Origin of the sequence: Enterobacter sp. BWH64 (genome assembly GCF_001037645.1) — a bacterium.
Classification (GTDB): domain Bacteria; phylum Pseudomonadota; class Gammaproteobacteria; order Enterobacterales; family Enterobacteriaceae; genus Enterobacter; species Enterobacter hormaechei_C.
Map to the genome: position 1 here is coordinate 4,562,379 of NZ_KQ089922.1, position 56,306 is coordinate 4,618,684.

59 protein-coding genes and 2 tRNA genes (2 of these 61 cut by a window edge) are annotated in these 56,306 nt (G+C 55.1%); 25 read left to right on the plus strand and 36 right to left on the minus strand.

Annotated elements, in window-relative coordinates:
* The 9 genes from agaW to SK50_RS21725 form a co-directional block, all read left to right on the plus strand.
* On the plus strand, positions 1 to 51 hold the end of the coding sequence (gene agaW, locus SK50_RS21685) for a PTS N-acetylgalactosamine transporter subunit IIC (protein WP_003861730.1). It extends 729 nt beyond the left edge of the window; 51 of the gene's 780 nt are visible here — the last part of the coding sequence; its start codon lies beyond the left edge, outside the window; the stop codon is at positions 49 to 51.
* A complete protein-coding gene (gene agaE, locus SK50_RS21690; protein WP_017382440.1) occupies positions 41 to 919 on the plus strand; it encodes a PTS N-acetylgalactosamine transporter subunit IID in 879 nt (292 codons plus the stop codon). Before agaW ends, agaE begins: the two co-directional genes overlap by 11 nt.
* A gap of 17 nt (positions 920 to 936) precedes the next feature.
* Positions 937 to 1,371, plus strand: a complete 435-nt coding sequence (agaF, locus tag SK50_RS21695; RefSeq protein WP_032104425.1) for a PTS galactosamine/N-acetylgalactosamine transporter subunit IIA — start codon at positions 937 to 939, stop codon at positions 1,369 to 1,371.
* On the plus strand, positions 1,368 to 2,501 hold the full coding sequence (nagA, locus tag SK50_RS21700) for an N-acetylglucosamine-6-phosphate deacetylase (protein ID WP_045344037.1): 1,134 nt from the start codon (positions 1,368 to 1,370) through the stop codon (positions 2,499 to 2,501). Before agaF ends, nagA begins: the two co-directional genes overlap by 4 nt.
* 246 nt (positions 2,502 to 2,747) lie before the next feature.
* Positions 2,748 to 3,893 carry an SIS domain-containing protein gene (locus SK50_RS21705; RefSeq protein WP_015571960.1) on the plus strand — a complete coding sequence of 382 codons (1,146 nt, stop codon included), beginning with the start codon at positions 2,748 to 2,750 and terminating at the stop codon, positions 3,891 to 3,893.
* Positions 3,894 to 3,905: 12 nt separating this feature from the next.
* Positions 3,906 to 4,778: a tagatose-bisphosphate aldolase subunit KbaY gene (gene kbaY / locus SK50_RS21710; RefSeq protein ID WP_032104419.1), complete on the plus strand. Its 873-nt coding sequence runs from the start codon at positions 3,906 to 3,908 to the stop codon at positions 4,776 to 4,778.
* Between the two features lie 117 nt (positions 4,779 to 4,895).
* Complete coding sequence (gene malX / locus SK50_RS21715) at positions 4,896 to 6,467, plus strand: maltose/glucose-specific PTS transporter subunit IIBC (protein ID WP_017693930.1); 1,572 nt, start codon at positions 4,896 to 4,898, stop codon at positions 6,465 to 6,467.
* Between the two features lie 12 nt (positions 6,468 to 6,479).
* Positions 6,480 to 7,652 carry a MalY/PatB family protein gene (locus SK50_RS21720; RefSeq protein ID WP_048229923.1) on the plus strand — a complete coding sequence of 391 codons (1,173 nt, stop codon included), beginning with the start codon at positions 6,480 to 6,482 and terminating at the stop codon, positions 7,650 to 7,652.
* Between the two features lie 16 nt (positions 7,653 to 7,668).
* Positions 7,669 to 9,558: an alpha-galactosidase gene (locus tag SK50_RS21725; RefSeq protein ID WP_045344039.1), complete on the plus strand. Its 1,890-nt coding sequence runs from the start codon at positions 7,669 to 7,671 to the stop codon at positions 9,556 to 9,558.
* A 19-nt stretch (positions 9,559 to 9,577) separates the two neighbouring features.
* Here the strand turns inward: SK50_RS21725 and SK50_RS21730 are convergent, their stop codons facing one another.
* Both SK50_RS21730 and rsmI read right to left on the minus strand, forming a co-directional pair.
* Entirely contained in the window at positions 9,578 to 10,558 is a 981-nt protein-coding gene (locus SK50_RS21730; protein ID WP_017693927.1) for a Fic family protein, read from the minus strand.
* A 5-nt stretch (positions 10,559 to 10,563) separates the two neighbouring features.
* On the minus strand, positions 10,564 to 11,427 hold the full coding sequence (gene rsmI, locus SK50_RS21735) for a 16S rRNA (cytidine(1402)-2'-O)-methyltransferase (RefSeq protein WP_017693926.1): 864 nt from the start codon (positions 11,425 to 11,427) through the stop codon (positions 10,564 to 10,566).
* 61 nt (positions 11,428 to 11,488) lie between these two features.
* Between rsmI and SK50_RS21740 the strand changes: the two genes are divergently transcribed.
* The 4 genes from SK50_RS21740 to dolP are packed head-to-tail and all read left to right on the plus strand — an operon-like array spanning position 11,489 to position 15,177.
* Positions 11,489 to 13,627: a penicillin-binding protein activator gene (locus SK50_RS21740; RefSeq protein ID WP_045344041.1), complete on the plus strand. Its 2,139-nt coding sequence runs from the start codon at positions 11,489 to 11,491 to the stop codon at positions 13,625 to 13,627.
* Positions 13,585 to 13,980 (plus strand): YraN family protein, encoded by a 396-nt coding sequence (locus SK50_RS21745; RefSeq protein WP_017382447.1) that lies wholly within the window; start codon positions 13,585 to 13,587, stop codon positions 13,978 to 13,980. The genes SK50_RS21740 and SK50_RS21745 overlap by 43 nt, the downstream gene beginning before the upstream one ends.
* A gap of 21 nt (positions 13,981 to 14,001) precedes the next feature.
* Entirely contained in the window at positions 14,002 to 14,592 is a 591-nt protein-coding gene (gene diaA, locus SK50_RS21750; protein WP_003861754.1) for a DnaA initiator-associating protein DiaA, read from the plus strand.
* 9 nt (positions 14,593 to 14,601) lie between these two features.
* Positions 14,602 to 15,177 carry a division/outer membrane stress-associated lipid-binding lipoprotein gene (gene dolP / locus SK50_RS21755; protein ID WP_006812102.1) on the plus strand — a complete coding sequence of 192 codons (576 nt, stop codon included), beginning with the start codon at positions 14,602 to 14,604 and terminating at the stop codon, positions 15,175 to 15,177.
* 50 nt (positions 15,178 to 15,227) lie between these two features.
* Here the strand turns inward: dolP and SK50_RS21760 are convergent, their stop codons facing one another.
* Entirely contained in the window at positions 15,228 to 16,265 is a 1,038-nt protein-coding gene (locus tag SK50_RS21760) for a permease (RefSeq protein ID WP_017693924.1), read from the minus strand.
* Between the two features lie 40 nt (positions 16,266 to 16,305).
* Positions 16,306 to 16,950, minus strand: coding sequence for an NAD(P)H-binding protein (locus SK50_RS21765; protein ID WP_048229926.1), 645 nt, complete (start codon positions 16,948 to 16,950; stop codon positions 16,306 to 16,308).
* A gap of 128 nt (positions 16,951 to 17,078) precedes the next feature.
* Here SK50_RS21765 and SK50_RS21770 point away from each other — a divergent pair, with 128 nt between their 5' ends.
* The gene (locus tag SK50_RS21770; RefSeq protein ID WP_015571965.1) at positions 17,079 to 17,597 is read left to right on the plus strand and encodes a type 1 glutamine amidotransferase domain-containing protein; all 519 of its coding nucleotides are present in this window, start codon (positions 17,079 to 17,081) and stop codon (positions 17,595 to 17,597) included.
* Here SK50_RS21770 and SK50_RS21775 read toward each other — a convergent pair.
* Positions 17,577 to 18,011: a YhbP family protein gene (locus SK50_RS21775; protein WP_015571966.1), complete on the minus strand. Its 435-nt coding sequence runs from the start codon at positions 18,009 to 18,011 to the stop codon at positions 17,577 to 17,579. The genes SK50_RS21770 and SK50_RS21775 overlap by 21 nt on opposite strands.
* A 14-nt stretch (positions 18,012 to 18,025) precedes the next feature.
* On the opposite strand from SK50_RS21775, the gene SK50_RS21780 reads away from it, so the two are divergent.
* Positions 18,026 to 18,355: a GIY-YIG nuclease family protein gene (locus SK50_RS21780; RefSeq protein ID WP_003861768.1), complete on the plus strand. Its 330-nt coding sequence runs from the start codon at positions 18,026 to 18,028 to the stop codon at positions 18,353 to 18,355.
* On the opposite strand, the gene SK50_RS21785 is transcribed toward SK50_RS21780, so the two are convergent.
* Positions 18,342 to 18,845, minus strand: coding sequence for a GNAT family N-acetyltransferase (locus SK50_RS21785; RefSeq protein WP_015571968.1), 504 nt, complete (start codon positions 18,843 to 18,845; stop codon positions 18,342 to 18,344). The two genes, SK50_RS21780 and SK50_RS21785, sit on opposite strands and share 14 nt — an antisense overlap.
* A complete protein-coding gene (locus SK50_RS21790) occupies positions 18,839 to 19,363 on the minus strand; it encodes a ubiquinone anaerobic biosynthesis accessory factor UbiT (protein WP_017693922.1) in 525 nt (174 codons plus the stop codon). The genes SK50_RS21785 and SK50_RS21790 overlap by 7 nt, the downstream gene beginning before the upstream one ends.
* 221 nt (positions 19,364 to 19,584) lie before the next feature.
* On the opposite strand from SK50_RS21790, the gene SK50_RS21795 reads away from it, so the two are divergent.
* The 3 genes from SK50_RS21795 (at position 19,585) to SK50_RS21805 (ending at position 22,552) form a co-directional block, all read left to right on the plus strand.
* Positions 19,585 to 20,580, plus strand: a complete 996-nt coding sequence (locus SK50_RS21795; protein ID WP_003861773.1) for a ubiquinone anaerobic biosynthesis protein UbiU — start codon at positions 19,585 to 19,587, stop codon at positions 20,578 to 20,580.
* A 7-nt stretch (positions 20,581 to 20,587) separates the two neighbouring features.
* The gene (locus tag SK50_RS21800; protein WP_023295495.1) at positions 20,588 to 21,466 is read left to right on the plus strand and encodes a U32 family peptidase; all 879 of its coding nucleotides are present in this window, start codon (positions 20,588 to 20,590) and stop codon (positions 21,464 to 21,466) included.
* Between the two features lie 78 nt (positions 21,467 to 21,544).
* Positions 21,545 to 22,552, plus strand: a complete 1,008-nt coding sequence (locus tag SK50_RS21805; protein WP_006812112.1) for a luciferase-like monooxygenase — start codon at positions 21,545 to 21,547, stop codon at positions 22,550 to 22,552.
* A gap of 89 nt (positions 22,553 to 22,641) precedes the next feature.
* Here the strand turns inward: SK50_RS21805 and mtr are convergent, their stop codons facing one another.
* The 12 genes from mtr to SK50_RS21860 all read right to left on the minus strand — a co-directional run bounded on the left by mtr (position 22,642) and on the right by SK50_RS21860 (position 36,344).
* Positions 22,642 to 23,886, minus strand: a complete 1,245-nt coding sequence (mtr, locus tag SK50_RS21810) for a tryptophan permease (RefSeq protein WP_006812114.1) — start codon at positions 23,884 to 23,886, stop codon at positions 22,642 to 22,644.
* Positions 23,887 to 24,028: 142 nt separating this feature from the next.
* Positions 24,029 to 25,924: a DEAD/DEAH family ATP-dependent RNA helicase gene (locus tag SK50_RS21815; RefSeq protein WP_003861780.1), complete on the minus strand. Its 1,896-nt coding sequence runs from the start codon at positions 25,922 to 25,924 to the stop codon at positions 24,029 to 24,031.
* Positions 25,917 to 25,997 (minus strand): protein YrbN, encoded by an 81-nt coding sequence (gene yrbN / locus SK50_RS23960; protein ID WP_097397692.1) that lies wholly within the window; start codon positions 25,995 to 25,997, stop codon positions 25,917 to 25,919. Before yrbN ends, SK50_RS21815 begins: the two co-directional genes overlap by 8 nt.
* Before the next feature lie 107 nt (positions 25,998 to 26,104).
* Positions 26,105 to 26,989: a lipoprotein NlpI gene (gene nlpI / locus SK50_RS21820; RefSeq protein ID WP_017693920.1), complete on the minus strand. Its 885-nt coding sequence runs from the start codon at positions 26,987 to 26,989 to the stop codon at positions 26,105 to 26,107.
* 109 nt (positions 26,990 to 27,098) lie between these two features.
* Complete coding sequence (gene pnp, locus SK50_RS21825) at positions 27,099 to 29,237, minus strand: polyribonucleotide nucleotidyltransferase (protein ID WP_048229929.1); 2,139 nt, start codon at positions 29,235 to 29,237, stop codon at positions 27,099 to 27,101.
* Positions 29,238 to 29,479: 242 nt separating this feature from the next.
* The gene (gene rpsO, locus SK50_RS21830; RefSeq protein WP_003861789.1) at positions 29,480 to 29,749 is read right to left on the minus strand and encodes a 30S ribosomal protein S15; all 270 of its coding nucleotides are present in this window, start codon (positions 29,747 to 29,749) and stop codon (positions 29,480 to 29,482) included.
* A 154-nt stretch (positions 29,750 to 29,903) separates the two neighbouring features.
* Positions 29,904 to 30,854, minus strand: coding sequence for a tRNA pseudouridine(55) synthase TruB (truB, locus tag SK50_RS21835; protein ID WP_017693918.1), 951 nt, complete (start codon positions 30,852 to 30,854; stop codon positions 29,904 to 29,906).
* Positions 30,854 to 31,258, minus strand: coding sequence for a 30S ribosome-binding factor RbfA (gene rbfA / locus SK50_RS21840; RefSeq protein WP_003861793.1), 405 nt, complete (start codon positions 31,256 to 31,258; stop codon positions 30,854 to 30,856). Before rbfA ends, truB begins: the two co-directional genes overlap by 1 nt.
* A gap of 106 nt (positions 31,259 to 31,364) precedes the next feature.
* Complete coding sequence (gene infB, locus SK50_RS21845) at positions 31,365 to 34,052, minus strand: translation initiation factor IF-2 (protein WP_006812117.1); 2,688 nt, start codon at positions 34,050 to 34,052, stop codon at positions 31,365 to 31,367.
* 24 nt (positions 34,053 to 34,076) lie between these two features.
* Positions 34,077 to 35,579, minus strand: a complete 1,503-nt coding sequence (nusA, locus tag SK50_RS21850; RefSeq protein WP_003861798.1) for a transcription termination factor NusA — start codon at positions 35,577 to 35,579, stop codon at positions 34,077 to 34,079.
* 28 nt (positions 35,580 to 35,607) lie between these two features.
* Positions 35,608 to 36,060, minus strand: a complete 453-nt coding sequence (gene rimP / locus SK50_RS21855) for a ribosome maturation factor RimP (RefSeq protein ID WP_014833432.1) — start codon at positions 36,058 to 36,060, stop codon at positions 35,608 to 35,610.
* 207 nt (positions 36,061 to 36,267) lie between these two features.
* Positions 36,268 to 36,344: transfer RNA gene (locus SK50_RS21860), tRNA-Met, on the minus strand.
* Positions 36,345 to 36,630: 286 nt separating this feature from the next.
* On the opposite strand from SK50_RS21860, the gene argG reads away from it, so the two are divergent.
* On the plus strand, positions 36,631 to 37,977 hold the full coding sequence (argG, locus tag SK50_RS21865) for an argininosuccinate synthase (protein WP_015571974.1): 1,347 nt from the start codon (positions 36,631 to 36,633) through the stop codon (positions 37,975 to 37,977).
* A gap of 187 nt (positions 37,978 to 38,164) precedes the next feature.
* On the opposite strand, the gene SK50_RS21870 is transcribed toward argG, so the two are convergent.
* The 6 genes from SK50_RS21870 to rlmE all read right to left on the minus strand — a co-directional run bounded on the left by SK50_RS21870 (position 38,165) and on the right by rlmE (position 43,756).
* Positions 38,165 to 38,251 (minus strand) — tRNA-Leu (locus SK50_RS21870).
* A 9-nt stretch (positions 38,252 to 38,260) separates the two neighbouring features.
* Entirely contained in the window at positions 38,261 to 38,593 is a 333-nt protein-coding gene (gene secG / locus SK50_RS21875; RefSeq protein WP_003861803.1) for a preprotein translocase subunit SecG, read from the minus strand.
* A 222-nt stretch (positions 38,594 to 38,815) separates the two neighbouring features.
* Complete coding sequence (gene glmM / locus SK50_RS21880) at positions 38,816 to 40,153, minus strand: phosphoglucosamine mutase (protein ID WP_003861804.1); 1,338 nt, start codon at positions 40,151 to 40,153, stop codon at positions 38,816 to 38,818.
* Complete coding sequence (gene folP, locus SK50_RS21885; RefSeq protein WP_003861807.1) at positions 40,146 to 40,994, minus strand: dihydropteroate synthase; 849 nt, start codon at positions 40,992 to 40,994, stop codon at positions 40,146 to 40,148. The genes glmM and folP overlap by 8 nt, the downstream gene beginning before the upstream one ends.
* 98 nt (positions 40,995 to 41,092) lie before the next feature.
* On the minus strand, positions 41,093 to 43,027 hold the full coding sequence (gene ftsH, locus SK50_RS21890) for an ATP-dependent zinc metalloprotease FtsH (RefSeq protein WP_003861810.1): 1,935 nt from the start codon (positions 43,025 to 43,027) through the stop codon (positions 41,093 to 41,095).
* Between the two features lie 102 nt (positions 43,028 to 43,129).
* Positions 43,130 to 43,756, minus strand: a complete 627-nt coding sequence (rlmE, locus tag SK50_RS21895; RefSeq protein ID WP_003861812.1) for a 23S rRNA (uridine(2552)-2'-O)-methyltransferase RlmE — start codon at positions 43,754 to 43,756, stop codon at positions 43,130 to 43,132.
* A 127-nt stretch (positions 43,757 to 43,883) separates the two neighbouring features.
* On the opposite strand from rlmE, the gene yhbY reads away from it, so the two are divergent.
* Positions 43,884 to 44,177, plus strand: a complete 294-nt coding sequence (yhbY, locus tag SK50_RS21900) for a ribosome assembly RNA-binding protein YhbY (protein WP_003861814.1) — start codon at positions 43,884 to 43,886, stop codon at positions 44,175 to 44,177.
* 151 nt (positions 44,178 to 44,328) lie between these two features.
* On the opposite strand, the gene greA is transcribed toward yhbY, so the two are convergent.
* The gene (greA, locus tag SK50_RS21905) at positions 44,329 to 44,805 is read right to left on the minus strand and encodes a transcription elongation factor GreA (protein ID WP_006812122.1); all 477 of its coding nucleotides are present in this window, start codon (positions 44,803 to 44,805) and stop codon (positions 44,329 to 44,331) included.
* A 228-nt stretch (positions 44,806 to 45,033) separates the two neighbouring features.
* Between greA and dacB the strand changes: the two genes are divergently transcribed.
* From dacB to pmrB, 3 genes are read left to right on the plus strand one after another with little or no spacing between them, the layout of a single operon-like run.
* Positions 45,034 to 46,467, plus strand: a complete 1,434-nt coding sequence (gene dacB / locus SK50_RS21910; protein ID WP_015571976.1) for a serine-type D-Ala-D-Ala carboxypeptidase — start codon at positions 45,034 to 45,036, stop codon at positions 46,465 to 46,467.
* Positions 46,468 to 46,469: 2 nt separating this feature from the next.
* Entirely contained in the window at positions 46,470 to 47,132 is a 663-nt protein-coding gene (pmrA, locus tag SK50_RS21915) for a two-component system response regulator PmrA (RefSeq protein WP_015571977.1), read from the plus strand.
* Positions 47,129 to 48,172, plus strand: a complete 1,044-nt coding sequence (gene pmrB / locus SK50_RS21920; RefSeq protein ID WP_017693913.1) for a two-component system sensor histidine kinase PmrB — start codon at positions 47,129 to 47,131, stop codon at positions 48,170 to 48,172. The genes pmrA and pmrB overlap by 4 nt, the downstream gene beginning before the upstream one ends.
* 33 nt (positions 48,173 to 48,205) lie before the next feature.
* Here pmrB and cgtA read toward each other — a convergent pair whose 3' ends face one another.
* From cgtA to rplU, 4 genes are all read right to left on the minus strand, one after another.
* Complete coding sequence (gene cgtA, locus SK50_RS21925) at positions 48,206 to 49,381, minus strand: Obg family GTPase CgtA (protein ID WP_017693912.1); 1,176 nt, start codon at positions 49,379 to 49,381, stop codon at positions 48,206 to 48,208.
* Positions 49,382 to 49,396: 15 nt separating this feature from the next.
* Positions 49,397 to 50,362 carry a DMT family transporter gene (locus tag SK50_RS21930; RefSeq protein ID WP_003861826.1) on the minus strand — a complete coding sequence of 322 codons (966 nt, stop codon included), beginning with the start codon at positions 50,360 to 50,362 and terminating at the stop codon, positions 49,397 to 49,399.
* 95 nt (positions 50,363 to 50,457) lie between these two features.
* Positions 50,458 to 50,715: a 50S ribosomal protein L27 gene (gene rpmA / locus SK50_RS21935; protein WP_003861831.1), complete on the minus strand. Its 258-nt coding sequence runs from the start codon at positions 50,713 to 50,715 to the stop codon at positions 50,458 to 50,460.
* Between the two features lie 19 nt (positions 50,716 to 50,734).
* The gene (gene rplU, locus SK50_RS21940) at positions 50,735 to 51,046 is read right to left on the minus strand and encodes a 50S ribosomal protein L21 (protein ID WP_003025032.1); all 312 of its coding nucleotides are present in this window, start codon (positions 51,044 to 51,046) and stop codon (positions 50,735 to 50,737) included.
* A 257-nt stretch (positions 51,047 to 51,303) separates the two neighbouring features.
* Between rplU and ispB the strand changes: the two genes are divergently transcribed.
* Positions 51,304 to 52,275, plus strand: coding sequence for an octaprenyl diphosphate synthase (gene ispB, locus SK50_RS21945; RefSeq protein ID WP_006812126.1), 972 nt, complete (start codon positions 51,304 to 51,306; stop codon positions 52,273 to 52,275).
* Positions 52,276 to 52,504: 229 nt separating this feature from the next.
* On the plus strand, positions 52,505 to 52,792 hold the full coding sequence (gene sfsB / locus SK50_RS21950) for a DNA-binding transcriptional regulator SfsB (RefSeq protein WP_020480545.1): 288 nt from the start codon (positions 52,505 to 52,507) through the stop codon (positions 52,790 to 52,792).
* A gap of 63 nt (positions 52,793 to 52,855) precedes the next feature.
* Here sfsB and murA read toward each other — a convergent pair whose 3' ends face one another.
* The 6 genes from murA to mlaE form a co-directional block, all read right to left on the minus strand.
* Positions 52,856 to 54,115 carry a UDP-N-acetylglucosamine 1-carboxyvinyltransferase gene (gene murA, locus SK50_RS21955; protein WP_006812128.1) on the minus strand — a complete coding sequence of 420 codons (1,260 nt, stop codon included), beginning with the start codon at positions 54,113 to 54,115 and terminating at the stop codon, positions 52,856 to 52,858.
* A 50-nt stretch (positions 54,116 to 54,165) separates the two neighbouring features.
* Complete coding sequence (gene ibaG / locus SK50_RS21960) at positions 54,166 to 54,420, minus strand: BolA family iron metabolism protein IbaG (RefSeq protein WP_003861840.1); 255 nt, start codon at positions 54,418 to 54,420, stop codon at positions 54,166 to 54,168.
* A gap of 126 nt (positions 54,421 to 54,546) precedes the next feature.
* On the minus strand, positions 54,547 to 54,840 hold the full coding sequence (gene mlaB / locus SK50_RS21965) for a lipid asymmetry maintenance protein MlaB (RefSeq protein ID WP_003861843.1): 294 nt from the start codon (positions 54,838 to 54,840) through the stop codon (positions 54,547 to 54,549).
* Complete coding sequence (gene mlaC, locus SK50_RS21970) at positions 54,840 to 55,475, minus strand: phospholipid-binding protein MlaC (RefSeq protein WP_006812130.1); 636 nt, start codon at positions 55,473 to 55,475, stop codon at positions 54,840 to 54,842. Before mlaC ends, mlaB begins: the two co-directional genes overlap by 1 nt.
* 18 nt (positions 55,476 to 55,493) lie before the next feature.
* Positions 55,494 to 56,042, minus strand: coding sequence for an outer membrane lipid asymmetry maintenance protein MlaD (gene mlaD / locus SK50_RS21975; RefSeq protein ID WP_006812131.1), 549 nt, complete (start codon positions 56,040 to 56,042; stop codon positions 55,494 to 55,496).
* 4 nt (positions 56,043 to 56,046) lie between these two features.
* Positions 56,047 to 56,306: the final stretch of a lipid asymmetry maintenance ABC transporter permease subunit MlaE gene (gene mlaE / locus SK50_RS21980; RefSeq protein WP_003861848.1), read on the minus strand. Its footprint extends 523 nt past the window's final position; only the last 260 of its 783 coding nucleotides appear in the window; its start codon lies off the right edge, out of view; it ends in the stop codon at positions 56,047 to 56,049.

Here is a 56,306-nt window from a genome sequence, read left to right on the forward strand (position 1 = left end):
GAACCCACGGCGCCTGCGGCCCAGAAAGAGGAATTTGAAGATGGCATCTAATCACACCACCCTGCCGGGCGTGTCTGAAAGTGAAGAGACACTGCTGACCGGCGTGAATGAAAACGTCTACGAAGACCAGCGTATTGGCGCTGAGCTAACGAAAAAGGATATTAACCGTGTCGCCTGGCGTTCCATGCTGCTACAGGCCTCGTTTAACTACGAGCGTATGCAGGCCTCCGGCTGGCTGTATGGGCTACTGCCCGCGCTGAAAAAGATCCACACCAATAAGCGGGACCTGGCGCGCGCCATGAAAGGTCATATGGGTTTCTTTAACACCCACCCGTTCCTGGTGACCTTCGTCATCGGCATTATTCTGGCAATGGAGCGTTCCAAGCAGGATGTGAACAGCATCCAGAGCACTAAAATTGCCGTCGGCGCACCGCTCGGTGGCATTGGTGACGCCATGTTCTGGCTGACCCTGCTGCCCATCTGCGGGGGGATTGGCGCCAGCCTTGCGCTACAGGGCTCCATTCTTGGCGCGGTGGTCTTTATCGTGCTGTTTAACGTGGTGCATCTCGGCCTGCGTTTTGGTCTGGCGCACTATGCCTACCGAATGGGTGTCGCCGCGATCCCGCTGATCAAAGCCAACACCAAAAAGGTTGGTCATGCTGCGTCCATTGTCGGGATGACAGTGATTGGTGCGCTGGTGGCAACCTATGTGCGCCTGAATACCACACTCGAGATTAAAGCCGGGGATGCGGTCGTCAAACTGCAAACCGATGTGATCGACAAACTGATGCCCGCCTTTCTGCCGCTGGTCTACACCCTGACCATGTTCTGGCTGGTACGCCGTGGCTGGAGCCCGCTGCGCCTGATTGGTATCACCGTGGTGCTGGGCGTTGTCGGTAAATTCTGTCACTTCCTGTAAAAAGCAAAGAGGTTGCGATGTTAGGCATTATTTTGACGGGTCACGGCGGTTTTGCCAGCGGGCTGGAACAGGCGATGAAGCAAATCCTCGGCGAACAGCCGCAGTTTATCGCCATCGATTTTCCGGAAAGCTCCACCACTGCGCGGCTGACCGGGCAGCTTGAGCAGGCAGTGAATGAACTGGATGCAGAGCACGATATCGTGTTTCTCACCGATCTTCTCGGCGGTACGCCGTTTCGTGTGGCCTCTACCCTCGCGATGCAGCGCCCCGGCAGCGAAGTGATCACCGGCACCAATCTCCAGCTTTTGCTGGAGATGGTTCTGGAGCGCGACGGATTGAGCAGTGAAGCCTTTCGTTTGCAGGCGCTGGAGTGCGGCCATCGCGGTCTGACCAGCCTGGTGGATGAACTTGCACGCTGTCGCGAGGAAGCGCCCGCCGAGGAAGGGATATGAGCCAGCTGCTGCGCGCGCGTCGTCTGCTTACCGGGCAGGGCTGGCTGGATGACCATCAGCTGCGTATGGATAGAGGCGTCATCACCGCCATCGAGCCGATTCCGGCAGGGGTTAATACCCGCGAGGCAGACCTGCTTTGCCCGGCATACATTGATATCCACGTCCACGGCGGCGCGGGTGTGGATGTGATGGATGATGCGCCCGACGTGCTGGACCGGTTAGCCGTGCACAAAGCGCGTGAAGGCGTGGGGGCGTTTCTGCCTACCACCGTCACCGCTCCGCTGGAGGCGATCCATGGCGCGTTACGGCGCATTGCCCGGCGCTGTCATGCCGGTGGCCCCGGCGCGCAGATCCTGGGCAGCTATCTGGAAGGCCCGTACTTTACACCGCAGAACAAAGGGGCGCACCCGCCAGAACTGTTTCGCGAACTGGATCTCGCGGAACTTGATGAGCTGATTGCGGTTTCGCAGAACACGCTGCGGGTGGTGGCGCTTGCTCCGGAAAAAGTGGATGCCCTGAAGGCGATCCATCACCTCAAGCAAAAAGGGATACGCGTCATGCTGGGCCACAGCGCCGCTACATACGCGCAAACCCTGGCCGCATTTGATGCAGGCGCAGCCGGGCTGGTGCACTGCTACAACGGCATGACGGGGTTACACCACCGGGAGCCCGGCATGGTTGGCGCCGGGCTTACGGACCCACGCGCGTGGCTGGAGCTTATTGCCGACGGGCATCACGTTCATCCTGGAGCCATGCGGCTGTGTTGTTGCTGCGCGAAGGATCGTACGGTGCTGATTACCGATGCCATGCAGGCGGCGGGTATGCCTGATGGACGCTATACGTTGTGTGGTGAAAATGTCGGGATGCAGGGCGGCGTTGTCCGCACGGCCTCAGGCGGGCTGGCGGGCAGCACGCTCGCGCTGGATGCCGCCGTGCGAAATATGGTGGAGCATACGGGGATCGCCCCAGAAAACGCAATCCATATGGCCTCGCTGCATCCTGCCCGTCTGCTCGGGATGGATCACCTGCTGGGAACGTTAGCGCCAGGCAAACGCGCCAATGTTCTTGCGCTGGATGCGGGTTTACACCTCCGGCAGATCTGGATCCAGGGTCAGGCTCTTTCCCTGTAGCCCCTTCACAGTGTGCCCTGTTGGCCTTACGGAAGACGATCGTAAGGCCTTTCTTTTCCTTTCCTTGATTTTCGCCTTTCCTTTCGCGATCACACTTTTCGTTTTATTTCTTTTTCGCCATTGAACTTTCGATTTCTTTTCTATAGATTTTCTTTAACTGCTAAAGTGAACAAGTGAAACGAAACGAAAGATAGCGACACATTTGCCAGCGTCTGATGTGGAATTCACACGACTAAGGACTGAGTTATGCCACAAACCACTATCGCCACCACCGGCACCTGGACAGAAAAAGAGATCCGCCAGCAGCCAGCCAGCTGGCTTCGCTCGCTCAACAATATTGATAATCTGCGCGCGTCGATCGACAGTTTTCTGACGCCACTGTTGCGCAAGCCCGATCTGCGGATCGTTCTGACCGGCGCGGGCACGTCCGCTTTTATTGGCGACATCATTGCGCCATGGCTTGCCAGCCACACGGGGAAAAACATCACCGCGATACCTACGACCGATCTGGTCACCAACCCGATGGATTATTTCAGCCCTTCGCACCCGCTGCTGCTGGTCTCTTTCGCCCGTTCTGGCAATAGCCCGGAGAGCGTCGCCGCCGTTGAGCTGGCGAATCAGTTTGTACCGGAGTGCTACCACCTGTCGATCACCTGTAATGAAGCAGGCAGCCTGTACCAGAATGCCGTCGACAGCGATAACGCCTGCGCTCTGCTCATGCCAGCCGAAACGCACGATCGCGGGTTCGCGATGACAAGCAGCATCACCACCATGATGGCGAGCTGCCTGGCGGTATTCGCACCGGAAACGATCAACAGCAAAACGTTCCGCGACGTGTCCGATCGCTGTCAGGCGATCCTCACATCGCTTGGCGATTTCAGTCCCGGCGTCTTTGGTAACGAACCGTGGAAACGCATTGTTTATCTGGGCAGCGGTGGATTACAGGGCGCCGCACGGGAGTCTGCGCTGAAGGTGCTGGAGCTGACCGCCGGCAAGCTGGCGGCATTCTACGATTCGCCAACGGGTTTCCGTCACGGGCCTAAGTCGCTGGTAGACAACGAAACGCTGGTCGTCGTGTTTGTCTCCAGCCATCCGTATACGCGTCAGTACGATCGGGATCTGCTCGCCGAGCTGCGACGCGATCGTCAGGCTATGCGCGTGGTAGCCATTGCAGCCGAAACGGATCCGGTCATTGAAGCTGGCCCGCATATCCTGCTGCCGCCTTCCCGTTCATTTAACGATATGGAGCAGGCGTTCTGCTTCCTGATGTACGCCCAGGTCTTCGCACTGACCCAGTCTCTGCACGTTGGCAATACGCCGGATACGCCATCCGCCAGCGGTACGGTTAACCGTGTGGTCCAGGGCGTCGTTATTCATCCGTGGCAGGCTTAAGAGGACAGGCTCATGAGTATTATTTCTACCAAATATCTTTTGCAGGACGCACAGGCGAAGGGCTATGCCGTTCCGGCCTTTAACATCCATAACGCCGAGACGATCCAGGCGATCCTCGAAGTCTGTAGCGAAATGCGATCGCCGGTGATCCTCGCGGGTACGCCGGGGACGTTTAAACATATTGCGCTGGAAGAGATCTACGCCTTGTGCAGCGCATATTCCCTTACTTATGACATGCCGCTGGCGCTACACCTCGATCACCACGAATCGCTGGACGACATTCGCCGCAAAGTCCATGCCGGCGTACGTAGCGCAATGATCGACGGTAGCCATTACCCCTTCGAACAAAACGTCAAGCTGGTGAAATCGGTCGTCGATTTCTGCCACCTCAACGACTGTAGCGTCGAGGCCGAACTGGGCCGACTGGGCGGAGTGGAAGATGACATGAGCGTCGACGCCGAAAGCGCGTTCCTGACCGACCCGCAGGAAGCAAAACGCTTTGTCGAAATGACAGGCGTGGACAGCCTCGCCGTTGCCATCGGTACCGCGCACGGTCTTTATACCAAACGCCCAAAAATCGACTTCCAGCGGCTGGCCGAGATCCGCGAGGTAGTGACAGTGCCGCTGGTGCTGCACGGTGCGAGTGATGTGCCGGATGAGGATGTGCGCCGCACCATTGAGCTGGGCGTCTGCAAAGTTAACGTCGCAACAGAGCTGAAAATCGCCTTCTCTGACGCAGTCAAAGCCTGGTTTGCCGAGAACCCACAGGGCAACGATCCGCGCTTCTACATGCGCGTCGGCATGGATGCCATGAAAGAGGTGGTCAGAAGCAAAATCACCGTTTGCGGCTCGGCGAACCGGCTGCTGCTTGCGGCTGAAGCCTGAACCCATCGCGCATAACGTTAGTACCTAAAAAAATAACTATAAGCCTCGCAAATATGAAGGCGCGTCCTTAAGCCGGACAGCGCCTTCCATTATCCTAAAAAACCGAGGAGTCCCTACATGACACAGGAAAAGTCGTTTAAATCGAAAGCGTGGGAGTTTTTCCAGAGCCTGGGAAAGACGTTTATGTTCCCGGTCTCACTGTTGGCCTTTATGGGGTTGTTGTTAGGTATCGGTAGTTCTGTCACCAGCCCTTCCACCATCAAAAGTTTTCCCTTTCTGGGCGGCGAGTTAACGCAGCTCACCTTTGGTTTTATCGCCATGGTCGGCGGCTTTGCTTTTACCTATCTGCCGCTGATGTTTGCCATGGCGATCCCGATGGGCCTTGCCAGACGTAATAAAGCGGTGGGCGCTTTTGCCGGATTCGTTGGCTACATGCTGATGAACATGAGCATCAACTACTACCTGACCGCCACCCACCAGCTTGCGGATGCCGCCACCATGAGACAGGTGGGACAATCCATTGTGCTTGGCATTCAAACGCTGGAGATGGGCGTGCTCGGCGGCATTGTGGTAGGGGTGATCACCTACTTCCTGCACGAGCGTTTCCAGGACACGGTGCTGCACGACGCGTTTGCCTTCTTTAGCGGCATTCGTTTTGTACCGATTGTTACTGCCCTCACCCTGTCGCTGGTCGGCTTGTTCATCCCCCTGCTGTGGGAATATGTGGCAATGGGCATTGCCGGGATTGGTCATATCATCCAGAGCACCAGCGTCTTTGGGCCATTCCTGTATGGCGTGGGCGTACTGCTGCTCAAACCTTTTGGCCTGCACCACATCCTGCTGGCGATGGTGCGCTTCACCCCGGCGGGTGGCATTGAGATGGTTAACGGCCAGGAAGTGGCCGGTGCGCTGAACATTTTCTACGCCGAGCTGAAAGCTGGCCTGCCGTTTAGTCCGCACGTTACGGCATTTTTATCGCAAGGGTTTATGCCGACCTTTATCTTCGGCCTGCCTGCCGTGGCTTACGCTATCTACCGCACCGCGCGCCCGGAAAACCGTCCGGTGATTAAAGGGCTGCTGCTTTCAGGCGTGCTGGTTTCAGTTGTCACGGGTATTTCAGAGCCGATTGAGTTCCTGTTCCTGTTTATTGCCCCTGTGCTTTACGCGTTTCATATCGTTATGTCTGGCCTGGCGCTGATGGTGATGGCGCTGCTCGGCGTCACCATCGGCAACACCGACGGCGGCATTCTGGATCTGCTGATCTTCGGCGTCATGCAGGGGATGTCGACCAAATGGTATCTGCTGTTCCCGGTGGGTATCGCCTGGTTTGCTATCTACTTCTTCGTCTTCCGCTGGTACATCCTCAGGCACGATATTAAAACGCCGGGCCGTGAGGTTGACGCGCAGGGTGCGCTCCAGGCGGTGGAAGCCAATACCCGGGCACGTGGAAAATCGAAATACGATCATGGGCTTATTCTTCGCGCGCTTGGCGGTAAAGAGAATATTGAGTCGCTCGACAACTGCATTACCCGCTTACGTCTGGTGGTGAAAGATATGGGGCTTATCGACCAGCAGGCGCTGAAGGCCGCGGGCGCCTTGTCAGTAGTGGTGCTTGATGCCCACAGCGTTCAGGTGATCATCGGTCCGCAGGTGCAGAGCGTCAAATCCGGCATTGAAGCCTTAATTTAACAGGGGGACGTTGTGTTTGATTTCGACAGAATCATTGAGCGTAAAAGCGATAAATGCCGTAAATGGGATCATACGTTTGTGTGCTCGCGTTTCGGTGATGTCCCGGAGGGATTTATCCCGCTGTGGATAGCAGATATGGATTTCACCTCGCCACCCGCTGTGATTGAAGGCTTCCAGCGCATCGTGGAGCATGGCACCTTCGGTTACACCTGGTGCTTCGACGAATTCTACGATGCGGTCATCGCCTTCCAGCGTAGCCGTCATCAGGTTGAGGTGCATAAGTCATGGATCACCCTGACCTACGGCACCGTTTCCACGCTGCACTATACGGTTCAGGCGTTCTGCAAACCCGGCGACTGCGTGATGATGAATACCCCGGTGTATGACCCGTTTGCGATGGCGACACAGCGACAGGGCGTGCGGGTGCTTGCAAATCCGCTGAGCGTGAAGGAAAACCGCTATCAGCTGGATTTTAATCTGATTGAAGTTCAGCTCAAAACTCACCGTCCAAAACTGTGGTTCTTCTGCTCGCCGCATAACCCCTCGGGCCGAATCTGGCGCGCGGATGAGATACGTCAGGTGTCCGATCTCTGTAAGCGCTACGGCACGATTCTGGTGGTTGATGAGGTTCACGCCGAGCACGTTCTGGACGGTACATTCGTCAGTTGTCTGACTTCGGGCTGTGCCGCCCAGGACAACTTGATTGTGCTGACCTCCCCCAATAAAGCCTTCAACCTTGGGGGGCTAAAAACATCCTACTCAATGATTCCAGACGATTCGCTGCGCCAGCGTTTCCGCCAGCAGTTGGAGAAGAACTCCATTACCTCGCCCAATATCTTCGGCGTGTGGGGAATTATTCTGGCTTATCAGCAAGGTCTGCCATGGCTCGACGCGCTGAATGGTTATCTGCGCGGCAATGCCCGCTACCTTGCGGATGCCATCCAGACCCATTTCCCTGCATGGAAGATGATGAACCCGGAGTCGTCGTATCTCGCCTGGATAGACGTCAGTGCGGACGATCGCAGTGCGACGGCGCTAACTCAACATTTCGCAAAACAGGCTGGCGTGGTCATTGAAGATGGCAGCCACTACGTACAAAACGGCGAAAACTACCTGCGTATTAACTTCGGCACCCAGCGCTACTGGCTGGAACAGTCCATCAACCGAATGCTGAAGCATTACTGATAAGGATCTTACCCCGATGAAAAAAATGCTCACTCTCTCGCTGCTGACTCTCTGTGTTTCTCATGGTGCGGCAGCAGCAAACTACGCGCTCAGTAACGACAATATTGCCCTTTCGTTTGATGATGCAAACGCAACGGTAGTGGTAACGGACAGCAAAGCTAACCATCCGCTCACGCCCCAGGAGTTGTTCTTTCTGACGCTACCGGATGAAACAAAAATCCACACCGCTGATTTCAAAATCAAGCACGTCGAAAAGCAGGACAATGCGATAGTCATCGACTTTACGCATCCGGATTTTAACGTAACGGTGAAACTGAACCTGGTGAAGGGAAAATACGCCAGCATCGGCTACACCATCGCCGCCGTCGGGCAGCCGCGGGACGTAGCGAAAATTACCTTCTTCCCGACGAAGAAGCAGTCTCAGGCACCTTACGTTGACGGGGCGATTAACAGCTCGCCAATCGTGGCCGACTCGTTCTTCATCCTGCCAGACAAACCGATTGTGAATACTTACGCTTATGAAGCCACCACGAACCTCAACGTGGAGCTAAAAACGCCAATTCTGCCTGAGACACCGGTTAGTTTTACCACCTGGTTCGGCACTTTCCCGGAAACTAATCAGCTGCGCCGCAGCGTAAACCAGTTTATCGATGCCGTGCGTCCGCGGCCTTATAAGCCTTACCTGCACTACAACAGCTGGATGGACATCGGCTTCTTTACCCCTTACTCCGAGCAGGATGTCATTGGGCGGATGGACGAATGGAATAAAGAATTTATTGCCGGACGCGGGGTGGCGCTGGACGCGTTCCTGCTGGACGATGGCTGGGACGATCGCACCGGACGCTGGCTGTTTGGCCCGGCATTCAGCAACGGTTTTGGCAAAGTCAGGGAAAAAGCCGACAGCCTGCATAGCTCGGTTGGGCTGTGGCTTTCACCGTGGGGCGGTTACAACAAGCCGCGCGATATTCGCGTCTCGCATGCAAAAGAGTATGGTTTCGAAACCGTAGACGGCAAGCTGGCGCTGTCGGGGCCGAACTATTTTAAAAACTTTAACGATCAGATCATCAAGCTGATCAAAAACGAGCATATTACCTCGTTCAAGCTCGACGGAATGGGTAACGCCAATTCGCATATCAAGGGCAGCCCATTTGCATCGGATTTTGACGCGTCCATTGCCCTGCTGCACAACATGCGCAGCGCAAATCCGAACCTGTTTATCAACCTGACCACCGGCACCGACGCCAGCCCGTCCTGGCTGTTCTATGCTGATTCAATCTGGCGTCAGGGCGATGATATCAACCTGTACGGCCCCGGCACGCCAGTGCAGCAGTGGATGACCTACCGCGATGCCGAAACCTGGCGATCCATCGTGCGTAAAGGTCCGCTGTTCCCGCTTAACTCACTGATGTACCACGGGATCGTCAGCGCAGAGAACGCTTACTATGGACTCGAGAAAGTGCAAACAGACAGCGATTTTGCCGATCAGGTCTGGAGCTACTTCGCAACCGGAACTCAGCTTCAGGAGCTGTACATCACGCCGTCCATGCTGAATAAGGCGAAGTGGGATACCCTGGCGCAGGCGGCGAAATGGTCGCGTGAGAATGCCAGCGTGCTGGTGGATACTCACTGGATTGGCGGTGACCCCACTTCGCTTGAGGTTTACGGCTGGGCCTCATGGAGTAAAGACAAAGCGATTTTTGGCTTACGCAACCCATCGGATAAGCCGCAACGTTACTTCCTGGATTTAACCAAAGATTTTGAGATCCCGGCAGGAGAGCGTTCCCAGTTTACCCTGAAAGCCGTGTACGGCAGTAATTCGACCGTACCAGAGGAGTATAAAAACGCTGTGGTGATTACGCTGCAACCGCTGGAAACGCTGGTGTTTGAGGCGATGCCGGGGAAATAAAAAGTGTTCAGCTGGCAGGTTAAGCCATGACCTGCCAGCTTCCCCCTTTCCTTGCCCCAAGGCGTTTTAATTTACCTTTTGTTTGCAAAGAACGAAGATAACGTTCCGCGGTGCGGGAAGTCACGCCCAATACAGAGGCCAACATCACCGCAGTCATTTGCGGTTGAACGGTAAGCAATTCAAGGATAGTGTGTTCCTTTTCCGACAATTCTTCCGACATTTTTTCCGACATGGCGGATGTCATATCGATGCCTTCCCGCAAAGCTTCGGCCAAATTTTGCAACATAAACGCCACGAATGCCGTGCAGTCACTGGCCCGATCGCATTGTCCTAAAATCTGATAATAGCGCGCTTGCTGGAAGTGAATGAGTGTTTCAACGGGCAGCCATGCAAGTTCTGCACGCCACTGGCTTAAGATCAACGTTTGCCACAGCCGCCCCATGCGGCCATTTCCATCCGAAAAGGGATGAATAAATTCAAACTCGTAGTGAAATACCGAACTGGCAATCAGCGGGTGAAGATCGGTTTGCTTAAGCCAGGAAAGAAGATCGTCGATAAGGCGGTTCATCTGTGAGGCTGGCGGAGCCATGTGGACTAACTGGTTTCCACGGTACACCCCTACGTCCCCATTTCTGAGCTTTCCGGGATGATCGACCAGACCCATCATTAATAATCGGTGTGCACTGAGTAAGTCGTTGAGCTTCCAGGGCTTCCATTCGGGCAGTTTCTCATATGCCAGGATAGCATTGCGTACTTCCTGAATATCTTTTTCAGGTGCAAGCACGCGTTTGCCATCCATGATTGCCGTCACCTGCCCTGTCGTCAGCGAGTTGTGCTCAATGGCTAGCGATGCCTGAATAGTTCGAATACGGTTCTCTTTACGCAGGAGTGGCGAAGTTCTGCCTGAATGTGCCGCCCAATGCCCCAATAGTTCACCAATCTCAACCACCTGATTGAGGATAAAGGGTGTGATGGTGAAGGGAGGCTGATAGCGGCTCATTTGGCTTACTCCCCCTGCTGCTCCAGCGCATATTTATACAGCGCATTTTTCTTCACGCCGTGGATCTCCGCCGCCAGCGCCGCTGCTTTTTTCAGGGGGAGTTCAGCCTGTAGCAAAGCCAGCGTACGCAGCGCATCGGCAGGCAGAGCGTCTTCCTGCGCTTTGTGGCCTTCAACAATCAGCACCATTTCGCCCTTGCGGCGGTTTTCATCCTCTTTCACCCACGCCAGCAGTTCGCCAATCGGCGCACCGTGAATAGTTTCCCACGTTTTGGTCAGCTCGCGCGCCAGCACCACATAGCGGGCTTCGCCCCAGACGGTCACCATATCTTCCAGGCTTTCCAGCAGACGGTGGGTTGATTCGTAGAAGATCAACGTACGCGGTTCAGCTTCCAGATCCTTTAACACATCGCGACGGCCTTTGGATTTAGCAGGCAGGAAGCCTTCGTAGCAGAAACGATCGGACGGCAGACCCGCAGCGCTTAACGCCGCAATCGCCGCGCACGGCCCCGGCAGCGGCACAACGCGGATGCCTGCTTCCCGGCAGGTGCGTACCAGATGGTAGCCCGGATCGTTGATCAGCGGCGTTCCCGCATCGGAGACCAGCGCGATGTTCTGCCCTTCTTTAAGCTTCGCCACCAGCGTTTCGGCTTTTTGTTGCTCATTGTGATCGTGCAGGGCAAACAAACGGGCGTTGATGGCAAAGTGTTGTAGCAGTAAACCGGTATGACGGGTGTCTTCAGCCGCAATTAAATCAACAGCTTGCAATACGGTGAGCGCACGTTGGGTAATATCAGACAAATTCCCGATAGGAGTAGGTACAATATAAAGCTGGCCTTGAGAATTATCTGCCGTTTCGTGTTGTTTCATTGTTTCGTCCGTATTGCCGATTTAATATTGAGCATTGCGTAAAAAAATCACTGGATACAGTATGGTACCGTTAACGTTTCTTCGAAAAAAAGCCGCGCACAGCGTGCCCCTCCTGCTGGCAGCCCTGATCTTTACCGGCTGCGGCACCCAGGCACCTGACCAGAGCACTGCTCATATGCAGGGATCCGCTCAGGCTGATTCTGGCTTTTATCTGCAACAAATGTCGCAGAGTACAAATGATACCAGGATCAACTGGCAATTACTCGCCATTCGTGCACTGCTGAAAGAAGGGAAAAACCAGCAGGCCGCCGAGCTGTTCAGCCAGCTGCCGCAGGATCTTAACGACACTCAGCGCCATGAGCAGACGCTGCTGTCGGCAGAACTGAAGGTCGCGCAAAAAGATTACGACGGCGCGAAGAAGATCCTCGGCACCATCGATCTCAGCACGCTGGATAAAAACCAGCAGGCCCGTTTCTGGCAGGCCGGTATCACCGCTGAGCAGGGTCGCCCTTCCCTGACGCTACTCCGCGCGCTGATTGCCCAGGAGCCTCTGCTCGCGGGTGCGGACAAGCAAAAAAATATTGACGCAACCTGGCAGGCGCTCGCCTCCATGACCCAGGATCAGGCCAAGGCGCTGGTAATCAACGCCGATGAAAATGTCCTGCAAGGCTGGCTGGATCTGCAACAGATGTGGTTCAACAACCGCAGCGATCCGAACATGCTGAAAGCCGGCATTACCGACTGGCAAAAGCGTTACCCGCAAAACCCGGGAGCGAAAATGCTGCCAACGCAGCTGGTGAACGTGCAAAACTTTAAGCCCGCCTCCACCAGCAAAATTGCCCTGCTGCTGCCGTTAAACGGTCAGGCTGCGGTGTTTGGTCGCGCCATTCAGCAAGGTTTTGAAGCCGCGAAAAACGGCACCACCGCCGTCAGCGGCAGCGCGGTTCCGGCGCAGGCTGCACAGGCGGCGAATGTGAATGACGTTGTCAGCCCGTCCGCCGCCGAAACCAGCGACCTGACCACCGCGCAAACCCCTGCGCAGGGCACCATGCAGAATCCGGTTACTGCCCCAACGACGCAGCCTGCTACCCCAGCGCCTGCGGCAACACAGGCCCCGGCTGAAACACCGGCGCCCGCGACGGCAGAACAACCTCAGCCGCAAACCGCGCAGCCGGAACAGCAGCCAGCAGCCCAGCCGCAGGCTGTGGTCACCACCAGCGCTAACCCTGGTGCAGAGTTGAAAATCTACGACACCAGCGCCCAGCCGCTTGACCAGGTGCTGGCGCAGGTTCAGCAGGACGGGGCCAGCATCGTTGTCGGCCCGCTGTTGAAAAACAACGTGGAAGCGCTGATGAAGAGCAACACCACGCTGAACGTGCTGGCGCTTAACCAGCCTGAGCAGGTTCAGAACCGCGCCAATATCTGTTACTTCGCCCTCTCTCCGGAGGATGAAGCCCGCGATGCGGCCCGCCATATTCACGAGCAGGGCAAGCAGGCGCCGCTGCTGCTGATCCCACGCAGCACGCTGGGCGATCGCGTTGCCAACGCGTTTGCGCAAGAGTGGCAGACCCTTGGCGGTGGCGTGGTGTTGCAGCAGAAATTTGGCTCAGCTTCCGAACTGAGAGCGGGCGTGAACGGCGGGGCAGGTATTGCCCTCAACGGTAGCCCGGTATCCGCCAGCCTGCCGCAGCAGCAGAGCGTCACCATCGGCGGTCTGACGATCCCGGCGCCACCTACCGACGCGCAAATCAGCGGCGGCGGTAAAGTGGATTCGGCATACATCGTCGCTACCCCGGAAGAGATCGCCTTTATCAAACCGATGATCGCCATGCGTAACGGCAGCCAGAGCGGCGCAACGCTCTACGCCAGCTCACGCAGCGCACAGGGTACCGCAGGCCCGGATTTCCGTCTGGAAATGGAAGGACTGCAATACAGCGAGATCCCCATGCTGGCAGGCAGCAACCCGCAGTTGATGCAGCAGGCGCTGGACGCGGTGCGCAATGACTATTCCCTGGCGCGTCTGTACGCGATGGGCGTCGATGCCTGGGCGCTGGCAAACCACTTCACCCAGATGCGTCAGGTACCGGGCTTCGAGCTTAACGGGAATACCGGCGATCTGACCGCCGATCAGGATTGTGTGATTAACAGGAAGTTATCATGGCTCAAATACCAGCAGGGGCAGATTGTCCCGGCCAGTTAAGCCGTAAACAGACCGGCGACGCGTGGGAGTTAAAGGCGCGTCGCTGGCTTGAAGGCAAAGGACTGCGCTTTGTCGCCGCCAACGTTCGCGGGCGCGGCGGCGAGATTGACCTGATCATGAAAGACGGTCAGACCATCGTGTTTGTTGAAGTTCGCTTCCGACAGTCGTCCCGTTTTGGCGGTGCTGCCGCCAGCGTGACGCTCGCCAAACAACAAAAATTATTACAGACTGCCCACTTGTGGCTTGCCCGCCATAATGGGAGTTTTGATACTGTGGATTGCCGTTTCGATGTGGTAGCCTTCACCGGAAATGCGATCGACTGGCTTAAAAACGCGTTTGGCGAAGACGCATAAATAAGATTTTAAAGGGATACCGTGCTCGAACGAATTAAAGTGTGCTTCACAGAAAGCATTCAAACGCAGATTGCCGCGGCGGAAGCCCTTCCGGACGCGATCTCGCGTGCAGCGATGACGCTGGTTCAGTCGCTGCTCAACGGCAACAAAATCCTCTGTTGTGGCAATGGCACGTCCGCCGCCAACGCACAGCATTTTGCTGCCAGCATGATCAATCGCTTCGAAACCGAGCGCCCGAGTTTACCTGCCATTGCACTAAACACCGATAACGTGGTCTTAACTGCGATTGCCAACGATCGTCTGCATGACGAAATCTACGCCAAGCAGGTGCGCGCCTTAGGCCATGCCGGAGACGTGCTGCTGGCGATCTCCACGCGCGGTAACAGCCGGGATATCGTTAAAGCGGTTGAAGCGGCAGTGACCCGGGATATGACGATTGTCGCCCTGACCGGTTACGACGGCGGTGAGCTGGCTGGCCTGCTGGGGCCGCAGGATGTGGAGATCCGCATTCCTTCGCACCGTAGCGCCCGCATCCAGGAGATGCATATGCTCACGGTGAACTGCTTATGCGATCTGATCGATAACACGCTTTTCCCTCACCAGGATGATTAAGGAGTTCTCATGAAGGTTTTATCGGCCCTTGCAGTCGTGATGTCTGCATTACTGCTTCAGGGATGCATCGCTGCCGCTGTAGTCGGCACCGCAGCGGTCGGCACCAAAGCAGCGACCGATCCGCGCACCGTTGGGACGCAGGTGGATGACGGTACGCTTGAGCTGCGCGTAAACAGTGCGCTGTCGAAAGACGAGCAGATCAAGAAGGAAGCACGCATCAACGTGACGGCTTATCAGGGCAAAGTGCTGCTGGCAGGCCAGGCGCCAAATCCTGAACTCGCCTCGCGCGCCAAACAGATCGCGATGGGTGTGGAAGGCACGGCGGAAGTGTTTAACGAGATCCGCCAGGGCCAGCCGATTGGTCTCGGCACCGCGTCATCTGATACCTGGATCACCACCAAAGTGCGTTCCCAGCTGCTGGGTACCGACCAGGTGAAATCCTCAAACGTGAAAGTGACCACGGAGAACGGCGAAGTGTTCCTGCTGGGTCTGGTGACGGAACGTGAAGGGAAAGCGGCGGCGGATATCGCCAGCCGGGTGAGCGGCGTGAAACACGTCACCACCGCCTTTACTTACATTAAGTAATTACCACCTGACTACAGGCCCGGTAAGCGCTAGCGCCACCGGGCTTTTTTTCACACAAGCGCCATACTCCCCACAATCACTCCGCTCAACGCCACCAGCCCCGCAGTCAGCCACAGCGCTTTCGCCGGGAATGACTTACGCAGCATGATAAGCGACGGCAGGCTCACCGCCGGCAGCGTGATGAGCAGCGCCAGCGCCGGTGCGGTCCCCATACCAGCCATCATCATGGTCTGAATAATCGGGATCTCCGCCGCGGTTGGGATCACGAACAGGCACCCGGCCACCGCCATCGCAATCACCCACATCAGCGTGTTGTCGATAGCGCCATCCGCATGCGGGAACAGCCAGACGCGCGCCGCCCCCAGCACCAGTACGGCCAGGATATAGACCGGAATGGTGCTCCAGAAAAGCTGCCACAGCGCTTTGCCCCAGCGAGCAAAGAAATTGCCCTGCGGCTCGCTGACGTCCAGCTCAACGGAGGCAGGCCCGGCCTCGTTGTCTTTCACCAGGTGCTGCACCAGCGTAGCGACAAGCACCACCGTCAGCAGGCCAGCCGCCAGACGGATAAACGCGAAATGCCAGCCGAGAACGAAGCCCATAAACACCAGCGTTGCCGGGTTCAGCAGGGGGTTACCCATCCAGAAGGCAAGCGCGCCGCCCATCGACACGCGCTGTCGGCGCATACCCGCCGCCACCGGTGCGGCGCAGCAGGAGCACATCATGCCCGGCAGGGAGAAAATCGTCCCCAGCAGCGTGCCCTGCAAGCGCGGCTGTCCCAGGGTTTTCACCAGCCAGTTACGCGGGATAAGTACCTGAATCAGCGAGCCCAGCAATACGCCCAATACCGCCGCTTTCCAGACGGCAAGAAAATAGACCATGGCGTAATCCCACGCCGCGCGTAGCGGGCTGGAATCGGCCTGCGCGAGAATCGATTTACCGATGCTGTGGGTGTCGGCGGCGGTGAAGGCTTTACCGTAGTACGGCTGCCATTTCACATACCAGAGGCCAATGATGACCACGAGAAAGAAGAGTGCGGGCTTCCACCACTGAACAGGTGTTGCCGCCTGAGATGAAGACTGACCAGTCATACCATTCCCCGGAAGGTGTTATTTAATAAGCCGGGGAAGTTTACGCCTCGCCCTGCGCGATTTCACGCAGTTTTGCCGAAGGGATAATATTAACCCCCTCCTGCGACGGAGCCAGCGCCTCTTTTAGCATCGCCAGCGCGACATCCCGCGCCTCGATGGACTTCCAGTTACCCGGCAGAATGCGAAACAGCGGAGCGAAAATAGACTCGTTAAAACGACATTCGTCACGGTGCCCCATCAGCATGGAAGGCCGCGCGATGGTCAGGCGCTCCCATTTCTGCGCGATTAACGCCTCTTCCATTTTGCCCTTCACCTGGTTGTAAAAAAACGGCGAGCCTGCGTTCGCGCCGTGCGCGCTGACCACCAGGAAATGTTTTGCGCCCAGCTTTTTCGCCGTCAGGGCGGTATCCACCACCAGCGTGTAATCCGCATGGACAAAGGCTTCTTTACTGCCCGCTTCCCGTCGGGTGGTGCCAAGGCAGCAAAAGGCGATATCAATAGGATCCTGCACCTGCGCCAGCGCGTCGGTGAGCTGTGGATCGTGCGGGTTATGGACGCCGGTGATATCCAACAGCGGGCGACGCGTCGGGGCGGCGATATAATTGATATGCCGATCCTGGATCAGCAGCCGCAGCAGATGTCCACCCACCAGCCCGGTTGCGCCGGTAATCAGTACCTGACTCATCTTATCCCCTTTACAGAATTGTCCGTTTGCGTTCTGGGCCTGCTCTACCACACTTAAAAGTCTGTTACCGGTAAGTATTTACCACAAACGGGAAAAAAACAGTCTGAAGCGAAAACAACGGAGGAAGCATGGGTAAAAAAATCGCAGTCTTGATTACCGACGAGTTTGAAGATTCAGAATTTACGTCGCCAGCAGAGGCATTCCGCAAGGCGGGCCACGAGGTGGTCACCATCGAGAAAGAAGCGGGTAAAACCGTGAAGGGCCATAAGGGCGAAGCCAGCGTGACCATTGACGAATCCATTGATAACGTCAGCCCGTCGGATTTCGACGCCCTGCTGTTACCGGGCGGTCATTCACCGGATTCCCTGCGCGGAGACGAGCGTTTCGTCACCTTTACCCGTGACTTCGTCGGCACCGGTAAACCGGTATTTGCCATTTGCCACGGTCCGCAGCTGCTGATCAGCGCCGAGGTGGTACGCGGGCGTAAGCTCACCGCGGTGAAGCCGATCGTTATCGATCTGAAAAACGCGGGAGCCGAGTTCTACGATCAGGAAGTGGTGAACGATAACGATCAGCTGATCACCAGCCGTACACCGGACGATCTGCCAGCGTTTAACCGTGAAGCGCTACGCCTGCTCGGCGCGTAACCAGTGCAGCTTCTTGCCAAAGCCCAGGGTGTTGTCGGTAAATTTCAGCTCATCAAGGCGGATTTCCCACACCGGGGCTTTTAGCGCCGCGGCCACCGGGAAGCGGCGCGTATAGCGTTTACGTTGCGCGTCGCTCTCCTCACCTTCCAGGCGACGAATTTCGCCTTTAAACTGGACCCCGCGGATCAGCGCAACGGTTTTAGGCTGACCGTTTACCGTGCCCGCCACTTTTGCCCGCTGACCCGTCATCTGCGCATGCCGCGTTTTATCTTCGCTCATCACGTAAAAGGCTACTCGCTCGGGATCGTAGTAATAAAAGGCATTTGCGCACCACATCTCCTCGTCTTTACAGACGCACCAGGTCACGACATGCTGCTTTGCCAGCCAGCGGTTAATGGCGGCCAGTGTTTCCATTTTCGCTCTCTCTCATGCTATGGTGCGTTCACCTTAACATACTGAATCTGTTTACCGTGTGCTGGTTTCTCTATCTTGTCCGAACCGCTGATAACGCACTCTACACCGGGATCACTACCGATGTGGCACGGCGTTTTTTACAACATCAAACGGGGAAAGGGGCGAAGGCGCTGCGGGGGAAAGGTGAACTTCAGTTAGCGTTTTCAGCCGCCGTGGGCGACAGATCCCTGGCGCTCAGGCTGGAATACCGCATCAAGCAGCTGACGAAGCGCCAGAAAGAGCGTCTCGTCAACGGGGACGGCTCTTTCGAGGCGCTACGCGAAAGCCTGCTTAAAAACGATTGAAATGATCGTGGTACTCCACCAGACCGGTAACGCCGTCGAGCGCATCATCCGCCAGAGGATGCACCAGGAAAGATGTTTCCGTGCCCGGCCAGTGGCAGCGCAGATCGTATCTGGACGCTGGCTTAAAACCTAAACGTTCGTAGAACGCCGGATCGCCCAGAACGACGACAGCGGCATAGCCAAATTCATTCAGTGAATCCAGCCCTTCATAGACCAGCTGGCGCGCCAGGCCCTGGCCACGGTAGTTTTCATCCACAGCCAGCGGCGCCATGCCGACCCACTGTAACTCTTCACCCTGCACAATCACCGGGCTGAAGGCCACGTAGCCGACCACCTGCCCTTCATCGTCGGTGGCAACCAGGCCCAGCGTAATCAGGCCATCTTCGCGAAGATCGTGAACCAGTTGGGCTTCGGCGTCGCCTGCAAAAGAGCGGCGTAACAACGCATCGATACCCGGCGCATCAATCCCAATTTCGACTCGAATCAGCATGGCTCACCTACTGAAGTGTGTTTACTGTCCGGCGGGGTTTTTAGCCCGGCCTCAACGAAATCTGCCATTTGCATCAACATCATACGCAGCGCTTTCGGCATCTGCTCCAGCTCAATGGCATCCATTAAATTTTTGACGTACAGACCGAGCTCCGTGTCGCCTTCAATCACCAGACGACGCTGGAAGAAGAGGGTGTCCGGATCCTGTTTGCGCGCGGCGATCATCAGCAGATCGCTGGCATCCGCGCTAAAGCTGACATCCGCCTCGGCGGTTTCACGGACGATCAGCCGATCGCTCTCAACGGAAGTAAACCAGCGCAACCCGATATCGCGCACTTCAATCTTTAACCAGCGGCCTTCCAGAAACTCCAGCTCACCGTCCTGTAGCGCCTGGCGGAACTGCCAGCTCAGTACCTGTTCCAGCACCTGGCGTTTAAGCGCGAACGGCGCCAGTTTTACCGGCACGCTCAGCATTGATGGACCAAATTGTACGAGACGTGAACGCAGTTTATCCAGCACGAGCTTTACTCCCTGATAGCTATAGTCCTGCTATTTTGCCATATCCCGACAAGAAGATAGCGGCGTAAATCAACAAACCGTTGTCCGGTATACCTCATTATTGGTGCCATCAATACGCCATTAGCTGCCTTAAATCAAAAATTGTCGCGTATGGGTTAATTAAAATCCCAGCTCGTTAACATTTTTTACGATCCCTGCGATCGACAACATCGGGATAAATTATGGAGCTGCTCTGCCCTGCCGGAAACCTTCCGGCGCTTAAGGCGGCCATCGAAAATGGGGCCGATGCGGTCTATATCGGGCTGAAAGATGATACCAACGCCCGCCATTTTGCGGGTCTTAACTTTACGGAGAAAAAGCTTCAGGAAGCCGTTAACTTCGTTCACCAGCACCGGCGCAAACTGCACATCGCCATCAATACCTTTGCCCATCCTGATGGCTATGCCCGCTGGCAGCGCGCCGTGGATATGGCGGCCCAGCTGGGCGCAGATGCGCTGATCCTGGCTGACCTCGCCATGCTTGAGTATGCGGCAGAACGTTATCCGCATATTGAGCGCCACGTCTCTGTTCAGGCATCGGCCACCAATGAAGAGGCCGTGCGTTTTTATCATCGACACTTTGACGTAGCCCGCGTGGTGCTGCCGCGCGTGCTCTCTATTCATCAGGTTAAGCAACTGGCGCGCGTCACGCCAGTGCCGCTGGAGGTTTTTGCCTTCGGCAGCCTGTGCATCATGGCCGAAGGCCGCTGCTATCTTTCTTCCTATCTCACCGGGGAATCGCCAAATACCGTCGGCGCCTGCTCGCCTGCCCGCTTCGTTCGCTGGCAGCAAACACCGCAGGGACTGGAGTCACGCCTGAATGACGTGTTAATTGACCGCTATCAGGACGGTGAAAACGCGGGGTATCCGACACTGTGTAAGGGCCGCTATCTGGTGGACGGCGAGCGCTACCACGCGCTGGAGGAGCCCACCAGCCTCAACACGCTGGAATTGCTGCCGGAACTGCTGGCCGCCAATATTGCCTCGGTGAAAATCGAAGGCCGCCAGCGCAGCCCGGCCTACGTGAGCCAGGTGGCGAAGGTGTGGCGTCAGGCCATCGACCGCTGCATGGCGGACCCGCAAAACTATGCTCCACAAGCGGCCTGGATGGAGACGCTCGGCGCGATGTCTGAAGGCACCCAAACTACGCTCGGCGCGTACCACCGTAAATGGCAGTGAGATAATGATGAAATATTCATTAGGGCCGGTGCTTTACTACTGGCCAAAAGAGACGCTGGAAGATTTTTACCAGCAGGCGGCTAACAGCAGCGCCGATGTGATTTACCTCGGCGAAGCGGTGTGCAGCAAGCGCCGCGCCACCAAAGTGGGCGACTGGCTGGATATGGCGAAAAACCTGGCCGGCAGCGGCAAGCAGGTGGTGCTCTCGACGCTGGCGCTGGTACAGGCGTCCTCTGAACTGGGCGAGCTGAAGCGCTACGTCGAAAACGGTGAGTTCCTTCTGGAGGCGAGCGACCTGGGCGTGGTAAACCTGTGCGCCGAGCGTAAGCTACCCTTTGTCGCCGGACATGCCCTCAACTGCTATAACGCCGTAACCCTGCGCCTGCTGCTCAAACAGGGGATGACCCGCTGGTGCATGCCGGTTGAGCTCTCCCGCGACTGGCTGGCCAACCTGCTCACACAGTGCGAAGAGCTGGGCATTCGCAACAAGTTTGAAGTGGAGGTTCTGAGCTACGGCCATCTGCCGCTGGCCTACTCTGCCCGCTGCTTCACCGCACGTTCCGAAGATCGCCCGAAAGACGAGTGCGAAACCTGCTGCATTAAGTACCCGAACGGCCGCAGTATGCTGTCGCAGGAGAACCAGCAGGTGTTTGTCCTCAACGGCATTCAGACCATGAGCGGTTACGTCTATAACCTCGGCAACGAACTGGCGTCAATGCACGGGCTGGTGGATATGGTGCGTCTTTCGCCGCTTGATACCGGCGTTTTCGCGATGCTGGACGCCTTCCGCGCCAACGAAAACGGCGCCTCACCGCTGCCGTTGACCGCAAACAGCGACTGCAACGGTTACTGGAGACGTCTCGCCGGGCTGGAATTGCAGGCGTAAAAAAGGCTCACTTTGTTAACAACGGTTATCATTTTTTAATGCAGTATTAAAGATTGACCGTCGACAAAGTGAGCTGTTATGACTGACAAAACCATTCCGTTTTCGGTGCTGGATCTGGCGCCGATCCCACAAGGCTCCTCGGCCAGAGAAGCCTTCACGCACTCTCTCGATCTTGCTCAGCTTGCCGAAAAGCGCGGCTATCACCGCTACTGGCTGGCGGAGCACCACAATATGGTGGGCATCGCCAGCGCCGCCACCTCGGTGCTGATTGGCTATCTGGCGGCGAATACCACCACTCTGCACCTGGGCTCCGGCGGTGTGATGCTGCCGAACCACGCCCCGCTGGTGATTGCCGAGCAGTTCGGGACGCTGAATACCCTTTATCCGGGCCGTATTGATCTAGGGCTTGGCCGCGCGCCGGGCAGCGACCAGCCGACCATGCGCGCCCTGCGTCGCCATATGAGCGGCGATATCGATAACTTCCCACGCGATGTAGCCGAGCTGGTGGACTGGTTTGACGCGCGGGATCCGAACCCACACGTGCGACCTGTGCCGGGGTACGGGGAAAAGATCCCGGTATGGCTGTTAGGCTCAAGCCTGTACAGCGCACAGCTCGCCGCTCAGCTGGGGCTGCCGTTCGCGTTCGCTTCCCACTTCGCACCGGATATGCTGCATCAGGCACTGCATCTTTATCGTACGCACTTCAAACCGTCTGAACGTCTGGAGAAGCCGTATGCGATGGTGTGTATCAATATCATTGCCGCCGACAGCAACCGCGACGCGGAATTCCTGTTTACCTCTATGCAGCAGGCGTTTGTGAAGCTGCGTCGCGGTGAGACGGGCCAGCTTCCACCGCCGGTAGAGAATATGCACCAGCTGTGGTCAGCCTCCGAGCAGTATGGCGTGCAGCAGGCTCTGAGTATGTCGCTGGTGGGTGATAAGGCGAAAGTGCGTCACGGGCTGGAGGCGGTGCTGCGTGAAACGCAGGCGGATGAGATTATGGTTAACGGCCAGATTTTCGATCACCAGGCGCGTCTGCATTCGTTTGATTTAGCGATGCAGGTGAAAGAGGAGTTGGTGGGGTAGTTTTTTGCTTTGCCCGGTGGCGCTTCGCTTACCGGGCCTACGGGATCGCGTAGGCCGGATAAGGCGTAGCCGCCATCCGGCACAAAAACTTACTGATATACCGGCAACAGATTAAAACTCGACAGCACGTGGACCACCGCGTTGCCGATACCAAATACCAGAATCAGCGCAATCATCGGTTTTCCGCCCCAGACGCGGAATTTCGGGCTGCCGAAGCGCTTACGTGATTTGCGCGCCAGCAGCGCCGGTACAATCGCCGCCCAGATGGTGGCCGCCAGTCCCGCATAGCCGATGGCGTACAGGAAACCGTTCGGCCACAGCAGGCCGCCCACAATCGGCGGCAGGAAGGTCAACAGCGCGGTTTTGAAGCGCCCCATAGCAGAGTCATCAAAACCAAACAGATCCGCCAGGTAGTCAAACAGGCCCAGCGTCACGCCGAGGAATGAGCTCGCCACCGCAAAGTTCGAGAAGACCACCAGAAGCAGATCCAGACTGCGGCTGTTCAGCACGCCGCTCAGCGCCTGTACCAGCACATCAATGTTACCGCCCTTCTGCGCAATGCCGATAAATTCCGGACGCGGGATGTTACCCATCGTCCCCAGCAGCCAGATCACATACAGCCCCAGCGCCAGCAGCGTGCCGTAAACCAGGCATTTCACGATGGTGCGCGGATCCTTGCCGTAGTATTTCATCAGGCTCGGTACGTTGCCGTGGTAGCCGAACGACGCCAGACAGAATGGCAGCGTCATCAGCAGGTACGGCGTGTAGGAGGTGTTCACTTCCGCAACGTTAAAAAGCGTGGCCGGCGTGACGTGCCCCAGCAGGCTGCCGAAGGTCAGAAAGAAGGTGATGACCTTTGCGCCCAGCACGATCGCCGTCATGCGGCTGACCGCTTTGGTGCTCATCCAGACGATAAACGCCACGCCCAGCGCGAAGCAGAGACCCGCCAGACGCGCCGGAACGTTCAGCGACATCTCTGAGAAGGTGTGATGCAGAATCGACCCGCTCGCTGAAATGTACGCGTAGGTCAGGATATAGAGTACAAACGCGATGGACAGCCCGTTCACCAGGTTCCAGCCTTTGCCCAACAGATCCCGGGTGATGGTGTCGAAGCTGGAGCCAATGCGGTAGTTCAGGTTTGCTTCAAGGATCATCAGCCCGGAATGGAGCATGCAGAACCAGGTGAAAACCAGCGCCGCCAGCGACCAGAAGAACCACGCACCGGACATGACCACAGGCAGGGAAAACATCCCGGCACCAATGATGGTTCCGCCGATGATCACCACGCCGCCAAGCAGCGAAGGTGACGTTTGGGTGGTGGTTAGTGTTGCCATGCGGCCTTATCTCCAGTGAAAAATGTGGTTCTGCATTTGAGTGCGTTGCACTGTACCAGTACAAGAGTACAAAAGGAATAAAAAAAGCCCCGATAGCAACTATCGGGGCTGTATATTTTACTTTACGTCAGAAGCGAAAGGCTTACGCGTCACCGAAACGACGACGGCTGGCGCCTTCTTCACGGCGTGGACCACGGTTTTCGCGGCGCTCACCGGAGAAACGACGGCCTTCACCACCGCGACCTTCGCTGCGACCGCCTTCACGACGCTCGCCACCGAAACCGCGACCACCGCCACGACGTTCGCCGCCACGGTCAGGACGTGGCTGTGCATCGCCCAGCAGCTGCATGTTCATCGGCTTGTTCAGGATGCGGGTGCGAGTAAAGTGTTGCAGTACTTCGCCCGGCATGCCTTTTGGCAGCTCGATGGTGGAGTGGGAACCGAACAGCTTGATGTTACCGATGTAACGGCTGCTGATGTCGCCTTCGTTAGCGATCGCGCCAACGATGTGACGAACTTCAACACCATCATCACGGCCCACTTCAATGCGATACAGTTCCATTTCGCCAGCGTCACGACGCTCGCGACGTGGACGGTCTTCACCACCACGCTCTGGACGGTCACCGCGTGGACCACGGTCGTTACGGTCGCCACGACGTTCGAAGCGATCGTCACGGTCACGGAACTCACGCTTAGGACGCATCGGCGCATCAGGTGGCACGATCAGGCTACGTTCGCCCTGCGCCATTTTCAGCAGTGCTGCGGCCAGGGTTTCCATGTCCAGCTCTTCGCCTTCAGCGACAGGCTGGATCTGGGACAGCAGCGCACGGTACTGATCCAGATCGCTGCTTTCCAGCTGCTGCTGTACTTTCGCGGCGAATTTTTCCAGACGGCGTTTGCCCAGCAGTTCTGCGTTTGGCAGCTCGGCTTCTGGAATGGTCAGCTTCATGGTGCGTTCAATGTTACGCAGCAGACGACGCTCGCGGTTCTCAACGAACAGCAGCGCACGGCCTGCACGACCCGCACGACCGGTACGACCGATACGGTGAACGTAAGACTCGGAGTCCATCGGGATATCGTAGTTTACAACCAGGCTGATACGCTCAACGTCCAGGCCACGTGCTGCCACGTCGGTTGCAATCAGGATATCCAGACGACCGTCTTTCAGACGCTCCAGAGTCTGCTCACGCAGGGCCTGGTTCATGTCGCCGTTCAGCGCTGCGCTGTTGTAGCCGCTACGCTCCAGGGCTTCAGCCACTTCCAGGGTCGCGTTTTTGGTACGAACGAAGATGATCGCCGCATCAAAATCTTCCGCTTCCAGGAAACGTACCAGCGCTTCGTTTTTGCGCATGCCGTACACAGACCAGTAGCTCTGGCTGATGTCCGGGCGAGTGGTCACGCTGGACTGAATACGCACTTCCTGCGGCTCTTTCATGAAGCGGCGGGTAATGCGACGGATCGCTTCTGGCATGGTTGCAGAGAACAGAGCGGTCTGATGACCTTCCGGGATCTGCGCCATGATGGTTTCTACGTCTTCGATGAAGCCCATACGCAGCATTTCATCGGCTTCGTCCAGTACCAGACCGCTCAGTTTAGAGAGGTCCAGGGTACCGCGCTTCAGGTGATCCAGCAGACGACCCGGCGTACCGACAACAATCTGTGGACCCTGGCGCAGGGCGCGTAACTGCACGTCATAACGCTGGCCGCCGTACAGGGCTACCACGTTTACGCCGCGCATATGTTTAGAGAATTCCGTCATAGCTTCAGCAACCTGAACAGCCAGTTCACGGGTTGGAGCCAGGACGAGGATCTGCGGCGCGCGCAGGTCCGGATCAATGTTGTTCAGCAGCGGCAGCGAGAATGCTGCGGTTTTACCGCTACCAGTCTGGGCCATGCCCAGCACGTCACGACCAGAAAGCAGGTGTGGGATACACTCAGCCTGGATCGGAGATGGTTTTTCGTAACCCAGATCGTTAAGGGCTTCAAGGATAGGAGCCTTCAGGCCCAGATCTGCAAAAGTGGTTTCGAATTCAGCCATGTAGTACAAGTGCCTCGATATTAATGGCGGCCAGTCTACTTAGCTCATCGTGAAAATGATTAGCAATTTTCATTGAAAAGTGTGAACCGGCTCAAATTAGGTGTATTGACGAACAACAACGCCCTCACCAGTGAAGGTGATGGCAATCAAAAGATTACGGGCTGATGTTTATGTCGTCAGCTATTGCTGGTCCGATTCTGCCAGGTCGTCTTGCTCCTGGCCCAAGAGCGATAATTCCAACAATGCATAACGGTGCTCAACGAAGTTATGTACGTTGTTAGCAACCGCTAATTTGAACAGTGCCGTAGCGCTGTCCATATCCCCCAGACTTAGGTAGTACTTACCTAAATAGAAGTTGGTTTCACTGAGATGCTCAGCGAGCGAGGTGTTATCCGTTGCGTCCGCCTTGAGGCGTTCCATCAGCGTTGCTTCGCTAATGTTGCCCAGGTAGAACTCGACAATGTTCCATCCCCACTGTTCCTTGTCCGATTTATCGAAGCGCTGTTTCAGTGCCTCTTTTGCCTGCTTCTCATCGAGCTTCTGCTCAACGATGTAAAGCCACAGGCTGCGGAAAGGATCATTAGGATCGTCTTGATAAAACGCCAGCAGATCATCTTGCGCTAACTTATCACGACCGCCGTAATACAATGCGATACCGCGATTCAAGTGCGCGTAGTTGTAAGTTGGATCAAGCTCAAGTACAGAATCAAACGCTTCATAGGCAGCATCAAAATTGCCTGCCTGCGTTAAATAAATGCCTAAGTAATTGAATACTTCAGGCATATCAGGTCGAATCGCCAGCGCTTGTGAAAAATCATTTCGCGCCAGTGCCCTCAGACCGAGACTATCATACAACACTCCGCGCTCATATAAAAGCTGTGCGCGTTCGTCATCGGTTAAAGCCCGACTGGCAAGTATTTGTTCCATGCGTGCCAGAATGACTTCCTGCTGCAAAGTCGGTTGCAATGGCACTGCGAGGACTTCGCTCTTACGCCAGGCAGAGTTGCTGCATCCTGCCAGCGTTAAAGCTGTCGCAACGAAACACCAGCGCAAAAAAGGCTTCATTTCCCACTCCCGAAGACAACTATTGATGAACGTCCTGTCCCCCGGCGGCTTAACAAGGCGTCCTGCCTGATAATAAGCCCTCCGCCTGCGCGGAGGGCAAATGGCAACCTTACTCGCCTTGCTGTTCAGCAGCCGGGGCTTCCGGTGCCGCAGCAGGCTGAGACTGCTCGGTTGCTTCTTTAATGCTCAGACGGATACGGCCCTGGCGGTCAACTTCCAGAACTTTCACCGGTACTTCCTGACCCATTTGCAGGTAATCGGTCACTTTCTCAACGCGCTTGTCAGCGATCTGAGAGATGTGTACCAGACCTTCTTTACCGCCACCGATGGCAACGAATGCGCCAAAGTCAACGATACGGGTCACTTTACCATTGTAGATACGGCCCACTTCGATTTCTGCCGTGATCTCTTCGATACGACGGATAGCGTATTTCGCTTTCTCGCCGTCGGTTGCTGCGATTTTCACAGTACCGTCATCTTCGATTTCGATGGTGGTGCCCGTTTCTTCGGTCAGTGCACGGATAACAGAACCGCCCTTACCGATAACATCTTTGATCTTGTCTGGATTGATCTTGATGGTGTGGATACGTGGAGCGAACTGAGAAATATCACCACGCGGCGCATTAATCGCCTGTTCCATCACGCCCAGGATGTGCAGACGCGCACCTTTAGCCTGGTTCAGAGCAACCTGCATGATCTCTTTGGTGATACCTTCAATTTTGATATCCATCTGCAAGGCAGAGATACCGTCACGGGAACCCGCTACTTTGAAGTCCATATCGCCCAGGTGGTCTTCGTCGCCCAGAATGTCAGACAGAACAACGTAGTTGTCGCCCTCTTTCACCAGACCCATTGCGATACCTGCAACGGCGGCTTTAATTGGCACGCCTGCATCCATCAGCGCCAGAGAGGCACCACACACGGAAGCCATAGAAGAGGAACCGTTGGATTCGGTGATTTCAGACACCACACGTACGGTGTACGGGAATTTGTCTGCTTCTGGCATCACTGCCAGCACGCCGCGCTTCGCCAGACGACCGTGACCAATTTCACGACGCTTCGGTGAGCCAACCATACCGGTTTCGCCCACAGAGTACGGAGGGAAGTTGTAGTGGAACAGGAAGCTGTCAGTACGCTCGCCCATCAGTTCGTCGATGATCTGTGCGTCACGTGCGGTACCCAGGGTCGCGGTTACCAGCGCCTGCGTTTCACCACGGGTGAACAGCGCAGAACCGTGAGTACGTGGCAGTACGCCAGTACGCACGTCCAGACCACGGATCATGTCTTTTTCACGGCCATCGATACGCGGCTCGCCTGCCAGGACGCGGCTACGAACAACGTTTTTCTCGATGGCGTGCAGGATTTCGCCAATCTCGTTAGCGTCCAGCGTTTCGTCTTCGGCAACCAGGGTCGCGGTCACTTTAGATTTGATCACATCAACCTGAGCATAGCGCTCCTGTTTGTCGGTGATGCGGTATGCGTCGCTCAGACGAGATTCTGCCAGTGCAGCAACGCGTGCGTTCAGCGCCTCGTTCACCGCTTCTGGCTGCCAGTCCCAACGTGGTTTACCGGCTTCTTTCACCAGGTCGTTGATGTTCTGAATAACGATCTGCTGCTGCTCGTGGCCAAATACCACAGCGCCCAGCATCTGATCTTCGCTCAGCAGTTCAGCTTCGGATTCAACCATCAGAACCGCTGCTTCAGTACCGGCAACAACCAGGTCCAGCTTACTCTCTTTCAGCTCTTCCTGAGTTGGGTTCAGTACGTACTGGTCGTTGATGTAGCCAACGCGCGCGGAACCGATTGGGCCATTGAATGGAATACCAGACAGTGACAGGGCCGCAGATGCGCCGATCATAGCAACGATGTCCGGGTTAACCTGTGGGTTAACGGAAACAACGGTCGCAATAACCTGAACTTCGTTTACGAAGCCTTCCGGGAACAGCGGACGAACCGGGCGGTCAATCAGACGCGCGATCAGGGTTTCGCCTTCGCTTGGACGGCCTTCACGACGGAAGAAGCCACCCGGGATTTTACCGGCAGCGTAGGTACGCTCCTGGTAGTTAACGGTCAGTGGGAAGAAGTCCTGACCTGGTTTAGCTTTTTTCTGGCCAACTACGGTAACGAATACAGCGGTGTCATCCATGCTTACCATAACGGCAGCAGTAGCCTGACGCGCCATCATGCCGGTTTCCAGCGTGACGGTATGCTGACCATACTGGAATTTACGAACGATCGGATTCAGCAAAATTCTGTCCTTTCTTAAATGTTTGAAAGCACACCTCAGGTGTGCTGACGATTTAACCCGACCTTCTTCGCATCCTCGCGACTAATGACAACCGACACCCCCATGGGTGAAGCCTCTCATTAGCCGCGCGAACCTCTGCAATGAAGATCATTTATAGCAACAATACAATAGTTTCCATTGAATTGCTGCCGTCTGGTTGAAAAAAGGGGCCATCAGGCCCCCTTTTCTGAAACTCGCAAGAATTAGCGACGCAGGCCCAGACGCTCGATCAGCGCGGTGTAGCGTGCAACATCTTTACGCTTCAGGTAGTCGAGCAGTTTACGACGCTGAGAAACCATACGCAGCAGACCACGACGGCTGTGGTGATCTTTTTTGTGCTCTGCAAAGTGACCTTGCAGGTGGTTAATCTGTGCAGTCAGCAGTGCAACCTGAACTTCGGTAGAACCGCTGTCGTTAGTACCACGACCAAACTCAGAAACGATTTTAGCTTTAGCTTCAACGCTTAGAGACATTTTCAAACTCCAAAGTATAAAGAATGTAAGGATGCCGATCTCTAATTCAGCTATCCCATGTACGCCCCGCAGATTGTTAAACAATTTACCAGGCGTTAAGCGGCGATATTCTACTCGTCTCCCCTGCTTATCGCAAGGTGAGGCGTTATCACCGTCACGCTTCGACCGGATATTCGACGACCAGACGACGCGGCGCCACACGCCCTTCGCCGTCCATTTCGCCCATACCGATGAATTTCCCTTCGTCACCTTCCGTCACGCGTACCAGGCCCTCAAGCGGCGCCCCCGATGTGCGAACCGGGTTTCCGTTCTTAAAGTAAACGGACGATGTTAAAGGAAGATTAACAACCGGGAAGTCCACTGCCGGACTGTCCATTGGCATCAGCAGCGGGTCCAGCAGATCGGCTGGCGCAACGCCCTGCGCTTGCGCCTGTTCAACCAGGGCGTGCAGATGCTCAAGCGTCACCATGCGTTCGACCGGATATTTGCTGACCGCCAGACGACGCAGATAAATCACATGCGCGCCGCAGCCCAGCTTTTCACCGAGGTCATCAATGATGGTGCGAATGTAGGTCCCTTTCGAACAGTGTACTTCCAGCTCGAGTTCATCACCTTCGTGGCGAATGAACAGCAGCTCATACACGGTAATCGGACGAGCTTCGCGCGGAACCTCAATGCCCTGACGCGCATATTCGTAGAGCTTTTTGCCCTGATATTTCAGCGCCGAATACATCGACGGCACCTGTAGCGTATCACCACGGAAGCTGTCCAGCGCCGCATCAAGTTGCTCCGCGCTGAAGGTCACCGGGCGCTCTTCCACCACCAGGCCATCTGCATCGGAGGTATCCGTGCGCTGGCCCAGTTTGGCAATCACGCGGTAGCGCTTATCCGAATCCAGCAGGTACTGGGAAAACTTTGTCGCTTCCCCCAGGCAGATCGGCAGCATGCCGGTTGCCAGCGGATCCAGCGCGCCAGTGTGTCCTGCACGGTTGGCGTTATAAATACGCTTCACTTTTTGCAGCACGTCGTTGCTAGATGCGCCCTGTGGTTTATCCAGCAACAGCACGCCATGCACGTCACGACCGCGACGACGAGGACGACTCATCAGTCCTCCTTGCTGTCGTCCGCCGGGTTAACACGACGCTCATCGTCATGTTTCACCACGCTGGTCACCAGGTTGGACATACGCATACCTTCAACCAGCGAGTTGTCGTAGAAGAAGGTCAGCTCTGGCACGATACGCAGGCGCATTGCTTTGCCAAGCAGAGAGCGGATGAAACCAGAGGCTTCCTGCAACGCTTTAATGCCGTTCTTCACGGCGTCTTCATCCTGGTCATTCAGGAAAGTAACAAACACTTTGGCGTACGCCAGGTCGCGGGACATTTCCACGCCAGACACGGTGGTCATCATACCCACGCGTGGATCTTTGATTTCACGTTGCAGAATGAGAGCGATCTCTTTCTGCATCTCCTGCGCGACGCGCTGTGGGCGACCAAATTCTTTCGCCATAATAAATTCTCCAGACAAAAAAGGGGCTTAAGCCCCTTTTTGAAATTACTGCCGGGTGGCGCTTCGCTTACCCGGCCTACGCTAATTACTCTTCAGTTGACGAAGATTACGCGATGGTACGCTGAATTTCGATGATCTCGAACACTTCGATCATATCGCCAACGCGAACGTCGTTGTAATTCTTCACGCCGATACCACATTCCATGCCGTTACGGACTTCGTTAACGTCATCTTTGAAGCGGCGCAGGGATTCCAGCTCACCTTCGTAGATAACCACGTTGTCACGCAGTACGCGGATTGGGTTGTGACGCTTGATGGTCCCTTCGGTAACCATACAGCCCGCGATCGCACCGAATTTCGGTGATTTGAACACGTCACGTACTTCAGCCAGACCGATGATCTGCTGTTTCAGCTCAGGAGACAGCATGCCGCTCATCGCTGCTTTCACTTCGTCAATCAGGTTATAGATGACGGAGTAGTAACGCAGATCCAGGCTTTCAGCATCAATCACTTTACGCGCAGATGCGTCAGCACGAACGTTGAAGCCAACCAGGATCGCGTTGGACGCTGCTGCCAGGGTTGCGTCAGTTTCGGTGATACCACCTACGCCAGAACCGATGATCTTCACTTTCACTTCGTCGGTAGACAGTTTCAGCAAGGAGTCGGAGATCGCTTCCACAGAACCCTGAACGTCCGCTTTCAGAACGATGTTCACTTCGTGAACTTCGCCTTCGGTCATGTTGGCGAACATGTTCTCGAGTTTGGATTTCTGCTGACGAGCCAGCTTCACTTCACGGAATTTACCCTGACGATACAGAGCGACTTCACGCGCTTTCTTCTCGTCACGTACCACGGTGACTTCGTCACCGGCAGCCGGAACACCGGACAGGCCGAGAATTTCCACTGGAATGGACGGCCCCGCTTCCAGCACTTCCTGACCCAGTTCGTTACGCATCGCACGAACGCGACCGTATTCGAAACCACACAGAACGATGTCGCCCTTGTGCAGAGTACCTTCGCGAACCAGAACGGTTGCAACCGGACCACGACCTTTATCCAGGAAGGATTCGATTACCGCGCCGCTCGCCATACCTTTACGAACCGCTTTCAGCTCCAGAACTTCAGCCTGAAGCAGGATAGCGTTCAGCAGGTCGTCGATACCGGTACCTGCTTTTGCAGATACAGGGATGAACTGCGCTTCACCGCCCCACTCTTCCGGCATAACGCCGTACTGGGAAAGTTCGTTCTTCACGCGATCCATATCGGCTTCTGGCTTATCGATTTTGTTAACTGCGACAACCAGAGGCACCTGCGCCGCTTTCGCGTGCTGGATAGCTTCAATGGTCTGTGGCATCACGCCATCGTCGGCAGCAACAACCAGAACAACGATATCCGTTGCCTGAGCACCACGAGCACGCATTGAGGTAAACGCTGCGTGGCCTGGGGTATCCAGGAAGGTGATCATGCCGTTTTCGGTTTCTACGTGGTAAGCACCGATGTGCTGGGTAATACCACCCGCTTCGCCGGAGGCAACCTTAGTAGAACGAATGTAGTCAAGCAGAGAGGTTTTACCGTGGTCAACGTGGCCCATGATGGTCACGACCGGTGCGCGCGGTTCAGCCGCTGCGCCCGTATCACGGTCGCTCATTACTGCTTCTTCCAGCTCGTTTTCACGACGCAGGATAACTTTGTGACCCATCTCTTCGGCAACCAGCTGTGCGGTTTCCTGGTCGATGACCTGGTTGATGGTGGCCATTGCGCCCAGTTTCATCATCGCTTTGATGACCTGAGAGCCTTTCACCGCCATCTTGTTAGCCAGTTCGCCAACGGTGATGGTTTCGCCGATCACAACGTCACGGTTAACGGCCTGAGCAGGCTTCTGGAAGCCCTGCTGGAGAGCGGAACCTTTACGCTTGCCGCCTTTACCGCCGCGAACCGCTGCACGCGCTTCTTCACGGTCAGCTTTTGATTCAGCGTGTTTGTTACCTTTTTTCGCAGGACGCGCAGCTTTTGCACTGCGAGTACGGCCACGACCACCTTCAACTTCGCGGTCGTTGTCGTCTTCTGCCTGACGCGCATGCTGAGACGTGGTGACGTGATAATCGCTGGTATCTTCAGTTGGTTCAGCGGTATTCACACCGTTCTTCTCGTTTTCTTCTGCCATGCGACGCGCTTCTTCGGCGACGCGGCGAGCTTCTTCTTCAAGCTTGCGGCGGGCTTCTTCTTCCGCTTTACGCTTCAGCTCGGCAGCTTCATTTTCACGGCGGGCTTTTTCAGCCTGGGCAGTTTTGGTCATTTCGTCGGTCTGTTGATTGCTCACTTTGTCTTTTTCCGCAGCGTCACGCTTCGCTTTTTCACCGGCGTCGCGTTTCGCTTTTTCTGCGGCCTCACGTTCAGCTTTTAATTCTGCTTCACGTTTGGCAGTGGCTTCTGCCTCACGCTGAGCTTGTTCTTCCGCTTCACGCTGTGCCTGCTCTTCCGCGGCAAGGCGTTCTGCCTCTTGCGGATCACGTTTTACAAAGGTGCGCGTCTTGCGGACTTCAATTTGTACCGACTTGCTTTTGCCACCGGTACCAGGGATGTTCAACGTGCTACGCGTTTTACGCTGTAGCGTTAACTTGTCAGGCGTAGAGCCGTGTTCACGGTTCAGGTGCGCTAACAAGGTTTGTTTTTCTTGCGCGGTCACCGAGTCATCAGCGGACTTCGGGATCCCTGCATCAGCAAATTGCTGTACCAGGCGGTCCACGGAGGTCTGAATCTCAGCAGCCAGCGATTTTACAGTTACATCAGTCATGCTGTTCCTTCCTGCTACAGTTTATTACGCTTCGTCGCCGAACCAGCAAATATTACGTGCGGCCATGATGAGTTCGCCGGCTTTCTCGTCGGTTAAACCTTCGATATCGGCCAGGTCATCAACGCCTTGCTCAGCGAGATCTTCCAGCGTACAAACACCACGGGCAGCCAGCTTGAACGCAATCGCACGATCAAGACCTTCCAGATTCAGCAGGTCATCAGCCGGCTTCTTATCGCCAAGGCTTTCTTCCTGAGCCAGCGCCAGGGTGGTCAGTGCGTTTTTAGCGCGTTCACGCAGGGCTTCAACGGTTGGTTCATCCAGACCGTCAATTTCCAGCAGCTCTTTCATTGGCACGTAGGCCAGTTCTTCCAGCGTAGAGAAACCTTCTTCAACCAGCACAGTGGCGAAGTCTTCGTCAATGTCCAGGTATTTGGTGAAGGTATCGATCGCCGCGTGGGCTTCAGCCTGATGCTTGGCCTGAAGGTCATCAACGGTCATCACGTTGAGTTCCCAGCCGCTCAGCTGTGACGCCAGACGTACGTTCTGACCGTTACGGCCAATCGCCTGCGCCAGGTTGCCCGCTTCTACAGCGATATCCATGGTGTGTTTGTCTTCGTCAACAACGATAGACGCCACATCAGCCGGTGCCATTGCGTTGATCACGAACTGCGCCGGGTTATCGTCCCACAGAACGATATCAATGCGCTCGCCGCCCAGTTCGGTAGAAACCGCCTGAACACGTGCGCCACGCATACCGACGCAAGCACCGACCGGGTCGATACGCTTGTCGTTGGTTTTCACCGCAATTTTCGCACGGGAACCCGGATCGCGGGCCGCCGCTTTGATCTCGATAACTTCTTCGCCGATTTCCGGCACTTCGATACGGAACAGTTCAACCAGCATTTCTGGTTTAGAACGCGTCACGAACAGCTGTGCACCACGCGCTTCAGGACGTACGGCATACAGCACACCACGAATACGGTCGCCTGGGCGGAAGTTTTCACGCGGCAGCATGTCTTCACGCAGGATCACGGCTTCAGCGTTACCCGGCAGCCCTTCGGATTTGATCTCCAGAGAGATGTTGTCGCGGTTCACTTTCTTCACCACACCAGTGATGATTTCGCCTTCCTGATCGCGGAACTGATCGACAACCAGCGCGCGCTCGGCTTCGCGCACTTTCTGCACAATAACCTGCTTCGCGGTCTGGGTGGTGATACGGTCGAAGGTAACAGATTCAATCTGATCTTCAACGTAGTCACCCACGTTCAGACTTTCGTCTTCAAAACGTGCCGCTTCCAGCGTGATCTCTTTGGTCGGTTGGGTCACTTCTTCAACGATTACCCAACGACGGAATGTATCGAAGTCACCGCTTTTACGATCGATTTCTACGCGAACATCGATCTCTTGTTCGTATTTTTTCTTGGTTGCTGTAGCCAGTGCACTTTCCAGCGCTTCGAAAATCTTCTCACGCGGCAGTGATTTCTCGTTGGAGACGGCTTCAACAACAGCCAAAATTTCTTTGTTCATCGCGGGCTTTTCACCTCAATCCAGACTGTTAAAAGTGGGGAACCAGGTTCGCCTTCTGGATATTACTCAGCGCGAACACTTCATCTTTGCCTTCGACTGTCACCGTGATCATTTCACCATCAACGGCTTTGATAATTCCCTGCCATTTACGGCGGTTCTGTACGGCCATACGCAGAACGAGAGCCACTTCTTCACCGGTAAAGCGCACGTAGTGCTCGGCCGTGAACATCGGACGATCGAGGCCAGGTGAGGAAACTTCCAGGTTGTACGCAACGGTAATCGGATCTTCAACATCAAGAACCGCACTCACCTGGTGGCTGACATCAGCACAATCATCAACATTGATGCCATCTTCACTATCAATATAGATGCGCAGTGTGGATGTACGGCCGCGAACGAATTCGATGCCGACCAGTTCGTAGCCCAGTGCTTCGACCGGCGCAGTAATCATCTCTGTTAATTTTTGCTCTAATGTGGACAAGCCCACCCCCAAGACATAAAAAAAGGGCGTAAAGCCCAGTTATTCTGTAGTCAGATAACAAAAAACCCCGATAAATCGGGGCTTTAGATAACTGAACCCTATAGCCACAACTGTGGCCTGGAGCACTCTCCGAAAGCATTTTTTCAAATCCAGCTACGAAGGCTCTAAGTCTTCACAGTATATTTGAAAAAGAACTTTATGGGAAAGTGGTTGCGGGGGCCGGATTTGAACCGACGACCTTCGGGTTATGAGCCCGACGAGCTACCAGGCTGCTCCACCCCGCGCCTGAAACGTGGCAAATTCTACGCGTTTTGGACAGAATTTGCAAATAATGCTGGGATTTGGTACCGAAGACGGGACGTAAAATCGGCGTTCAGTATATTGATAGTTGACCCCACCTGTCAACCCAACTTCAGCCAAGGCAATAAAAGGGAAATTTTTACAAAAAACGCACACGTCTCTTTCGGTCGTCGATAAAAGATGATTAAATGAATACTCACTTATTTTGCATAAACATGCATCGAGAGCGAAAGCGGTCTCTAATCAGTCAATCAAGCAGGGTTTTATTATATGACGACGATTCTCAAGCATCTCCCGGTAGGACAACGTATTGGCATCGCTTTTTCTGGCGGCCTGGATACCAGCGCTGCACTGCTGTGGATGCGCCAGAAGGGAGCGGTTCCTTATGCATATACTGCGAACCTGGGTCAGCCGGACGAGGAAGATTATGACGCGATCCCTCGTCGTGCCATGGAATATGGCGCAGAGAACGCACGTCTGATCGACTGCCGTAAGCAGCTGGTTGCCGAAGGGATTGCCGCGATCCAGTGCGGTGCTTTCCATAATACGACCGGCGGCCTGACCTATTTCAATACCACCCCGCTGGGTCGTGCCGTCACCGGCACTATGCTGGTCGCCGCCATGAAAGAAGATGGCGTGAACATCTGGGGGGACGGTAGCACCTATAAAGGCAACGATATTGAACGTTTCTATCGTTATGGCCTGCTGACCAACGCCGAGTTGCAGATCTACAAGCCGTGGCTGGATACCGACTTCATCGACGAGCTGGGTGGCCGTCATGAAATGTCTGAGTTTATGATTGCCTGCGGCTTTGACTACAAGATGTCCGTTGAGAAAGCCTACTCAACCGACTCCAACATGCTGGGTGCGACGCACGAAGCGAAAGACCTGGAATTCCTGAACTCCAGCGTAAAAATTGTTAACCCGATCATGGGCGTGAAGTTCTGGGATGAGAACGTGAAGATCCCGGCGGAAGAAGTGACCGTGCGTTTCGAACGTGGTCATCCGGTTGCCCTGAACGGTAAAACCTTCTCCGACGATGTTGAACTGATGCTGGAAGCAAACCGCATCGGCGGTCGTCACGGTCTGGGTATGAGCGATCAGATCGAAAACCGTATCATTGAAGCGAAAAGCCGTGGCATTTACGAAGCGCCGGGGATGGCGCTGCTGCACATCGCTTACGAGCGTCTGCTGACCGGTATTCACAACGAAGACACCATCGAGCAGTATCACTCTCATGGCCGTCAGCTGGGCAAACTGCTGTATCAGGGTCGCTGGTTTGATCCACAGGCGCTGATGCTGCGTGACGCCCTGCAACGTTGGGTGGCAAGCGCAATCACCGGCGAAGTGACCCTGGAACTGCGTCGCGGCAATGATTACTCCATCCTCAATACCGTGTCTGACAACCTGACCTATAAAGCTGAGCGTCTGACCATGGAGAAAGGTGAGTCAGTGTTCTCTCCGGACGATCGTATTGGCCAGCTGACCATGCGTAACCTGGACATCACCGATACCCGTGAGAAGCTGTTCAACTATGTTGAGAATGGCCTGCTCTCCGCCAGTTCCGGTAATGGCCTCCCTCAGGTTGAGAACCTGGAACACAGCGATAAGAAATAATCGACAGCAAGTCATGCAAAAGGCGCCCATTGGGCGCCTTTTTTGTGGTCTTCGTAGGCCCGGTAAGCGCAGCGCCACCGGGCAAAACGGCGGGTGGCGCTGCGCTTACCCGCCCTACAAAAGATCGGATACACAGAATGTACAGACGAAAAAAAAGACGTCTTGCGACGTCTTTCTTCTGGAATATTGGTACCGAGGATGGGACTCGAACCCACAAGCCCGTTAGGGCACTACCACCTCAAGGTAGCGTGTCTACCAATTCCACCACCTCGGTACGGAATACTTACTGCGGGATATCGCTGGTTGGCTTAGCCGGTGCAGCTGGCTGAGTTTGCTCAGTTTTTGCTGGCGCGCTCAGATTTTCCCACTCGCTTCCTTTACTGGTCTTGTTGCTGTTGATATTGCCCAGCACCAGACTGATGATGAAGAACAGCGTAGCCAGAATCGCCGTCGTACGGGTCATGAAGTTCGCAGAACCACTTGAACCGAACAGCGTACCGGAAGCGCCTGCTCCGAAGGAGGCTCCCATATCAGCGCCTTTACCTTGCTGTAGCATAATCAGCGCTACGAGAGCGATGGCTACAATAAGGAAAATAACTAAAAGAGCTTCGTACATAATCAACCTGTTCCTTGCGGATTTGCCGCATACCAATGCTTCGACCAATTAGCAGGATTTTGTTTCCCACTGAAGCGGGTGTGAATACTAACCAAAGCGAATCACCTTCGCAAGGGCATTTTCGAGGCATTGTATCAACTGCGGAAAAAAACAGCAAAAAGCCATTCATTGCTTAAAACAAAGGCGGCAAACGCCGCCTTTTTAAACACTTATTCTGAAAGATTATGCAGCTTTGACTGCATCCGCAATGCGGTGCGCAAATTCGGTTACCTGCGCTTCGTCTTCGCCTTCCACCATCACGCGGATCAGCGGCTCGGTACCCGACTTACGCAGCAGGACGCGCCCACGGCTGCCAAGAGTCGCTTCCACCTCTGCCATCACCGCTTTCACGTTATCATTTTCCAGCGGGTCGCCTTTACCCGCGGTGAAACGCACATTGACCAGAATCTGCGGGAACATTTTCATGCCGCTGCACAGATCGTGCAGGCTCATATGGTTACGCGCCATCGCGGCAACAACCTGAAGCGCCGCCACAATACCGTCACCGGTGGTGGTTTTATCGAGCAGGATCACGTGGCCGGAGTTTTCCGCGCCAATACGCCAGCCTTTCTCCTGGAGTTTTTCCAGCACGTAGCGGTCACCCACTTTCGCACGAACAAACGGGATGCCCAGCTGTTTCAACGCCAGTTCCAGGCCCATATTGCTCATCAGCGTGCCCACCGCGCCACCGCGCAGTTGCCCCTGACGCAGGCCTTCACGGGCAATGATGTAGAGGATCTGATCGCCATCGACCTTGTTACCTTCGTGGTCAACCATGATCACACGGTCACCATCGCCATCCAGGGCAATACCCAGATCGGCCTTTTCAGCCAGCACACGCGCCTGCAACGCACGCACGTCTGTCGCGCCGACTTCTTCGTTGATGTTCAGACCATCCGGCTCGCAGCCGATAGTGATCACTTTGGCACCCAGCTCGCGGAACACATTCGGCGCAATGTGGTAAGTCGCACCGTTGGCACAGTCCACCACAATTTTGAGGTGTGCCAGGCTCAGCTCATTCGGGAAAGTGCCTTTGCAGAATTCAATGTAGCGGCCTGCGGCATCGACAATACGGTTTGCTTTACCCAGCTCAGCGGAGTCAACACAGGTGATCTCTTTTTCCATTTCCGCTTCAATCGCCTCTTCCACGTCATCCGGCAGTTTGGTGCCGTCGATGGAGAAGAATTTGATACCGTTGTCATAGAACGGATTATGGGAAGCTGAAATGACGATGCCCGCTTCCGCACGGAAGGTGCGGGTCAGATAGGCAACAGCAGGGGTCGGCATTGGCCCCGTAAAGGAAGCTGAAAGCCCCGCCGCCGCCAGCCCGGCTTCCAGCGCGGACTCCAGCATATAACCCGAAATACGGGTATCTTTCCCAATAATGATCTTACGGGAGCCATGACGCGCCAGCACTTTCCCCGCTGCCCAGCCCAGCTTCAGGACAAAGTCAGGGGTAATTGGCGCATCGCCTACGCGCCCACGGATGCCATCGGTACCAAAATATTTACGATTACTCATAGCGTTTGTTTTCCTTCGCTGCCAGTGTGGCTTCTACCACACGCATGGCTTCTACTGTTTCTTTTACGTCATGGACGCGAATGATGTGTGCACCTTGCATCGCGGCAATCACCGCGCAGGCCAGACTGCCGCTCAGACGTTCGCTCGGCCCGACATTCAACAACTGACCAATCATCGATTTTCTCGACATTCCCACCAGCAGTGGCAGGCCGAACTGATGAAACTCTGATAAGCGCGCAAGCAACGCGTAATTGTGTGAGAGATTTTTACCGAAACCGAAGCCCGGGTCGAGCAGCAATTTCTCTTTTGCGATACCCGCACGTTCACAGCGTTCGATATGCTCAATAAAGAAGCGGGTGACGTCGGCAAACACATCTTCATATTTTGGCGCCTCCTGCATTGTCTTAGGCTGACCCTGCATATGCATCAGACACACCGGTAGCCCGGTTTCTGCGGCGGCTTCAATCGCGCCCGGCTCGGTCAGCGAGCGGATATCATTGATAATGTGAGCGCCCACTCTCGCCACTTCACGGATCACTTCGGGTTTGGAGGTATCAACGGAGATCCACACTTCAAAGCGCCGGGCGATAGCCTCCACCACCGGCACCACGCGCGCCAGCTCTTCTTCCACTGAAACCTCCGCCGCGCCAGGCCGCGTTGACTCCCCTCCAACGTCAATGATAGTGGCACCCGCGTTAATCATTAAATTCGCGTGTTTAACCGCGTCGATAAGCGAATTATGCGTGCCGCCGTCAGAGAAGGAATCAGGCGTGACATTCAGGATCCCCATCACATGGGGATGTGAAAGGTCGAGATGCGAGTCCTGGGCGAATAGTTTCATGGTGAAGTCCCTGGGATTAATGTGGTTAAACAGATAAGAAAAACCCCGGAGCAAGCTCCAGGGTTTGAGATACAGACAAACGCTTCAACAGCAGTGACTTACTTGTCGCCCAACTGCTCTGACATGGTGTTGCCCGGGTTTGGCGTACGCGGTTCATCGACCGGACGCGGCGCACGCGGGGTGCCATTGTTGTCAGAATTGTTAGACGCGCCTGGGTCTTCCCAGCCTGCCGGCGGACGCACTTCGCGGCGCGCCATCAGGTCGTCAATCTGCGGTGCATCGATGGTCTCATATTTCATGAGCGCATCTTTCATCGAATGCAGGATGTCCATATTGTCGTTCAGGATCTGACGGGCGCGAGCGTAGTTACGTTCAATCAGCGCTTTCACTTCCTGGTCGATGATACGTGCCGTTTCATCGGACATATGTTTCGCTTTTGCCACAGAGCGGCCCAGGAATACTTCGCCCTCTTCCTCTGCATACAGCAGCGGACCGAGTTTGTCGGAGAAGCCCCACTGAGTCACCATGTTACGCGCCAGGTTTGTCGCCACTTTAATATCGTTCGACGCACCGGTGGAAACATGTTCCGCACCGTAGATAATCTCTTCAGCCAGACGACCGCCGTACAGGGTTGAAATCTGGCTTTCCAGCTTCTGACGGCTGGCGCTGATCGCGTCGCCTTCAGGCAGGAAGAAGGTCACACCCAGCGCACGACCGCGCGGAATAATCGTCACCTTGTGTACGGGATCGTGTTCCGGCACCAGACGACCGATAATCGCGTGGCCCGCTTCGTGATATGCCGTGGACTCTTTCTGCGCTTCCGTCATCACCATGGAGCGACGTTCCGCCCCCATCATGATTTTGTCTTTCGCTTTCTCGAATTCCACCATGGACACCACGCGCTTGTTACCGCGAGCGGCAAACAGTGCTGCTTCGTTGACCAGGTTAGCCAGATCCGCACCGGAGAAGCCTGGAGTACCACGCGCAATGATTGCCGCGTCGATATCTGGCGCCAGCGGTACGCGTCGCATATGCACTTTCAGAATCTGTTCACGACCGCGAACATCCGGCAGACCGACCACAACCTGACGGTCAAAACGGCCTGGACGCAGCAGCGCAGGGTCGAGTACGTCCGGACGGTTAGTTGCCGCGATAACGATGATACCTTCGTTACCTTCGAAGCCGTCCATCTCAACCAGCATCTGGTTCAGCGTCTGCTCACGTTCATCGTGACCACCACCCAGGCCTGCGCCACGCTGGCGGCCTACGGCGTCGATTTCATCGATGAAGATGATGCACGGTGCTGCCTTCTTAGCCTGCTCGAACATGTCACGCACACGAGATGCACCGACACCCACGAACATTTCAACGAAGTCAGAACCTGAAATAGTAAAGAACGGCACCTTCGCTTCACCCGCGATGGCTTTTGCCAGCAGGGTTTTACCGGTACCCGGAGGGCCGACCATCAGGACGCCTTTCGGGATCTTACCGCCCAGTTTTTGGAAACGGCTCGGCTCGCGCAGGTATTCAACCAGTTCACCCACCTCTTCTTTTGCTTCGTCACAACCTGCTACGTCAGCAAACGTGGTCTTGATCTGGTCTTCCGTCAGCATACGCGCCTTGCTCTTACCGAACGACATGGCACCTTTGCCACCACCGCCCTGCATCTGGCGCATAAAGAAGATCCAGACGCCGATAAGAAGCAACATCGGGAACCAGGAAATGAAGATAGAAGCCAGCAGGCTTGGTTCTTCCGGCGGCTCGCCTACCACTTTGACGTTTTTGGTCAGAAGGTTATCAAGCAGCTTAGGATCGTTCACCGGGATGTAAGTCGTGTAACGGTTACTATCTTTCTTGGTAACGTTGATCTCACGTCCGTTGATACGCGCTTCGCGAACCTGGTCCTGATTGACCTCTTGCAGGAAGGTAGAATAATCCACCTTGCGGCCATTCGACTCGCTGGGCCCAAAGCTCTGGAATACTGACATCAGCACAACGGCAATGACCAGCCAGAGTATTAGGTTTTTCGCCATGTCACTCAAGGGATTAACCTCATATTACAACTGTGTTAAAAACAGCGTCAGGATACTCTATATCCAGTTTCATTCAAACTTTCGCCTGAAATCTACCGGTTATCATTTTCGCCCGGTCGCTACAATATACACTTCACGGGAACGGGCCCGGGAAGAGTCCGGCTTACGAACTTTGACCTTCGCAAACAGGGAGCGAATTTCCTTAAGATACTCCTCGAAACCTTCGCCCTGAAACACCTTCACAACAAAACTACCACCAGGCGCTAGTACATCACGACACATTTCTAACGCTAGTTCCACCAGATACATGGCGCGGGGGATATCCACCGCCGGTGTTCCACACATATTTGGCGCCATATCCGACATGACAACCTGGACCTTACTGTCACCTACACGATCAAGTAGTGCTTTAAGCACTAATTCATCACGAAAGTCGCCCTGAAGGAAGTCGACACCGACGATGGGATCCATTGGTAAAAGATCGCATGCGATGATTCGGCCCGTTCCGCCGATCTGCGTAACCGCATACTGGGACCATCCGCCAGGTGCCGCACCGAGGTCGACCACCGTCATTCCCGGTTTAAAAAGTTTGTCACTTTGCTGTATTTCATCAAGTTTAAACCAGGCGCGGGAACGCAACCCCTTTTTCTGCGCCTGTTGAACATATTTATCGCTAAAGTGTTCCTGAAGCCAGCGGCTGGAGCTGGCAGAACGCTTTTTACCTGTCATTTAACATTTCCGTCCTGGTTCATCGTTGCTTGCCTGTGACGTAAATTTCTACGCAGCTATTTGGCGATATTAGGGAGATGGCGGTAGAATGAACCGTTTTCAATCCCAACGTAAGCAAAAATATACGATGAATCTGAGTACTAAACAAAAACAGCACCTTAAAGGTCTGGCACATCCGCTCAAGCCTGTAGTGATGCTTGGCAACAATGGTTTGACCGAAGGGGTGCTTGCCGAGATTGAACAAGCGCTGGAACACCACGAGCTGATCAAGGTGAAAATCGCCTCTGAAGACAGAGACACTAAAAACCTGATCGTGGAAGCCATCGTGCGCGAAACCGGCGCCTGTAATGTACAGGTCATCGGTAAAACGCTGGTGCTCTATCGCCCATCAAAAGAGCGCAAAATCTCGCTGCCACGTTAAGGATATCCTGAATCGAACACATTTTCTGTGTGAAACGAGGGATTTCTTTCAGCAGGCGAGCAAAATGCCATGCTCCTTGAGTTGATAAAAGGCCGCTATGCGGCCTTTTTCTTTTCTTTACAATGTATCAACATCTTAGTAGAGAAGCGAATTACAGGTATTCAACCTTAATAATTTCGTATTCCACTTCACCACCAGGGGTGCGGATGGTGACCACATCGTCCTGCTCTTTGCCAATCAGGCCACGAGCAATCGGCGAGTTCACCGAAATCAGGTTCTGTTTGAAGTCCGCTTCATCATCACCCACGATGCGATAGGTCTGCTCTTCGTCGTTGTCCAGATTCAGGACGCTGACGGTAGAGCCGAAGATCACACGGCCATTATTTGGCATTTTGGTGATATCGATAACCTGCGCGTTAGACAGTTTCGCCTCGATATCTTTAATGCGCCCCTCACAGAAACCCTGCTGCTCACGCGCCGCGTGGTATTCAGCATTCTCTTTCAGGTCGCCATGCTCACGCGCTTCCGCGATAGCGGCGATGATTTCAGGGCGACGCACGGATTTGAGAAAATCCAGCTCTTCGCGCAGTTTTTCGGCACCACGTAAGGTCATCGGAATAGCTTGCATTTGTTATACCTCTTAAACATTCCTGTTGGGAGCAGTGTTCCCTGCTCCAGCCCACCTGAACAGGCCAGAAGCAAAAAGAAAACCGACCCGGGAGCAACGCCCCAGGTCAGCAGCAATTTTTCAATTTGATACGCATTTTACCGCGAAGTTCACTATGGGTCATCGTTTACTTTACAGTGCCATGCACCGTAGTATGACGGTTTGTTTTCGGGTTGTTAGCGCGAGATTATGCGATTTTCCAGTTTTATCATCGGATTGACTACCAGTATAACGTTCACCGTTCAGGCCGCGAATGTTGATGAGTACATTAATCAACTGCCCGCCGGCGCGAACCTTGCCCTGATGGTGCAGAAGGTTGGCGCGCAGGCTCCCGAGATTGACTATCACAGTCAACAGATGGCGCTGCCTGCCAGTACCCAGAAGGTGATCACTGCCCTCGCCGCCCTGCTCCAGCTCGGGCCTGACTTCCGTTTTACTACCACCCTTGAAACCAGAGGTAACGTTGAGGGTGGCGAACTGAAAGGCGATCTTATCGCCCGTTTTGGTGGCGATCCCACCTTTAAGCGCCAGGATGTCCGCAATATGGTGGCGGTACTGAAAAAATCCGGCGTAACAAAAATTGATGGCAACGTGCTGATCGACACCTCCATTTTCGCCAGCCACGATAAAGCGCCTGGCTGGCCGTGGAACGACATGACGCAGTGCTTTAGCGCCCCGCCAGCCGCCGCCATCGTTGACCGTAACTGCTTCTCCGTATCGCTTTACAGCGCGCCAAAACCAAATGACTTAGCTTTTATCCGCGTGGCCTCATACTACCCGGTCACGATGTTCAGCCAGGTGCGGACGCTGGCGAAAGGCTCCCCGGAGGCGCAGTATTGCGAGCTGGACGTGGTACCGGGCGATCTCAATCGCTATACGCTCACCGGCTGCCTGACCCAGCGGTCCGATCCCCTCCCGCTGGCCTTCGCCATTCAGGATGGCGCGGGCTATGCCGGTGCCATTTTTAAAGATGAACTGAAGCAGGCGGGCATAACCTACACCGGAACGCTGCTGCGCCAGACGCAGGTGAATGAGCCAGGCACGGTGATCGCCAGCAAACAGTCCGCGCCACTGCATGATTTGCTTAAGATTATGCTGAAAAAGTCGGATAACATGATTGCCGACACGGTGTTCCGCATGATTGGGCACGCGCGATTTGGTGTGCCGGGCACCTGGCGGGCCGGTTCTGATGCCGTACGTCAGATCCTGCGCCAGCAGGCGGGTATCGATCTGGGCAACACCATCGCCGTTGATGGTTCCGGTTTATCGCGTCATAACCTGATCTCGCCGGCCACCATGATGCAGGTGTTGCAATACATTGCTCAGCATGACGCTGAGCTAAACTTTATTACGATGCTGCCGCTTGCCGGACACGACGGCTCTCTTCAGTACCGCGCGGGCCTTCACGCTGCGGGCGTGGATGGCAAAGTGTCAGCCAAAACGGGTTCCCTGCAAGGCGTTTACAACCTTGCCGGTTTTATCACGACCGCCAGCGGACAACGCATGGCATTTGTGCAGTATCTTTCCGGCTATGCCGTCGAACCGGCTGACCAGCGCAATCGCCGTATTCCACTGGTGCGTTTCGAAAGCAGGCTCTATAAGGACATCTACCAGAATAACTAGCGATGAAACTACTGATAGTTGAAGACGATCTGTTATTGCAGGAAGGGTTAGCGCTGGCGCTGGGGAATGAAGGCTACGCCCTGGATTGTGCCACCACGGCCGCTGAAGCAGATGCCCTGATCCAGAGCGGTGAATACAGCCTCGTGATCCTGGATTTAGGGCTGCCGGATAAAGACGGCGCGACGCTGCTCTGCCAGTGGCGTCGTCGCGGGGTTGAGAATCCCGTCTTGATTCTCACCGCCCGCGATGCCATTGAAGACAGAATTAACGGGCTGGATTCTGGCGCTGACGATTATCTGGTAAAACCCTTCGCCCTTGCCGAGCTACAGGCTCGCGTACGGGCGTTGATCCGCCGCTATCAGGGCCACAGCGACAACCTGCTGACGGACGGAGATATCACCCTCAATCTGCAAACTCAGCAGGTGCTGCGCCAGTCTCAGCCTGTGGAAGTGACGCCAAAAGAGTTCGCTCTGCTGACGCGCCTGATCATGCGCAGCGGGCAGACCGTGCACCGTGAAACGCTGCAACAGGACATCTACTCCTGGCAGGACGATCCAGGATCAAACACGCTTGAAGTTCACATTCATAATCTGCGGCGCAAGCTCGGTAAAGATCGCATCAAAACCGTACGCGGCGTGGGTTACCGTCTGGAGAGCCAGAAATGAACAGTATGCGCCGGCGATTAATGGTGTTGCTGGCGGTTATTCTGCTATTTTTTCAACTCATTAGCGTAGTCTGGCTGTGGCATGAGAGCCGCGAGCAAATCGGTTTTCTGGTGAACGAAACATTGTCCGCCAAAGCGCGCAACAACCATGTCGAAAAAGAGATCCGCGAAGCCATTGCCTCCCTGCTGGTCCCTTCTCTGGTGATGGTCGGTTTTACCTTGCTCTTCTCATTCTGGGCAGTCACCTGGATCACCCGACCACTCAACAAACTTCGCGCCAGCCTTGCGAACCGTTCGGCGGATAATCTGACTCCCCTGCCGATGTATTCCGATATGGAAGAGATAGGCGCTGTGACCACGTCGCTCAATCAACTCCTCGCCCGGCTGGACCACACTATTCAACAGGAACGCCTGTTTACCGCCGATGCGGCACACGAGTTACGTACGCCGCTTGCGGGGATCAGGCTCCATCTGGAACTGATGGCTCAGTCCGGTTCCCCGCAGGCCACGCCACTGATAAGCCGTATCGATCAGTTGATGCACACGGTGGAACAGCTGCTGATGCTGGCGCGTGCCGGGCAGGCGATGGCCAGCGGCCATTACGATACCGTGAACTGGACAGAGACGATCATTGCTCCGCTCAGCCTGGAGCATGAAGCCAAAGAGCATACGGTAATATGGCCGGCCCACAGCGTGCTGACGGTTCAGGGGGACGCCGTCCTGTTACGTCTGATGCTAAGGAACCTTCTGGAGAATGCCGCCCGCTACAGCCCGGCAGGCACAACCATTGAAGTGGCATTAACAGCGACGGAGGGCGGTACCCGGGTGAGCGTTACCGATCAGGGGCCGGGTATTGATGAGGCGCACCGCCAGTCGATCACCGAACCTTTCCGACGTCTCGATCAGCGCTACGGCGGCAGCGGCCTTGGGCTGAGCATCGTACAGCGTATCGTACAGCTCCATCATGGCCATTTAACGCTGGAGAACGGCGCTGAGGGCGGCCTCATCGCCAGCTGTTGGTTACCGGCGAAAATAGGATAAAAAAAAGCCCCGTTAAGGGGCTTTATACAGGGGTTAGTGCTTGTAGATGAACTCGACGCCTTCTTCGTCGTCTTCATCCCAGTCATCGTCCCAGTCTTCATCATCTTCTTCCGCTTCCAGCTCTTCGAGCTGCTGGCGGTGGTAGTCATCCCACATGAATTCGACTTTTTCAGGCTGTTTCGCCTCTTCTGCCTGAACGACCGGATTCTCGATGATAAAGGTCATCACATCCCAGCAGAGATCTTTCACGCCAACCTGGCTGGCGGCAGAGATCAGATAGTACTTATCTTCCCAACCCATCGCGTCGGCAATCGCTTTAGCTTTCGCTTCAGCTTCCGCTTTATTCATCAGGTCGATCTTGTTAAATACCAGCCAGCGCGGTTTTTGCGCCAGTTTTTCACTGTATTTCTCCAGCTCGCCGATAATAATACGGGCGTTTTCAACCGGATCGGAACCGTCGATTGGATCGATGTCGATGAGGTGCAACAGTACGCGACAACGCTCAAGGTGCTTCAGGAAGCGAATACCCAGACCGGCGCCTTCTGCTGCCCCTTCAATCAGACCCGGGATGTCAGCGACCACAAAGCTCTTCTCGTTATCCATACGGACAACGCCCAGGCTCGGCACCAGCGTCGTAAACGGATAATCCGCTACTTTGGGTTTCGCCGCAGAGACCGCACGGATAAACGTCGATTTACCGGCGTTTGGCATACCCAGCATCCCCACATCCGCCAGCAGCATCAGTTCCAGTTGCAGGTCGCGCTTATCACCCGGGGTACCCATGGTTTTCTGACGCGGGGTACGGTTAACGGAAGATTTGAAACGGCTGTTACCCAGACCATGCCAGCCGCCTTTCGCCACCATCAGGCGCTGACCGTGTTTGGTCATATCACCCATGGTTTCGCCCGTGCCCTGATCGATGACACGCGTACCCACCGGCACTTTGATCGTCACGTCTTTACCGCGTTTACCGGTACAGTCGCGGCTCTGGCCGTTCTGGCCACGCTCGGCGCGGAAAGATTTTTCGAAACGGTAGTCGATCAGCGTGTTGAGGTTTTCATCCGCCTCCAGCCACACGTCGCCACCGTCCCCACCGTCACCGCCGTCAGGACCGCCACGAGGAATATATTTTTCACGGCGGAAGCTTACACAACCGTTACCGCCATCACCTGCCACGACCAGAATCGTCGCTTCATCAACAAACTTCATTTTACTCTCCGTAACTCATTCGCCTGAGCGGGGGACTATTACAACCGCTTCATTTTTGCGCCAACGCCCCCAAAGACGATGACCAATGGCGGAATACATCGCGCCCGCAACCACGACAAACGCACCGAGATAACCCAACAGGTTGAGCATCGGCTTGACGAAGACATCGGGCCAGGCCATTGATAACAAATCTGAAAATAACAGCGTAAACAGCGGGGTAAGCGTGATTAAGGCGCTCACCTGTGCTGCCTGCCAGCGCGCCATGGCTTCAGCCAGAGCGCCATAACCGACCAGCGTATTCAGCCCACAAAAAATGAGGCACGCCAGTTGCCAGTCGCTGAGCTGGGTAATTACACCCGGCTTCGCTAAAGGCAATAATGCCAGTGTACACAAAGTGTACAGCAAAAAGAGGATCTGCTGTGAGGCAAGACGGCGCAATAACACCTTTTGCGCGACGCCATAACTCACCCAGACCGTTGCTGCACCCACCCCAAAAATGACACCCCAGGTGTAATCCGTCAGGCGGGTAAAAATCTCAATCAGGCTGGTATTAAAGAACATCACCAGCCCGCAAAGCAGCATGCTTGCCCCGATGATCTGCGTGCCGCGCATCTTCTCCTTGAGGATGAATACGCTGGCGACCATCATGCCGACCGGTGAAAGCTGACCAATCACCTGCGACGCTGTAGGGCTAAGATATTGCAGGGAAGAGCTGAACAGAATGAAGTTACCGAACAGACCGCCCGTCGCGATAGCCAGTAACACCAGCCAACGCGGTTTTCGGAAGATGCGCAGCGGTGGCAGCTTACCTTTGACGGCCAGAATGGCGCCCAGGCCTATGCTTGCCATCAGGAAGCGATAAAACACCACCGTCGGTGGCTCCATGACTTCCAGTACCTGCTTCATTGCAATTGGCAGCGCACCCCAGCACATTGCGGTAGTGAGCGCCAAAAGAATACCAATGCCGGCCTGCTGCTTCATGCCCGTTTTCCCTACAGAAAATTTTCCGGGTTTCCAATGTAAAAAGCCCCGCAACACGTTGCGGGGCTTTAATCCGTTACCGGACCGAGAAAACCTTACTCAGCAACGATGCTGATGTATTTACGGTTGTTCGGGCCTTTAACTTCAAATTTCACTTTACCGTCTGCTTTAGCAAACAGAGTGTGGTCACGACCGCAACCTACGTTGGTACCCGCGTGGAACTTGGTGCCACGCTGACGAACGATGATGCTACCCGCCAGAACGGATTCGCCACCGAAACGCTTAACGCCCAGGCGTTTAGCTTCTGAATCGCGACCGTTACGTGTGGAGCCGCCAGCCTTTTTATGTGCCATTTAAATCTCTCCTCAGGTCTTAGGCGCTGATGCCAGTAATTTTCACATCAGTGAACCACTGACGGTGGCCCTGCTGCTTACGATAGTGTTTACGACGACGAAACTTAACGATTTTAACTTTCTCGCCACGACCGTGAGCAACAACTTCAGCTTTGATAACGCCGCCATCAACGAAAGGAACGCCGATTTTGACTTCTTCACCGTTTGCGATCATCAGAACTTCAGCGAACTCAACAGATTCGCCAGTTGCGATGTCCAGCTTTTCCAGGCGAACGGTCTGACCTTCGCTTACTCGGTGTTGTTTACCACCACTTTGGAAAACCGCGTACATATAAACTCCGCTTCCGCGCACATCCTCGTATGATTCAGAGTGCGCTATAAATATTCACAATAGGGCGCGAATATTACGCAAAACGCGAGCCTTTGACAAGTGCTACCATCAATACATGAAGAAAAAAAACACAACACGTACGGTAACGTTTATCTGAGCCGTTTTTTCAGTACAATCAGCAATACTATTTATAAACCGAAACCCTTTGTGTACCCATCTCGTGTGGGATAAACAGGATAAAAAGCCCGGCTTTTGCGATGAATTTAGAAAAAATCAATGAGTTAACCGCGCAAGATATGGCGGGTGTGAATGCAGCAATCCTGGAGCAACTCAACTCTGACGTTCAGCTGATCAATCAGTTGGGCTATTACATCGTCAGCGGCGGCGGTAAACGTATTCGTCCGATGATTGCCATTCTGGCCGCACGCGCGGTTGGCTATCAGGGAAATGCCCACGTCACGATCGCGGCGCTGATCGAATTTATCCACACCGCCACCCTGCTTCACGACGATGTTGTGGATGAATCAGACATGCGTCGTGGTAAAGCCACCGCCAACGCCGCGTTTGGTAATGCGGCAAGCGTTCTGGTAGGCGATTTTATCTATACCCGCGCCTTCCAGATGATGACCAGCCTTGGCTCGCTGAAGGTGCTGGAAGTGATGTCAGAAGCCGTGAACGTTATCGCTGAAGGTGAAGTCCTACAGCTGATGAACGTCAACGACCCGGACATCACCGAAGAAAACTATATGCGGGTGATTTACAGCAAGACCGCACGTCTGTTCGAAGCCGCCGCGCAATGCTCCGGCATTCTGGCAGGCTGTAGCGAAGCTCAGGAAAAGGGCCTTCAGGACTATGGCCGTTACCTCGGCACCGCGTTCCAGCTGATTGATGATTTGCTTGACTACAGCGCGGATGGCGAAACGCTCGGTAAAAACGTCGGCGATGACCTGAACGAAGGCAAGCCAACGCTGCCGCTGCTCCACGCGATGCGCAATGGCACACCAGAGCAGGCGAAAATGATCCGGGAGGCTATCGAGCAGGGAAATGGACGCCATCTTCTGGAACCGGTACTGGAAACAATGGCTATCTGCGGCTCCCTGGAATGGACGCGTCAGCGCGCTGAAGAAGAAGCGGACAAAGCCATCGCCGCCATTCAGGTCATTCCCGACAGCCCATGGCGTGATGCGCTAATCGGCCTCGCGCACATCGCCGTCCAGCGCGACCGATAATCCCCTCCTCATCTCCCTGCGCCCACGCAGGGAGATTCCAGTACACACCAATAAATTACATTTCCGCGTAAGCCCATCGGGTTACAGGCCGCATGTATAAAGCCGTGCCTTATTCTGAATATTGCTTCTCGTAACATGAACTTTTTAGAACACATGTTCGAAGTGAGTATAGTAATGCTGTCTTTTCACACGAAACGACGTGGACGATAACGAACACAAGGACAGCATTATGGATACAAAATTCATCGACTGGCATTCTGCTGACATTATTGCGGCACTGCGTAAAAAAGGAACATCGCTGGCTGCCGAATCACGTCGTCATGGGCTAAGCTCGTCGACGCTGGCAAACGCCCTGACCCGCCCATGGCCGAAGGGGGAACTGATTATCGCGACAGCGCTGGATACGCATCCGTGGGTGATATGGCCGTCACGCTACCACGATCCTATTACCCATGAATTTATCGACAGAACGCGCATGATGCGCCAGGGCAAAACGAAGAAAGCACATCAGGACTGATGCACCAGGATTGACAGGAACAGCAATCCCCCGGCCTGTTATGGCAGGGGGGTGCCGGAACGATTACTCGCCCTTCACACGCTCGATATTTGCACCCAGCGCGCGCAGTTTGTCCTCAATACGCTCGTAACCACGATCGATGTGGTAGATACGATCGACAACGGTAGTCCCTTCCGCAATACAACCTGCCAATACGAGGCTCGCAGACGCGCGCAGATCGGTCGCCATCACCTGCGCACCGGACAGTTTTTCAACGCCGTGGCAAATTACCGTGTTGCTTTCAATCTCAGCATGCGCACCCATACGGATCAGTTCCGGTACGTGCATGAAACGGTTTTCGAAGATAGTTTCCGTGATGAAGCCTGTGCCTTCGGCCACCAGGTTCAACAGCGTGAACTGTGCCTGCATATCCGTCGGGAATGCCGGATGTGGCGCAGTACGCACGTTAACGGCTTTAGGACGCTGCCCGTGCATATCGAGGCTGATCCAGTCTTCACCGATTTCGATATCCGCACCCGCATCGCGCAGTTTCGCCAGCACCGCATCCAGGGTATCCGGCTGGGCGTTACGGCAGACAATCTTACCGCCAGAAATGGCCGCGGCCACCAGGAAAGTACCGGTTTCGATACGATCTGGCAGTACGCGATACACACCACCACCCAGACGTTCAACGCCTTCGATGGTGATACGGTCTGTGCCCTGCCCGCTGATCTTCGCCCCCAGCGCGACCAGGAAGTTCGCGGTATCCACGATCTCCGGCTCACGGGCGGCGTTTTCGATGATGGTAGTGCCTTCTGCCAGCGTAGCAGCCGACATGATGGTGACCGTTGCGCCCACGCTCACTTTGTCCATGACAATGTGCGCGCCTTTCAGACGACCATTGACGGACGCTTTAACGTAACCCTCTTCCAGCTTGATCTCCGCGCCGAGTTTTTCCAGGCCGAAGATATGCAGGTCAACGGGACGCGCGCCGATAGCGCATCCGCCCGGCAGTGAAACCTGTCCCTGACCGAAACGCGCCACCAGCGGACCAAGCGCCCAGATGGAAGCACGCATGGTTTTCACCAGCTCATACGGCGCTGAGAAGTTATTCACGTTGCTGGCATCGATCCAGACGGAACCGTTACGCTCCACTTTGGTGCCCAACTGGCCGAGCAACTTCATGGTCGTGTCGATATCTTTCAGCTTCGGTACGTTCTGGATCTCTACCGGCTCTTCTGCGAGCAGCGCAGCGAAAAGAATGGGCAGCGCGGCGTTTTTAGCGCCAGAAATTGTGACTTCGCCCTGGAGACGCGTGGGTCCCTGTACACGAAATTTATCCATCGTTTGCTCTCTTATAAATTCAACCGTGCTGCGGGCGTTTCGCCCTCAGCTCAAAAACCGTTTAGTTTGCGATCGCGTGCCCACTCCTGTGGGGTGAACGCTTTAATCGACAGGGCGTGGATGCGGTTATCCGCAATGTATTCCATCAGCGGCGCGTACACAGCCTGCTGTTTCTTCACGCGACTCATTCCGTCGAACATCTCACCCACAGCAATAACCTGGAAGTGACTGCCATCGCCAGAGACGTGGGCTTCCTGAAGGGAGAGTGCATTCATCAGCACAGTCTGGATTTCATTATTTTCCATGGGGTCTACATCATCTGATAGTGAAAACAAGCTCAACATCTTAGAGCAAAGTGGCGCGGTCTTAAACAAGCAAAAAGCCCCGACGCGTAAACTGTCGGGGCTTTCAGAAGTAACGTACTGAAAAAATTAGCGAGGTAATACGTCTTCGGGCAAATTGTAAAGCTGTGCAAGGGTAATCACGTTATCGCTTACCCCCGTCAGGGTAACGCTGCTCCCCTGCTTTTTGCCCGTGGCCACCAGGTGCGCCAGCAGGGCGATACCGGCGGTATCTACCCGCGTAACGCCATGGAGATCAATCAGCGTCACGCCCTGCATCGCGTTATGGCGAGCGTCCCACAGCGGGTTAAGCAGATCCTGATCCAGCTCTCCCGTCAGCGTCAACGTCTCGCCGTCACGCGCCCAGCTAAGCTGCTGTGACATTACTTCTTCTCGTCCAGGGTAATTTTCTGACGAGAGATGGACTGAAGCTGAGCCGTCAGGCCATCGATGCCTTTAGTGCGCAGCAGATCGCTCCACTCGTTCTGTTTAGTGGTGATCATGCTGACGCCTTCAGCGATCATGTCGTACGCCTGCCAGTTTCCGGTCTGGCTGTTTTTACGCCACTGGAAGTCCAGACGAACCGGTGGACGACCGTTTGGATCGATAATCGTCACGCGAATAGGAATGATAGTGGCATCGCCCAGCGGCTGTTCAGGGGCAATCTGATAGGTCTGCCCGTGGTACATCGCCAGCGCCTGGCCGTAAGCCTGTTTCAGGTATTCACGGAACGCCGCAAAGTAAGCCTCGCGCTGTGCAGGGGTCGCATCTTTGTAGTAACGGCCCAGCACCAGTGCGCCCGCATACTTGATCTGCACATACGGCAGCAGTTCCTGATCCACCACATCACGCAGATAATCAGGGTTAGAACGGATTTTTGGCTGTTCGTTTTTAAGACGGTCGAAGGTTTTCTTCGCGGCCTCATCCATCAGTTTGTACGGGTTACTCTGATCCGCAGCGTGCGCCGCGGTAAGAGGGGCAATGACCAGCATGGCAACCATTAACAGTCGTTTAAACATGAATGACTTCTCCTGAAATTAATTCGTCGCGCCTGGCGTCGGTTCGACGTTGGTGTGGTCTTCACTCTGCGCAGGGGCATCGTCAGACTTTTTATCATCCCCTTTACTGTTGTAAAGGAACTGACCAATCATATCTTCCAGCACCATCGCTGACTTGGTATCCTGGATTACGCTACCGTCTTTAAGGATAGTCGTTCCCAGCTCAGGATCTTCAAAACCAACGTTAAGGGCCAGATATTGCTCCCCCAGCAGGCCAGAGGTGCGGATAGAAAGCGAGCTGGTGTCCGGAATGTGGTTATAGCGCTCTTCGATATCCATCGCGACGCGCGGCAGATAGGTTTTCTCATCAAGCGTAATGTCAGCGACACGTCCGATAACGACGCCACCAATACGCACCGGTGAGCGCGCTTTCAGGCCGCCGATGTTATCGAAAGTCGCGTAGACACGATACGTCGGCTCGGCGCGAACAGAGGTGATGTCCGCCGCTCGCAGGCAGATGAACAGCGCGGCCAGCAGCGCCAGAAGCAGAAACACGCCAACCCAAATTTCATTTTTTCTCGTTTGCATGAACTCAATTCCCAAACATCAGTGCGGTGAGCACAAAATCCAGACCTAAAACGGCCAGCGACGAATGTACGACAGTACGCGTCGTTGCACGGCTAATGCCCGCCGACGTCGGAATGGCATCGTAACCATTAAACAACGCAATCCAGGTAACCGTCACAGCGAAAACCACGCTCTTGATCAGACAGTTCACCAGATCCATCCGCAGATCGATGGCGTCCTGCATGGCAGACCAGAAGAATCCGGCATCAATGCCTTTCCAGTTAA

Coding starts and splice junctions, on each gene's coding strand:
- rlmE (WP_003861812.1), bottom strand. CDS start 43,756: ATGACAGGTAAAAAGCGTTCTGCCAGCTCCAGCCGCTGGCTTCAGGAA.
- yhbY (WP_003861814.1), top strand. CDS start 43,884: ATGAATCTGAGTACTAAACAAAAACAGCACCTTAAAGGTCTGGCACAT.
- SK50_RS21775 (WP_015571966.1), bottom strand. CDS start 18,011: ATGGAAACACTGGCCGCCATTAACCGCTGGCTGGCAAAGCAGCATGTC.
- infB (WP_006812117.1), bottom strand. CDS start 34,052: ATGACTGATGTAACTGTAAAATCGCTGGCTGCTGAGATTCAGACCTCC.
- ftsH (WP_003861810.1), bottom strand. CDS start 43,027: ATGGCGAAAAACCTAATACTCTGGCTGGTCATTGCCGTTGTGCTGATG.
- SK50_RS21785 (WP_015571968.1), bottom strand. CDS start 18,845: ATGCTGATTCGAGTCGAAATTGGGATTGATGCGCCGGGTATCGATGCG.
- SK50_RS21815 (WP_003861780.1), bottom strand. CDS start 25,924: ATGGCTGAATTCGAAACCACTTTTGCAGATCTGGGCCTGAAGGCTCCT.
- SK50_RS21725 (WP_045344039.1), top strand. CDS start 7,669: ATGAAAAAAATGCTCACTCTCTCGCTGCTGACTCTCTGTGTTTCTCAT.
- truB (WP_017693918.1), bottom strand. CDS start 30,854: ATGAGTCGTCCTCGTCGTCGCGGTCGTGACGTGCATGGCGTGCTGTTG.
- mlaD (WP_006812131.1), bottom strand. CDS start 56,042: ATGCAAACGAGAAAAAATGAAATTTGGGTTGGCGTGTTTCTGCTTCTG.
- SK50_RS21760 (WP_017693924.1), bottom strand. CDS start 16,265: ATGACTGGTCAGTCTTCATCTCAGGCGGCAACACCTGTTCAGTGGTGG.
- SK50_RS21930 (WP_003861826.1), bottom strand. CDS start 50,362: ATGAAGCAGCAGGCCGGCATTGGTATTCTTTTGGCGCTCACTACCGCA.
- SK50_RS21780 (WP_003861768.1), top strand. CDS start 18,026: ATGCTATGGTGCGTTCACCTTAACATACTGAATCTGTTTACCGTGTGC.
- mlaB (WP_003861843.1), bottom strand. CDS start 54,840: ATGTCACAGCAGCTTAGCTGGGCGCGTGACGGCGAGACGTTGACGCTG.
- sfsB (WP_020480545.1), top strand. CDS start 52,505: ATGGATACAAAATTCATCGACTGGCATTCTGCTGACATTATTGCGGCA.
- ispB (WP_006812126.1), top strand. CDS start 51,304: ATGAATTTAGAAAAAATCAATGAGTTAACCGCGCAAGATATGGCGGGT.
- kbaY (WP_032104419.1), top strand. CDS start 3,906: ATGAGTATTATTTCTACCAAATATCTTTTGCAGGACGCACAGGCGAAG.
- nusA (WP_003861798.1), bottom strand. CDS start 35,579: ATGAACAAAGAAATTTTGGCTGTTGTTGAAGCCGTCTCCAACGAGAAA.
- argG (WP_015571974.1), top strand. CDS start 36,631: ATGACGACGATTCTCAAGCATCTCCCGGTAGGACAACGTATTGGCATC.
- dolP (WP_006812102.1), top strand. CDS start 14,602: ATGAAGGTTTTATCGGCCCTTGCAGTCGTGATGTCTGCATTACTGCTT.
- SK50_RS21745 (WP_017382447.1), top strand. CDS start 13,585: ATGGCTCAAATACCAGCAGGGGCAGATTGTCCCGGCCAGTTAAGCCGT.
- agaE (WP_017382440.1), top strand. CDS start 41: ATGGCATCTAATCACACCACCCTGCCGGGCGTGTCTGAAAGTGAAGAG.
- rplU (WP_003025032.1), bottom strand. CDS start 51,046: ATGTACGCGGTTTTCCAAAGTGGTGGTAAACAACACCGAGTAAGCGAA.
- agaF (WP_032104425.1), top strand. CDS start 937: ATGTTAGGCATTATTTTGACGGGTCACGGCGGTTTTGCCAGCGGGCTG.
- rbfA (WP_003861793.1), bottom strand. CDS start 31,258: ATGGCGAAAGAATTTGGTCGCCCACAGCGCGTCGCGCAGGAGATGCAG.
- pmrB (WP_017693913.1), top strand. CDS start 47,129: ATGAACAGTATGCGCCGGCGATTAATGGTGTTGCTGGCGGTTATTCTG.
- nlpI (WP_017693920.1), bottom strand. CDS start 26,989: ATGAAGCCTTTTTTGCGCTGGTGTTTCGTTGCGACAGCTTTAACGCTG.
- SK50_RS21740 (WP_045344041.1), top strand. CDS start 11,489: ATGGTACCGTTAACGTTTCTTCGAAAAAAAGCCGCGCACAGCGTGCCC.
- murA (WP_006812128.1), bottom strand. CDS start 54,115: ATGGATAAATTTCGTGTACAGGGACCCACGCGTCTCCAGGGCGAAGTC.
- folP (WP_003861807.1), bottom strand. CDS start 40,994: ATGAAACTATTCGCCCAGGACTCGCATCTCGACCTTTCACATCCCCAT.
- mlaC (WP_006812130.1), bottom strand. CDS start 55,475: ATGTTTAAACGACTGTTAATGGTTGCCATGCTGGTCATTGCCCCTCTT.
- SK50_RS21795 (WP_003861773.1), top strand. CDS start 19,585: ATGGAGCTGCTCTGCCCTGCCGGAAACCTTCCGGCGCTTAAGGCGGCC.
- SK50_RS21765 (WP_048229926.1), bottom strand. CDS start 16,950: ATGAGTCAGGTACTGATTACCGGCGCAACCGGGCTGGTGGGTGGACAT.
- yrbN (WP_097397692.1), bottom strand. CDS start 25,997: ATGAAAATTGCTAATCATTTTCACGATGAGCTAAGTAGACTGGCCGCC.
- SK50_RS21730 (WP_017693927.1), bottom strand. CDS start 10,558: ATGAGCCGCTATCAGCCTCCCTTCACCATCACACCCTTTATCCTCAAT.
- rpsO (WP_003861789.1), bottom strand. CDS start 29,749: ATGTCTCTAAGCGTTGAAGCTAAAGCTAAAATCGTTTCTGAGTTTGGT.
- rsmI (WP_017693926.1), bottom strand. CDS start 11,427: ATGAAACAACACGAAACGGCAGATAATTCTCAAGGCCAGCTTTATATT.
- ibaG (WP_003861840.1), bottom strand. CDS start 54,420: ATGGAAAATAATGAAATCCAGACTGTGCTGATGAATGCACTCTCCCTT.
- greA (WP_006812122.1), bottom strand. CDS start 44,805: ATGCAAGCTATTCCGATGACCTTACGTGGTGCCGAAAAACTGCGCGAA.
- dacB (WP_015571976.1), top strand. CDS start 45,034: ATGCGATTTTCCAGTTTTATCATCGGATTGACTACCAGTATAACGTTC.
- SK50_RS21770 (WP_015571965.1), top strand. CDS start 17,079: ATGGGTAAAAAAATCGCAGTCTTGATTACCGACGAGTTTGAAGATTCA.
- malX (WP_017693930.1), top strand. CDS start 4,896: ATGACACAGGAAAAGTCGTTTAAATCGAAAGCGTGGGAGTTTTTCCAG.
- SK50_RS21800 (WP_023295495.1), top strand. CDS start 20,588: ATGAAATATTCATTAGGGCCGGTGCTTTACTACTGGCCAAAAGAGACG.
- SK50_RS21805 (WP_006812112.1), top strand. CDS start 21,545: ATGACTGACAAAACCATTCCGTTTTCGGTGCTGGATCTGGCGCCGATC.
- secG (WP_003861803.1), bottom strand. CDS start 38,593: ATGTACGAAGCTCTTTTAGTTATTTTCCTTATTGTAGCCATCGCTCTC.
- SK50_RS21705 (WP_015571960.1), top strand. CDS start 2,748: ATGCCACAAACCACTATCGCCACCACCGGCACCTGGACAGAAAAAGAG.
- glmM (WP_003861804.1), bottom strand. CDS start 40,153: ATGAGTAATCGTAAATATTTTGGTACCGATGGCATCCGTGGGCGCGTA.
- nagA (WP_045344037.1), top strand. CDS start 1,368: ATGAGCCAGCTGCTGCGCGCGCGTCGTCTGCTTACCGGGCAGGGCTGG.
- rpmA (WP_003861831.1), bottom strand. CDS start 50,715: ATGGCACATAAAAAGGCTGGCGGCTCCACACGTAACGGTCGCGATTCA.
- mtr (WP_006812114.1), bottom strand. CDS start 23,886: ATGGCAACACTAACCACCACCCAAACGTCACCTTCGCTGCTTGGCGGC.
- pmrA (WP_015571977.1), top strand. CDS start 46,470: ATGAAACTACTGATAGTTGAAGACGATCTGTTATTGCAGGAAGGGTTA.
- cgtA (WP_017693912.1), bottom strand. CDS start 49,381: ATGAAGTTTGTTGATGAAGCGACGATTCTGGTCGTGGCAGGTGATGGC.